Here is a 57,671-nt window from a genome sequence, read left to right as displayed (position 1 = left end):
TATGATTTTTAAGAGGATATCAACATGCTTAAAAAAGCAGTAACACTTGCTGCCAGCTTATTGGTCAGCGCACAAATTATGGCTGTGCCTACAGTTTATCCAACCGGGGTCACCATTTATGACCCGCAAAAGGCATGGAATCAATATACAGTTTTTAGTGGATCTGATCAGAAAAGTTATCTGATTGATATGAATGGGCAGGTCGTGCAAAGTTGGCCTTATCGTGGTTTTCCGACAGAAGTGATTGATCCGGCAGTCAATAAAGGGCAGAAGGGTCATGTTTTTGTACAACTCGAAGAACGTAAAGACAAAGATAAACGAGCATTTGGGAATGGTGTTAACAATCATTCGGTTGCCGAATTGGACTGGAATGGCAAAGTGATCTGGCAATGGTCGGGAGAAAAAGATACAGGGCATGCGTTTCAACATCATGAAATATCACGTCTAAGCAATGGTAATACCTTGATTCTTGCCAATAAAATTCATGCCATTCCCGGATTTAAACTGCAAGAATTGATTGATGATGCCATTTATGAAGTCGATGCAAAAGGTAAAGTGGTCTGGCGCTGGATTGCTTCTGAACATTTAAACGAATTTGGCTTTAGCCCTGAACAGTTGGAATTGGTTCGTAACACGAAGCATGTCGATTATCTGCATTTGAATAATGCGCGTACATTGGGTGCAAATAAATGGTTTGATGCCGGCGATGCACGTTTTCACCCAGATAATATTATTATCGATTCAAGACAGGCAAATTTCATTGCCATTATTGATAAAAAAACCGGTAAGGTGGTCTGGAATCTGGGGCCTAATTATGCATCGGCAGAAAAAGCCAATCCTTTTATACAAGAGGAACAAAAGAATAAGCCTGTCGATCAGTTAAGCGGTTTACATGATGCCAAAATCATTGCAAAGGGCTTACCTGGCGCAGGCAATATTTTGGTCTTTGATAACCAAGGTGGATCGGGTTATCCGGCAGTTTCTTTTGAAATTTCGACAGGTTCTTCTCGCGTGGTTGAGATTGACCCGATTAAAAAGGAAATTGTATGGGAATATCGACCTGGTAGTACTTTCTTTAGCGCATTTACCAGTTTGGCAAGACGTCTACCCAATGGCAATACACAAATTACCGAAGGACAAAGTGGTCGGGTATTCCAGATTACTCCGAAAGGAGAAATTGTATGGGAATATATCAGCCCTTATTTCTCTGAAGCGACCAATGAACGTCCTGCTAACAATAATTTATACCGTGCCACACCTGTGCCATATGAGTGGGCTCCTCAAGGGACATCCCGCAGTGAAGTTGCTGTGATTCCACCGAAACTAACTGAATTTAAGATTGCAGCTGTGCAATAGTCTAATTTCAAAGTATGTTCAGGTAATATGTCATTTGGATATATTGCCTGTTTTTTGATTAAATCGTATGTCATTTAAAATAAAATTTATTAAAGTTGAAGTTATCAAATCATTTATTGTGATATTTATATATTTTATTTAAATATAGTTATTAAATTATTTTTGACCTTGCAATACTTTATATTCGTTATGTATATAGAAATCATAATAAGTTGGAATATTTGTATATAAGGTGACAGTTTTTGTGTGTGATTTCTTTTAATATAAGCTCATAAAACCAGTTTGAATAATATAGCAGGTTAATCCTGAAAAATATTATGGGTTAAGTAATAGGAAAAGCAAATTCTTATTTTCAATTTAAGAATTTCTATATTCAATATTTTGAATATTCCTTTCCTTAAACTTTCCACCAACAAGCTGTATTACCGAGTTTAATCAGGCAATTTTTAGGTCACTGCAAGATATGTCACAAGCATCTACAGAGAGAAAAACGATATGGTTAAATGACGCTAAACCTTCAAAGTTTAGTCAGATTTTAGATCATGCCAATCAAATCGCAGTGCGCTGGTTAGTACCAGTCTTGCTTTTTGTTTTATGGTGGTTTGCATCAAACCAGCAGTGGATGCCTGCACAAATTTTACCGACACCTCAAGCGACTTGGCAGACTTTTCTGGATTTGTCGGCTAACGATTTGTGGTGGCAGTTGGGGATTAGCTTGGAGCGTTTTGCTTTTGGCTTATTGCTTGGGGTTCTCGGCGGTGTATCACTTGGGATTTTACTGGGATATAGCCGTACAGCAGAACAATATATTTCAGGCACTTTTTATGCCCTAGTGATTATTCCTACACTGGCATGGTTGCCTTTATTAATGATCTGGCTGGGTATCGAAAATGCCCTAAAAATCTTTATTATTTTTAAAGCAACGATGGTGCCGATTGCGATTCATACGCAGGCTGGTGTACGGGATATACAGCCAAAACTCAAAGAAATGGCGGCCATTTTACAATTTTCAAAAAAAGATCTGATTTTAAAGTTGTTGTTGCCGGCAACCTTACCTTATTTCTTTACCGGATTAAGACTGGCAATGGCAGCTGGCTGGACCACGCTGATCGCTGTCGAGTTGCTAGCTTCATCAGAAGGTATTGGTTATCTGATGGTGGTCGGACGTCAGTTATTCCAACTGGATATTGTTTTTGTCACCATTATTTTAATTGGTCTGGTTGGGATCTTTTTTGATCTGTTATTGCAATGGCTGGAACGAAAATTTGTATTCTGGCCGCATGCTGCCCTTTCTGCTCATGCTGTCGAGAAAAAATCCAGAAGTCATGCCTTTAAGCCGTGGATTATTCCTGCATCATTACTATTACTTTGGTTTGTATCCACTGCTTTTCACTGGATTTCTGCCGATGTGTTGCCAACTCCTGTTGCAGTATGGCAAGCCCTATCAGTAGGTATCGCTGATGGCTCTCTGGTGACAGCCATGCATCACAGTTTATACCGTGCGTTGTTGGGACTGGTGATTGGGGGCAGCATTGGTGTGGTGACTGGAATCTTGCTGGGTTTATTTAAGCCATTGGAAGATTTGTTTGCACCGACCTTAAATACCTTAAGACTGATTGCCATCTTTGCGTGGATTCCATTGATCACTGCATGGTTTGGATTAGGTGATTTATCCAAAACTGTATTTATTTCGATTGCGACCTTTTTCCCCATGTTTATTGCATCGTGGAAAGGGATGTCGAATGTTCCGAAACAGCTGGATGAAGCATCAGATATTTTACGTCTGAGTTTGCCACAACGTCTGGAAATTTTAATCCTGCCAAGCATTGCACCATCGGTTTTTGCCGGTTTTCGTCTGGCCTTGCTGTATTCGTGGATGGCGTCATTTGGTGCCGAATATCTCATGGGATCAGGTATTGGTATCGGAAGCTACATGATGGCAGCACAACAGCATTTTGAAATGGATCGTGTCATCGCAGCCACAATTTTGGTGGCAGTACTTGGGGCCATTCTGGCCTGGCTTGGAAAAATTACTGAGAACCGTGCGACGGCATGGCGCAAAAATGAAGGATAAAGAGATGAATTCAACTGTCAAAATTCAATCAGATGAAGCCTTAGCTGTCGAACATTTGATACCACGCAAGACTTTGGTGGCATTCCAGAATATTCAGAAATATTTTGTGGTGAATCAAAGCCCGGTCAAAATTATCGAGAACTTTAATCTCGATATCCATGAAGGTGAATTTGTTGCCATTGTTGGCAGTAGCGGTTGCGGTAAATCTACCCTGTTGCGTTTGTTGGCCGGATTAGATGCCGACTTTGAAGGGCAGATCACCATTGATGGTCAGCCGATTCAAGGAATTGGTAATGATCGGGCTGTGGTGTTTCAGGAGCATCGTTTATTCCCATGGCTTACCGTAGAACAGAATATCGAACTGGGTCTGATTAACGAAAAATTAAATACGCAGGACAAGCATCAACAGATTGCCGACGCGATTGCATTGATTGGCCTGAATGGTTTTGAAAAAGCCTATCCGCATCAGCTTTCCGGAGGTATGTCACAACGGGTTGCGATTGCTCGTAGTCTGGTGGCACAGCCACGTATTTTCTTACTGGACGAACCTTTTGGTGCACTGGACGCATTGACGCGACACCAGATGCAAAATGAACTATTGCGGATTCAATCACAGGCGAAAATTACCACTTTGTTTATTACCCATGATGTCGAGGAAGCGGTGACATTGGCAGACCGTGTGGTGATTTTAAAACCCAAACCGGGACGCATTGAGCAAGTGATTCATGTGGATTTACCCCGTCCACGTAACCGTTCTAGTTTTGAATTGCATCAGCTCAAGGAACAGGTATTTAACATTTTGACTGAAGACAAGATTATCTGATTTGGAGCATATGATGAGCGAACTTGGACAAAGTCCCTATAAACGGGCATTGCTGTTTGAGCAGTTAGCTCAAGGTAGCAGTCATGGTTCTGCGCTGGTGGTCGACCCTTTTGTTGGTCAGCATGTAAATCATCAGCCACCTCATTCACAATGGGGCAAAAAGCTATTGCTTGCAACGGGCGTGGTGGCAGTGCTGCATTTCACTGTTTGGTATGTGGCCAAGCAGTTACCAACGCCTGCCCTACCGGAACATAAACCTGAGCCGGTGGTGATCGAAATTATCAAACCTGAACCACCTAAAGTGATTGAACCGGAAATTCCACCTGTGGTGGAGCAACCCAAAATTCCACCGGTTGTTGAAAAACCTCAGCCGGTTAAAAAACAGGTAGAACAACCGAAACCGGTTGAGCAACCCAAACCGCAACTGGTACAAAAAGCGGCACCCCAACCCACACCGCAGCCTGTGGCTCAACCGATCACACAACCGACACTGACGGAAAATGTACGTCCTGTGCCAACACCAGCACCCACTCCTACGCCAGCCCCTGAGCCGACACCACAGCCAGCCGCAGAAAATCTTCCCGTGACGGAAGCCAAGGGGTATGCCGGATACCTCAGTAACCCTAGACCAGAATACCCTGACGTAGCACTGGATCGTGGCTGGGAAGGTTCGGTGATGTTGAGGGTCAAAGTTTCCCCGAGTGGTAGCCCGTTGGAAGTATCGGTAAAACAGGGCAGTGGCAAAAAAGTGCTGGATGATGCCGCAGTAAGAACAGTGAAGCGCTGGAAATTTTCGCCTGCAAAGCGTGGTTCAACGCCGATTGAGGGCTGGGTCGATGTACCAATTAATTATCAATTACCAAGATAACGAAATTGAATTGAATTTTAGAGGAATTTTACCATGACAGATATCAATACCCTGATTCACGATGCAACAATCTGGTTGCTGATCGCTTTTTCCATCATTACTTGGGTTTTTATTGTACTCAAAGCCATACAAACCCAAAAAGCCAGCAAGCAAAGCAAGCAATTTGTCGAAGATTTCTGGCAAGCCAAAAATCTCAATGATGCTATTCAAAAGGCCAATGCGGAGCAGGGGCCAACAGCGCGCATTGCACAGGTGGGTTTTAAAACCCTGATTGATGCCAATGAAAAAACTCATCAGGATTTGCAACAAACCTGGAGTCGTCAGGATTTGCTGGAACGTCATCTGCGTAAGCAAATTTTAACTGAACGTCGCCAACTGGAAAAAGGTTCGGCATTACTGGCGTCGATTGGGAATAATGCCCCATTTATTGGTTTGTTCGGGACAGTATTCGGGATTATTCATGCCTTGCAGGCGATTGCACAATCCGGCAATGCCAGTATGGATGTGGTCGCAGGACCAATTGGTGAAGCCTTAATTGCGACAGGTATTGGTATTGCAGTGGCTGTACCGGCAGTTTTGGCCTATAACTACTTTGTACGAAAAGTTAAATCTATCGGTGCGGATCTTGATGATTTTGCAACAGATTTTGTTAGTCTTAATCAGAAAGCTGGTTTTCAGTTGCCTTCTGCGACTGCTGGTATTCACACAGCAAACGATAAAGCTACGCTATCCAGTGTAAAGTCTGAACTTGGTAAAGAGAAGGAGGTACTTGCATAATGGCAATTTCAACCTCGCAAGATGATGATGTGGTAAGTGAAATCAACATTACACCTTTGGTGGATGTGATGCTGGTTTTGTTGATTGTCTTTATTGTGACAGCACCTCTTTTGACCAATACTGTCAAAGTCAACTTACCCAAGGCTGCGCCGACACAAAGTACCGATCAAAATAAGGCTGTGGTGATCAGTGTTAATCCAGAAGGGGAAATCTTTCTGGATAAGGACAAAGTTGCATTAGAGAATTTTGAACAGGAAATTCAAAACCGGAAAAATGCCAATGATAAATTGGCACTTAATCTGAATGCTGATGAAACTGTTCCTTATGGCACCATTGCAAAATTGCTGGCCGGTATTGAACGGGTTGGTGTAGATAAATTGTCTGTGATTACTGTACCGGGTCAGTAAAATATTTCCAGTGATAAAGCATATCCAGCGGTAAAACATAAAATTTGCCGCTGTTTTATTATGATAAGGACGTTACTTTATTTCGATCATTTAAATATGATTTATATATTAAAAAAAGGAATATTGTAAAACTCAAAAATCATCTATAGTAACCAGAAGTGCAATATCTGGGTGAAAAATATGCAATCTGAATTTGATGGGATACAACCAAATGAAGATTATTACCGGCAGCTTAAACATATTCTTGAGCAGCCTATGGAGAGCAGTGTATTTTTAAAAGAAGAAAAATGTCTGGATTATAAAAAACTGGCAGAAGAACAATTTTTAAAATGCAGATTTATGAATGATTGCACTGCTAGTGAGATTCAATATATTTTTGATCATATCAAAATTAGATATTATTATCAGGGTCAGAAAATTTATTCCAGACATGAAAGCTGTGATGAAATATTTTTTATTTTAAATGGCACAGTCCGGATGGGCTGGAATTCTGAGGGAGGAAAACATACGATTCATCGTTTTATTCCTTCCGGCTCGATTTTAAATATTATTTATTTTATTTCGCAGACTTTGCTGGAGCATGATTATATTGCACATGAAGCCACCGTGGTGGCTATTATTCCCGGTAATGTATTTAAAAAGATTCTGCAACAAAATCCTCAGGTACTTTATCAAACCTTTGAAATGATCTGCAAAAGAACACGTTTACTGGATAACGATATTTACCATCAAAGTACCCAGCCTTTAAGAATACAGCTTGCACGCCAGTTTGTGTATTTAATGGAGTATTTTTCTTCGCAGTATAATGATGTGATCAAATTAAGTATTAAATTGTCACAGGAAAATTTTGCCGAATTATTAAAAGTATCACGACAAAGTATCCGAAAGGAGATTCTGTGGTTTGTGAGTGAAGGGATTATCGACACCAAGTATAATCAAATCTACATTCTGGATCCGGATAGGCTAAGAAAAATAGATTTATTGGAAAACTCTTTAGAGCTTAAGTATGAGTAAATATTGAATAGTTGAAAAATTATATGATGTTGAGTGTTTTGATATTTTAAATTTTATTTTTTATAGCATTTTAAGAGATGATTAGGTTGCGATTTTTGCAACCTTTTTTATGTTGCTATTGCTAGCTGATTGATCGTAGAAAAGATTATATATTTTTGTACAATGTATGGATTTGTTTGTTCTATATTAATCTAAAAATCATCAATACAATGTATATTTGTATGCAGAATTAATAATCAATCTCTCCTTATAATACCGACAAGTTTGTATTTATATGAGTAGGTCATGGCAGAGATATTAGAACAAATTGAGCATAAATTAAAAATTTCTCCGATTACACCACGTATAGGCGCTGTAATAGAGGGCGTATCTTTATCCGGAGACTTGGAATCTGCAATTAGCGATCAGATTTATCAGGCTTTATTGCAATATAAGGTGATTTTCTTTAGAAATCAGACGCAACTGGATGATCAGGAACAGGAGCGCTTTGCAACTTTACTGGGAGAACCTGTCCGCCATCCAACAGTGCCGGTAGCCGCAGAAAGTAATTATATTTTTGAGCTAGATTCACGTTCTGGTGGTCGAGCAGATGTTTGGCATACCGATGTCACTTTTATCGATGCCTATCCCAAACTCAGTATTCTCAGAGCTGTTGTGGTGCCGGAAGTTGGAGGTGATACCACTTGGGCAAATACCGAAACCGCTTATGAAGAGTTACCGTCTTCTCTTAAGGATCTGGCCAATCAACTGCGGGCGATCCATACCAATGATTTTGATTATGGTGGTTATAAACCCAATGCTGATCAAAAGACTTTGCAAAAGCACAAGGAAATTTTTGTTTCTACACACTATGAAACAGAGCATTCGGTGGTTCGTATTCACCCGGAAACAGGTAAGCCAAGTCTGGTATTAGGACAGTTTTTTAAACGCTTTGTCGGATTAAGTGCCAGAGAATCCAGTCGGATTTTTGATATTTTTCAGGAAAGAATTACCAAACCGGAAAATACTGTGCGCTGGAAATGGCAGGCAGGTGATATTGCCATTTGGGATAACCGAGCAACACAACATCTTGCGGTCAATGATTATGGCGATGCTTACCGGCTAATGCGACGGGTTACGCTGGCTGGCGATGTGCCGAAAGGGATTGATGGACAAACCAGCATCACCCTGATTCCAGAGGGTTTATCCACAGATGAATTACAACAGCAGAAAGTCAATGCAGTTTTAAATTCAAATTAATGAATCGCATCGGTTGAGATCACAATGCAAATGAATAAATTAAAAAAACTGGCTGTGCTGTCGTTGTTATTTTGGGGACAGTGGTCATTTGCCCAGACACCAGCAGTAATTCGTATTGCTTCACCAGATTTGACTGCTGGCAGTAAACATGCCGGTGGTGGTGTGGTTGATGTTTTATATAGCAAACGCTGGATTGAAAAAGAATTTTCCAAGGAAAATATCAAAGTTGAATGGTATTTCTTTAAGGGTGCAGGTCCTGCCATTAATGAAGCCTTTGCCAATCAACAACTGGATTTTGCTTTTCTCGGCGATTTACCGCCCATTATTGGTAAAGCTGGTGGGCTAGATACGCAATTATTGGCACCGATATCTCGTGGCATCAGCAATTATCTGGCAGTTCGTCCGGAATTAAATGTCAAAACACTGTCCGATATTAAAGGCAAACGAGTTGGATTGTTACGTGGTACTGCCGATGAATTATCTTTTGTTGCTGCGCTGAATAGTCAGGGTTTAAGTAGCAAAGATGTGCGTGTGGTGAATCTGGATTTTAATGCAGTCAATGCGGCACTGGTGGCAAAAAAGATCGATGCTTCATGGGGACCGGCCCGATTTTTTGCTCTACGTGATAAGGGAATTGTCAAATTACCGGTCAGTAGCCGTCAGTTAAAAGGTGCCGGATCATCTCAGGGCGTATTTTTGGGTAGTCAGCAGTTTATCCAGAAATATCCAAAAGAAACCCAGCGTGTGGTGAATCAGGTGGTCAATGGTTTGCACTGGCTGTCACAGGAAGAAAATCGTATTGCACAAATTGCCTTGTTCTTCACCCAGTCTTCTTATCCTGCCTCGGTCTATGCACAGGAACTGCATGGGGTGAATCTAAAATTCCTGTATTCGCCCTTATTTGATCAATATTACCTAAATCAACTGCAACAAAAAATTAATCTCGCCCAATCACAAGGTTTGATCCGAAAACCCATTGATCAGAAAAGCTGGGTCAATGCCAGTTTTGTCAATCAGGCATTACAGAATTTGAAATTACAACAGTATTGGACGCCTACAGCGAACTACGACTATTTGAAAAAATAATTGAATTGAGGAGAAATAAACAATGGCTGTATTGGATCATCATATATCGGGGCAGACAAAAAATCGAATTGTCAACGGACTGTGCTATAGCGTATTGGCCAGTAGTCTTGTTCTTTGCCTACAACAAGTTTATGCAGAAGAGCCGATTCTGGAGACAAGCGAGTTATCTGATGCCGAAAAAAATGTGCAAGATGTGGCACAATTGGAAATGGTGGTGGTGACAGCGACACGTCGTGAGCAATCATTACAAAAAGTACCCGTAGCAGTATCGGTGCTCAGTGGCAAGACGCTGGAACAACAACAGAAAAACTCGCTTGAAGCCATTGTTTCAGATGTGCCTTCGGTGAACTTCCGGGCTGGTGCATCAAATAAGGATACGTCTTTATTTGTGCGTGGTGTGGGCACCATTACTACTTCTCCTGGGGTAGAACCTTCGGTGTCTACAGTGGTCGATGGTGTGGTATTTAGCCGACCGGGACAGGCAACGCTGGATTTACTTGATATTGACCGAATTGAAGTATTACGTGGCCCTCAGGGGACTTTATTCGGTAAAAATGCCTCGGCAGGTGTGGTTAATATTGTCACTAAAAATCCCACCAGTTATCCTTCGGGTTATGTCGATGTCTATGCTACCAGCGATAAGGAACAACGCATTCGGCTGGGTGTATCAGGCACATTGATACCCGATACCTTAAAAGCCAATGTCACCGCTTTACTGGGTAATTTTGACGGCAATGTCAAAAATCTTTATTACAACAAAGATGTCAACGGCTATAAAAATTATGGTTTTAGAACCAAATTTGAATATACGCCATCAGATACGCTGGTTCTGGGTCTTACTGCGGATTATATCCATAAAGATGGTACCAATCCGACTGCTGTTGTGGTGAAAAATAGTAATGCCGCCTATGCCAGTGCATTACAACCAATTGTCCCTCATGCTGAAAATCGTCAGGTGATTGAAAATACCAGTGCATCGACCGATGATACCAATCAGGGACTGGCATTGACCGCAGATTGGACCTTGCAGAATCATCAGCTTTCATCAATTACGGCATTCCGGCAATGGAAAAATACACAAATTGGTGATGGGGACCAACTCTCTGCGGCAACACCAAGTTTTGCAGGCATTGCTGATCGGGGGGATGTCAATACCAAACAGTTTTCGCAGGAACTGCGTATCAAACCGCTGGAAAATGGTTTCTTTAACTATGTTGCCGGACTGTATTTTTCCAAAAATAAAAATGATGAAACCTATCAGCGTCAGTCGCAGTGGTATGACAGCACGGCTTCGAATTATGTGACCGATTTTGGCCGGGCAGTCTATAACACCGATAGCACCAACTACGCAGTTTTTGGTGAAGGTACAGTGAATTTTAATGATCGGTTGCGATTGGTCGCAGGCTTACGTGTGACACGTGATGAATTGTCCTATGATCATCAGCGTAGCTCGACCATTCCTGTGAGTGTTGGTGTGCGTAATGCCATTCGCTCGCCTTATGCCAGTTCAGGATCGACTTCGGAAACCGGAATTTCTGGACGTATTGGTCCACAATTTGATTTTTCACCCAATATCAATACCTATTTGACCTATTCCCGAGGTTATAAAGGTCCTGCGTATAATGTTTATTTTAATATGCAGCAAATTGATACGCCTGTGCTGGATCCAGAAACCGCAGATTCATATGAGCTGGGCTTTAAATCACAATGGCTGGATAATCGCTTACGTCTGAATATTGCAGGCTTTTATACCGACTATCAAAATTATCAGGCCAACTTCCGTACCTTGGATCCAAGCGGATTTCCAATTACCCGACTGGTTAATGCTGGGGATGTTTCGACCAAAGGGATAGAGCTTGATAGTGTTTATAAAGTCAGTTCCGATTTAAGCTTGAGTCTTTCGGCTGCCAATATTATTGCCCGTATTGAGGACTTTAAATGCCCGCCAACAGACAGTGCCTGCCCGAATGTAAATGGTAAACCATTGCCGTTTTCACCTGACTGGAAGATCAATGCTCAAGTAGATAAATTTATCCAGCTAGCCAATAACAAACGGATTGAATTATCGACCCAATACTCATGGCAAAGTGAGGTGCAATATAGTCTGGATCAAAATGCAAATACCATTCAGCCGTCCTACGGCATCTGGAATGCCGGTATAGCACTAAATGATACCGGGTCGGATTGGCGTGTCGCATTGAATGTGCGCAATATTCTGGATAAATCCTATGCGACTTTACTGGGCACCAACGGCGATCGCATTACCCGTCAAGTGCCAAGAGATGACGAACGTTATTTTGGTTTGTCGTTTAGAAAAGACTTTTAAAAACAATTTGTGCGATTGATGAAGATCACCCACAGCTAAAAAAGTGGGTGACAAACATGAATATAAGGTAAAGCCATGAATCAGATTATTTCGCCCTCTGTCACGAATGCGGCAACAGAGGGTGCAACGCCACAGCTACATTTAAATTTATTTTTAGATGGTTTTGGACATCATGTTGCCAGTTGGCGTCACCCCGAAAGTCAGTTAAATCGCTCGGCATTTGCAAGATATCTTGAGGCTGCAAAAATTGCCGAACAAGGAAAATTCGATGCAGTTTTCTTTGCCGATAGTCTGGCAATGGACCCCAATGTAACGCATTCAGGCAAAGTACGTGGACACGAAATTGAACCATTAACGCTATTGTCGGCAATTGCTGCACAAACCTCGCATATTGGTTTAATTGGTACAGCAACCACGACTTATAATGAGCCTTATCATATCGCAAGAAAATTTGCCTCACTGGATTTGATTTCAGAAGGGCGGGCAGGCTGGAATCTGGTGACTACCGATCTGGCAGCCGAAGCATTGAATTTTAATAGTGAAGTACATGTACCGCATCAGGATCGTTATGAACGGGCCGAGGAGTTTTATGATGTGGTGCAGGGTTTATGGCAAAGCTGGGAACAAGATGCATTGCTCAAGGATAAAGCACAAGGACAATTTTTTGACCCGGAAAAATTGCATCCATTAAATCATCGGGGAAAACATTTTAAAGTGGCCGGCCCTTTAAATGTAGGCCCGAGTGCACAGGGTCATCCCATCATTGTGCAGGCAGGCAGTTCTGAACGTGGTAGGGAACTAGCAGCCAGAACAGCAGATGTGATTTTTACCGCACAAGCCGATTTTCAAACTGCGCGGGCATTTTATGCAGACGTAAAAAGCCGTTTATCCCGTTATGGCAGGCAGGCGCATGAGTTAAGTATCTTACCGGGCTTGTATGTGGTGGTGGCAAAGACCGAACAGGAAGCTTTGTACAAGCAAAAAATTCTCGATGATCTGATCGAAGAACGGGTTGGACTGGGTTTATTGGGTCGTATGCTGGGTAATTTTGATCTATCAACGCTAGATGTCGATGCCCCTTTGCCTGAGCTGGAATTAACCCAAACTGGACAACAAAGCCGGCAGGCATTATTTACCCGTCTTAGTCAGGAACAGGGATTGACAGTCAAACAGCTTTATCAGCGTGTTGCCGCAGGGCGCGGACATTTTAGTCTGGTTGGTACAGCAGATATGATTGCCGACCAGATGGAATACTGGTTAAAGCATCAAGCTGCCGATGGTTTTAATATCATGCCTGCCTTATTGCCTAGTGGCGCGCAAGATTTTATCGAACAGGTGGTACCGATTTTACAACAGAAAAAAATCTTTAGGACGGAATATTCGGCAACAACCCTCAGGGCGCATTATCAACCTACACAGATTGCATAAAACACCATCTGTATAAAGCATGATGTGCCAGATAACCGAAAACCTCATAAGCTAAAATTAACGAGAGCCATCTTATGTACTTTGCAGCAGAAAACCGTTATCAACAATTAAATTATCGAAAGGCCGGGAAAAGTGGTCTGGTTTTGCCGCCATTGTCTCTCGGTTGCTGGCATAACTTTGGTGATGATACACCGCTAAGCCGACAGCAGGAGATTTTGCATACTGCATTTGATCTGGGTATTAATCACTTTGATCTGGCCAATAACTACGGCACACCATTTGGCAGCGCAGAACGTAATATCGGACATTTCTTAAAACGGGATTTTAAAGCCTACCGGGATGAATTGATCATTTCTACCAAAGCAGGCTGGGATATGTGGCCGGGACCTTATGGACAAGGCGGAAGTTCGCGAAAATATTTAACTGCCAGTCTGGATCAGAGTTTAAAACGGCTGGGTGTGGATTATGTCGATATTTTTTATTCCCATCGTTATGACCCGGAGACACCGCTTGAGGAAACTGCCGAAACACTGGCGGATATTATCAGACAGGGAAAAGCTTTATATATTGGTATTTCTTCGGGATATACGCCGGAACTGACCAGACAGCTTGCTGCACAATTGGCCGAATATAAAGTGCCTTTAAGATTGCATCAGCCATTGTATAATCTATTCCATCGCGAGATTGAGCAAGGCTTGTTTGACAGTGCAGACCAGCTCGGTTTTGGCATTATTGTTTTTTCTCCCTTGGCTCAGGGGCTTTTGGGTGGGCGTTATTTAAATGGTATTCCTGCCGACTCGCGGATTGGTCGGGGCAGTCGTTATCTAAAACAGGAACAGCTGGATAGCGGATTACTGGATAAGATCAAACAACTCAATGAGATTGCCCAAAATCGTGGACAAAGTCTGGCGCAATTGGCTTTGGCATGGGTATTACGTGATCCGCATGTCAGCTCTGCAATTATCGGGGCAAGTACATCACAACAGGTGATTGAAAATGTAAAAGCGCTGGATAATCTTAGTTTTTCTGCACAGGAATTACAGGCAATTGATGCGGTAATTAATCAATAGTGTTGAGAGTAAAAAATAAATTGATCATTGTGTAATAAAGTGAATATATATTTTTTATTTTAAATCACCTGCTTTAATGTGTGATAAAAATCAGCATTAAAGCAGGTGTTATCCGAATAAATCCTGATTAGCGACCAGTAACGATTTTAACAATTGCATGAGTTAAGATATTTTCAAGAACGTAGTCATTATTGACTTTGATCCAGCGTTGATTTTTACCCGGTTTTGGTAATTTATGCGCTGAATATCCAACCTTATAATTGTTTGAGTGATAAGCAGTAGGTACTTTACCACCCACTTTCCAGTCTTTTGAAGGCGTTACTTTTTTCACCTGTTGTTGAGGTTTTTGTTGTTGCTGAGGCTTTTGCTGCTGTTGTGGTTTTTGCTGTTGTTGAGAAGGTTGTTGGCCATGTTGTTCATGTTGTGGTGCAGGCGCAGCAAACGCTGTACTTGCCATGAAAACTGATAATACTGAAGCAGCCATGATTTTAGAGAAATGTTTCATATTTTCACCTTTGCATTTAATTAAGTGTCATTGACATTAAGGACATTACAGCAAATTGCAAAGTAGAAAAATTGTATTTGTTGTAATTTGTTTTTAATATTATGAATAAATTAAGAATATTGATAAATATTGAAAATTTATGCAATGATTATATTATTTCAGGTAAAAAAAAGCCTAGATTCTTGGGGAAAAATCTAGGCATAAAAAGAGGATATTTACTGCTAAATATCCTCGGGGGTTGTTCTTGAGGACGTATATAAATATGAGCTAAAGTTATGGATTAATTATGTAGAACATGTGTTTAATCTCGAATGTCCTGTAAGCGAGTCGCTAACACTATACCAAGACATAATACAAGGCTCAGGGCTAGGCTTAAGCCAAACCATCCATAGTTTTCCCACACCAGACCACCACTACTGCCGAGAAAACTTGAACCAAAATAATAACTAAATAAATAAAGCGAAGCAGCGACGGCACGCTGAGACTTGGCTGTCTGTGATACCCAACTACTGGCTGTGGAGTGTGCGGCGAAAAAAGCAAAAGTAAACATAACCAGCCCGATACACAGTATCCAGAACTGATGTACGCTTGCCATGAACCACAAAGCGATGAGCATGCTGCACAGCATAAAAATTAACAGGTGTTTACGCCCAAAGCGTTGCGCCCAGGCCGCGGCACGTGGGGAACTGTAAATTCCAGCCAGATAGGCTGCGGCCAATAAACCCAAAGTACTTTGTGCCACATTAAAGGGGGGCTGTAATAAATAGTAATTTAAATAGTTATATACCGTAACGAAACAGCCCATCAGGATAAATGCCTGTGCAAATAAAATGCAGAGTTGTGGATTTTTTAGATGGAGTTGAAAGCCTTTACCTAATTTCTTTAAAGAAAAAGCCGTGGCCTGAAAAAATCTGGAATCGGGTAATAAATAATAAAATAAAATGGACATGGCCAGATTCAGTATGCCCAGAAACAAGATCACATGATGCCATGAAATATATTCCAGCAGCACGCCGGACATCAAGCGTCCACTCATCCCGCCAATGGCTGTCCCGGAAATATATAAGCCCATGCTAAAGCCGATATCAACTGGACGCACTTCTTCTGCGACATAGGTCATGGCAACGGCTGCAACGCCACTCACAGATAAACCAATGGCAATCCTGCTCAATAGAAAAAACCACCATGAGGGGATGAAACTACTTAAAATCGTTAAAATTGAAGCACCCAACAGGGAGCACACCATGATCGGTTTACGACCAAGTGCATCAGAAATAAACCCAGTAATCAGTAACCCAAATGCCAGTGCCAGTGTAGAAAACGACAGCGCAAAGCTGCTTTCCGAAGGGCGAAGCAGAAAAGAGTGAGCCAGTTCTGGCAACATTGGCTGGACACAATAGAGCAGGGAAAATGAGGCAAAACCTGCCAGAAATAGTGCAAGGATGACCGCTCGATAAGCGGCTGTACCACGGCTTAACTGTAAAGGGGGATTAGACATGAAGGGCTCCAAAGCTGGTAGCAGTATAAGCCAAAATAAAACGATTGTTTTAGGCTACGCGGTCTTCTAGAGGCTTATTTTAGATGTCATGATCATTTTCTAGGCGGTGATCAATTGGCATAACTTGTGTATATAACTTGGGGATTTGTGCCATTAAAAAGTGTCTTTAGCATTTAAATAGATAACTATACTGGTGTATAGTATATAAAACCTTGTCATGAGTAAGCCATGCCCAAGCAAATTGAAGACAAAAAGAAAATTCTTGTCCGTGTAAAAAAAATACAGGGACAGGTACACGCCATTGAACGTGCGCTGGAAGGGGATACACCCTGTGCTGCAATCCTGCAACAAATTTGTGCAATCCGTGGTGCGATGAATGGCCTAATGACCGAGTTATTAGAAGTCCATCTCAAAGATACACTAGTTGCAGGTGAGTCCACCGAGCAACAACGCCATGATGAACTGTCTGACATCAGTAAAATTCTTAAATCCTATTTGAAGTAACCAGAAAAGGAGAAATTCCAATGAAATCCCGTGCTGCCGTGGCTTTTGGCCCAGGACAACCTTTACAGATTGTAGAAGTCGATGTTGCTCCACCTCAAAAAGGTGAAGTATTGATTAAAATTACGCACACCGGTGTTTGCCATACCGATGCATTTACACTTTCCGGTGATGATCCTGAAGGAGTATTTCCTGCGATTCTGGGACATGAAGGTGCAGGGGTTGTGGTCGAAGTGGGTGAAGGCGTGACGAGTGTTAAACCCGGTGATCATGTGATTCCACTGTACACTGCCGAATGTGGTGAGTGTTTATTCTGTAAATCGGGCAAGACCAATCTTTGTGTGGCTGTACGTACGACACAGGGTAAAGGTGTCATGCCGGATGGCACGACTCGATTCTCTTATAATGGTGAGCCAATTTATCACTACATGGGTTGTTCGACATTTAGTGAATATACTGTGGTTGCAGAAGTTTCGCTGGCAAAGATCAATCCTGATGCCAATCCGGAGCAGGTGTGCTTGTTGGGTTGTGGGGTAACAACTGGGATCGGTGCAGTCCATAATACGGCAAAAGTGCAGGAAGGCGATTCGGTTGCAGTATTTGGCCTTGGAGGTATTGGTCTGGCGGTGGTACAGGGTGCACGTCAGGCCAAGGCTGGTCGCATTATTGTGGTTGATACCAATCCTGATAAATTTGAACTGGCCAAACAGTTCGGTGCGACAGATACTTTAAATCCAAAAGATTATGATCAGCCGATTCAGCAGGTGATTGTTGAGATGACTGGCTGGGGTGTTGATCATTCTTTCGAATGTATTGGCAATGTTAATGTCATGCGTTCGGCACTGGAATGTGCGCATCGTGGCTGGGGACAATCGGTAATTATTGGGGTAGCCGGTGCAGGGCAGGAAATTTCCACACGTCCATTCCAGTTGGTGACAGGGCGTAAATGGTTAGGTACGGCATTTGGTGGTGTCAAAGGACGTTCCCAGTTGCCGGGAATGGTAGAAGATGCCATGAAAGGTGAAATTCAGCTTGAACCTTTTGTCACGCATACCATGCCACTTGACCAGATTAATGAGGCTTTTGATTTGATGCACGAAGGGAAATCCATTCGTTCAGTGGTACATTTTTAAATATTAAAGTTAAAAAACAGGGAGCTTGTCCTCCCTGTTTTAGCTAGAAGAATTAAACGTTATCAAGCTTAAACCTGCGCTAGCGCCTGTTCCAGATCTGCAATTAAATCATCAATATGTTCAATGCCTACAGACAAACGCACCATATCTTCACTGACGCCCGCAGCTTTTAGTTCTGTTTCGTTTAACTGGCGGTGTGTGGTGGTGGCAGGGTGACATGCCAGACTTTTGGCATCACCAATATTTACCAATCGCGTAAACAGTTGCAGTGCATCAATAAAACGGGTGCCGCCGGCTTTGCCATCTTTTACCCCAAAAGAAAGAATTGCAGACGGTTTACCCTTGACGTATTTTTGTGCCAGTGCATGTTCGGGATGATCAGGTAGTCCAGCATAGTTGACCCAATTGACTTTGGCATGTTGTTTTAAATACTGGGCAACTTTCAAGGCATTTTCGGTATGGCGTTCTATACGCAAGGATAAGGTTTCCAGACCCTGTAAAATCAGAAATACACTCAAGGGGCTGATTGCTGCGCCGGTATTACGTAATGGAACCACACGGGCACGACCAATATAGGCTGCCTCACCCAGTGCCTCAACATAATTGACCCCATGATAGCTTGGATCAGGTGTATTCAAAACCTTGAAGCGTTCTGGATATTTACCCCAAGGGAATTTGCCACTATCCACAATGGCACCGCCAATACTATTACCATGTCCACCAATATATTTGGTCAGTGAATGCACCACAATATCGGCACCATACTCAAATGATTTTTGTAAGGCCGGTGTGGCAACGGTATTGTCGACCACGACCGGGACACCATATTCATGCGCAATGCTGGCAATGGCTTCCAGATCGATAATATTACCAAGTGGATTGCCAATAGATTCGACAAAAACCAGTTTGGTTTTATCATCGATCAATTGACGTAGGCTTTCTGGTTTTTGATAATCAAAAAAGCGTACTTCAATGCCCTGTTTAGGCAAAGTATGGGCAAATAAATTATAGGTGCCACCGTACAATGTCGATACTGATGCAATATTATCGCCGGCTTCGGTAATGGTTTGGATGGCATAGGTAATTGCTGCCATACCAGACGCCAGTGCCAACGCCCCGATTCCGCCTTCTAGTGCCGCAAGACGTTGTTCGAGTACTGCGGTGGTCGGATTGGTAATGCGAGTATAAATATTACCCGGTACTTTCAGGTCGAATAAATCGGCACCGTGCTGTGTATTATCAAATGCGTAGGACGTAGTTTGATAGATTGGTACAGCCACTGCCTTTGTGGTTGGTTCTGGGCTATAGCCTGCATGAATTGCCAGGGTTTCATCTTTATATGCCATGTTGTTTTTTCCATATATGTAGCAAAAGCCTGATTAAGCTAGCATAATTTTTGTCCTGATTGATGATGATAAAGAGATTAAGATATAAATTTTTAGCATAAGGCTTGAGGTTTTTACAGCGTCCTTTTTGCTTACAAAAACAGCAATGTTCAGATTGGGACTTTTCCTTTATGATCAAGATTCTACGATTTAATAATACATAACAATGCCATCTATTTATCAATTAAAACCTGCATTTCAAAATTTACTCCGACCCTTGGTTCGGGGACTGTATCGCTGCGGCATTACGGCAAATATGGTAACCGTGACGGCCATGTTGATTTCGGTGGGTCTAGCGTTCTGGATTTATCAGCATGTGCAAAGCCCTGATGGTTCGATTTTTTATTTTTTGTTATTGCCGGTCTGGATGCTGCTGCGTATGGCGATGAATGCCATAGATGGCATGCTGGCACGAGAATTTGCCCAGAAAAGTACCTTGGGTGCTTATCTCAACGAATTATGTGATGTGATCAGTGATACTGCACTCTATGCCTGTTTTTTTGCCTTTACTCTGATTGATCAAAAATTACTGGCACTGGTGATCCTATTGTCCATTCTCAGTGAATATGCCGGTGTTATGGCACCTTTGATTGGGGCAACACGCCGTTATGACGGGCCGATGGGGAAAAGTGATCGTGCATTTATATTTAGTCTGCTGGCTATTGTGATCGCCTTTATCCCGAGTGTAATGCAGAAATATCCGGCATTGAACATCGATAGACTCGATAATGTGATTAATGGTCTGTTGCTATTTATTTTATTACTTTTGCTGGTGACAATTTTTAACCGTATCAGGTACGGTATTCAAAATAGTAGAAAGATTGATCACTAGAAAAAATATTGCGTTTTAAAGGAATCATTTATGTATCAAAACACACAGCATACGTTTAATAGCCATGATGGCATTGCTTTATTTTATCAACATTGGCAAAGGGATCGGGCATCCGATACGGATAAAAAGGCGATTGTCATGTTGCATCGTGGTCATGAGCATTCTGGTCGAATGGCCCATTTGGTCGAAGAATTACAATTAGCCGAATTTGATTTTTTTGCATGGGATGCCAGAGGACATGGACAATCGCCCGGTGAAAGAGGCAATGCGCCGAGCTTTTCTGCTTGTGTGAAAGATATCCAGTATTTTGTGCAACATATTCAGGATAAATATCAGATTAAAGCTGAAAATATTGCAGTGATCGGACAAAGTGTTGGGGCAGTGTTGGCGGCGACTTGGGTACATGATTATGCACCGCAAATTCGTGCCTTATGTTTGGCTTCACCAGCATTTGATATCAAGCTTTATGTGCCCTTTGCCCGTGCGGGTTTGACTGCATTAAACAAATTGCGTGGTAATTTTTTCATTACCAGCTATGTCAAAGCCGCGATGCTGACCCATGATGTCGAACGGGCACAGCAATATGATAATGATCCACAGATTGCCAAAGCCATATCGGTGCGTATGCTCTTGGGTTTATATGCTGCGGCAGATCGAGTGGTGGCAGATGCACAGAACATTTTTGTGCCGACACAGGTGCTTTGTTCGGGATCGGATTTTGTGGTAGAGCGAAAACCTCAACAACAATTTTATGAGAAATTACCGCATCCCAAAAAAGAATGGCATGTACTAGAAGGCTTTTATCACGATACTTTAGGCGAAAAAGACCGCCATTTGGCGCTTGAAAAAATTCGTCGTTTTATTCTGGCAAATTTTGCTGAAAGTTTTCAGCCACCGCAGCTTCTCGATGCCGATAAAATTGGTGCAAGTTGTGCAATTGCTGAGGAAATTTCTACACCCTTGCCAAAAAATTCGATTAAACATGCATTCTGGCAATTGACCAAAGCCAATTTAAAACTGGGCAGCAAGTTTTCCAAAGGGTTGAAAATCGGTGAGCAAACCGGATATGACTCCGGTTCGACACTAGATTTTGTCTATCGGGATCAACTGGAAAGTCCCAATCCGATTGGCAAGCTGATTGACTGGCAATATTTGCAGGCTATCGGCTGGCGTGGTATTCGGGTGCGTAAACAAAACCTTGAAGTATTGTTGAAAAAATATGCTGTGAATATTCAGGCCCAAGGCAAGGATTTACGCATACTGGATATTGCCGCCGGACATGGCCGCTACATTCTCGATGCTGTAGCAAATCTGCAACAACCACCTGCGTCGATTTTGCTGCGGGATTATAGTGCGCTCAATGTTGAGGCCGGACAGCAGTTAATCCGACAGCGACAGCTTGAGCATCTGGCGCAATTTCAGCAGGGCGATGCCTTTGATACTGCTTCACTGGCTGCCATTGAACCTCGACCCAATCTGGCAGTCGTGTCCGGTTTATATGAGCTATTTGCCGATAATACCTTATTAAATCAATCGTTAACTGGACTGGCACAGGCAATTCCTAAAGGTGGCTATTTGATTTATACCGGACAAATCTGGCATCCACAGCAGGAATTTATTGCCCGAGCTTTAACTTCACACCGTCAGGGACAGGCATGGGTGATGCGTTTACGGTCTCAGGCCGAGATCGATGCGCTGGTTGAACATGCTGGCTTTAAAAAAATTGACCAATGTATTGACGAATTTGGTATTTTTACCGTTTCTGTTGCACAGCGTCTATAAAGACAACATTTTTTAAGGTAGCGGTTTTATGCTGATCAATAAGCCACAACGTGGTGTCTGGCTGTATGGTGTACTCTGGCTCTGTTTTTTGGCACCATTTTTCTTCCTCAGTTATGGTTTTGCCAATCAATATGCCAGCGGGCTCAAGGATGTGCCGGTCATTGTATTTGCATGGGAGCAGTATATTCCACTTTGGGCATGGACTATTGTGCCTTATTGGTCGATTGATTTGTTTTATGGCTTATCGCTGATTCTTTGCCTGAGTAAACACGAATTACGGCAACAGGTATTGCGGCTGCTATCGGCACAAATCATTGCCATTACATGTTTTTTATTATTTCCCTTGCGCTTTAGTTTTGAACGCCCGGAGTTAGATGGATTTTTTGGGCTCTGGTTTGATGTGTTGATGGGCTTTGACAAGCCATTTAATCAGGCACCTTCACTGCATATTATTTTGCTGGTCATTATATGGGATTTTTATCGTCGGCATGTCACGGCAAAGTGGCGTTGGCTGGTACATGGCTGGTCAGTGCTAATCGGCTTATCGGTATTAACCACATGGCAACATCATTTTATTGATATTCCGACCGGGCTCTTGGTGGGTGCATTATGTTTATGGTTATTTCCCTTGCAGGGTTTTTCACCATTACGTATCGGACGACAATCTTTTACGACCAAACATTTAAAGCTGGGCATATTTTACCTGTGCGCTGCACTGGGTTTGGCTGCATTAGCCTATAGTATTCAGTCTTGGGCGCTATGGTTATTTTATCCGGCGATGTCCTTGTTGTTGGTGGCGCAGGCTTATCTATTACGACAACCTACGGTGTTTCAGAAACAACCTGATGGCCGCTTAACTGTGGCAAGTTATCTGTTATTGTCTCCCTATTTGCTTTTTGCGTGGATGAATAGCCGATTGTGGACCAGAAAACATGCCGAAGATTCCTTTATCTTAAAACATAATAATATTGAAATTTATCTGGGCAGAATCCCGACCCAGCAACATGCCAGACAATATCAGGCACTATTCGATTGTTGTGCAGAATTGCCGCATCACAAAGTTGAACATCAATGTTATGAGGCATTTTATAGTCTGGATTTAATTCCAATTCAGCATCAACAGTTTCCCGAAGCGGTGGCGAGATTCAATCATATTATGCGGCACATGACGCAACAGACCAAAAACAGTCAGACTCAACAGCAGCAAACTCAGAAAGTATTGATTTATTGTGCTTTGGGTTATTCCCGTAGCTGTAGTATTTTAATTGCATGGTTAATTGATCAGGGCATTGTTGCTTCGCCACAACAGGGTTTAGCCTTGGTTCAGCAACAACGTCCGTGGGTGGTATTAAAACCTGCACATTTATCAGAACTGGAACAATGGCAGAAACAACATGAACCAAACACTTTCTCCATTTAAGGTGGTGTTGGCATTAACCGCAAGTAGTACATCAATATTATGGGCAAGTTATGTTCTGCTGGTACTTGCTTTTTTGATCATGTTATTGACCAATTTGAATATTTTGGCACTACTTATCATCTTTGCGGCAAGCATCCAGCATTATCTGTATATTCGTGTCCAGTTTGATCGACAGTTATTACAACAGGTGATTCAATCAGCAGATGCGCTCCATGCCCAGACTGAACAACTGGATCAGGCATTACTGGATTTAAAGCTGATTTCATCGAAAAAAAGCGGGCGAATTTGGACAGTACGCTTAACCGGAATATTAAGACTGTTTAAACTGCAATGTGTGGTGTTGGCAATCCAGTTGATATTATTGGTTGGCATGATTTGCCTTGGGGCACGATAAACGCAGTACACAAAAATACGCAGATTCAAGCGCAAATACAAAAGAGGCAAAACGGTCATGAAGCACAACCCGTCCAAAATAATCAACTATCTTGCGCGTGGCGTGGCATTTTTAATGCGTCGTTCGGTACGTTTGCTGACTGGCGCAAGAAGTTTATGGCTGGGTTGCAAACCGGAATTGAAACAGCGGATTTATTATGCCAATCATAACAGTCATATTGATTTTGTTTTGTTATGGTCATCTCTACCGACGTCGATTCGTCGGCAAACCCGTCCTGTGGCGGCCTCTGATTATTGGCAAAGTAATGCGTTAAGGCAGTTTCTGATTCAGGATGTGTTTCACGGCATTACCATTGCCAGACATCGGGAATCTGGTCAGGACCCTTTACAGCCGGTTATTGACGCACTAAATGATGGTGATTCGGTGATTTTTTTCCCGGAAGGCACACGTAATCTGGATGAAGATCAGATTCTGTTGCCCTTTAAAAGTGGCTTATTCCATTTAAGTCAACGATTTCCCGAGGTCGAACTGGTGCCAGTGTGGATTACCAACCTCAATCGTGTCATGCCAAAAGGCGCATTTATTCCATTGCCGTTATTGTCAACGGTCGCTTTTGGTACGCCACTGGATACGCAGCATTTGCCAGATAAGACTGCATTTTTACATCGTGCCGAGCAACAATTACTGGCCTTACAAGAGGTTGAGAATCAATGAATTATAGTCATGGACAATTGACCTCTTTATTATTTATTTCGGTCACGATTATTCTAGTGATTGCTTCGACCATTGGTCATCTGCTTAAACAACGGGTCAAGCAGCAACCGCATGCTGTGATTGATAATCTCAATGCCCGCATTAATGCATGGTGGGCCATGCTTGTTATTTTGGGCGCAGCAATTTTACTCGGCAAAACCGCTTTAATTGTTTTATTTGCCTTAATTTCACTGTTTGCCTTACGGGAATTTATTACCTTATTACCGACGCGACGAGGCGATTATCTGGCTTTATTGATCGCCTTTTATTTTGTCATTCCGTATCAATATTATTTGATCTACATTGACTGGTACGGCTTATACTCGATTTTTATTCCGCTCTATGTCTTTTTGCTGATTCCGATTGCCACCTTGAAACAGGAAGACACCACCCGTTTTCTGGAGCGCAGTGCCAAAATCCAGTGGGGGCTAATGGTTTCAGTATTCTGTATTTCCCATGTGCCGGCATTATTAAATTTAAAGGTGTATGGTTTTACTGGCGATAAAATTTGGCTTGCGATCTGGCTGATCATGGTGGTACAGGTGTCTGATGTGTTGCAGTATGTCTGTGGCAAATTGTTCGGCAAACACAAAGTTGCACCTGTACTTAGTCCATCAAAAACCATAGAAGGTTTGTTGGGTGGGATATTTCTGGCGACTTTACTGGGGATGGCATTGCATTGGTTGACACCTTTTAATCTCTGGCAAGCGGGATTAATTGGTTTTATCGTCTGTATTTTTGGCTTCTTTGGCGGTCTGGTGATGTCTGCCATTAAGCGGGATCGTGGCGTAAAAGACTGGGGACATTTGATTCAGGGACATGGCGGTATGTTGGATCGTATTGATTCTATTTGTTTTGCTGCACCAGTGTATTTCCATATTTTAAGATATTGGTGGGGTTAAATAGGAGAGGCAAGGGTAGGGATTGATCTCATTTTGCTTATATTTCATAACTCCTGACGGGATTCACGTAGAAAAAGCGGCGTAACATTGTTTTTGAATAGATGAATTTAATTCATGCTAAAATGAGCAACTTTCAACGATTCCAATGCCAGCCGAGATTAGCCAGCTATGTCCACTGCCTATAAGCCGCAAACTGCGCCCAAAGCCTTGTTTGATTATGACAAGTATTGGGCATCATGTTTTGAGCCAGCCCCATTCTTACCAATGTCACGGGAAGAAATGGATATGCTGGGCTGGGATGCCTGTGATTTTATTCTGGTCTGTGGCGATGCTTATATTGACCATCCATCTTTCTGTTCCGGGGTGATTGGGCGTGCCATTGAAGCACAGGGTTTTCGGGTTGGTATTATCGCTCAGCCGGACTGGACTTCGGCAGATGCGTTTAAGGCGCTGGGTAAACCGACCATTGCCTATGGTGTGACAGCCGGCAATATGGATTCGATGATCAACCGCTATACCGCAGATCGTAAAATCCGTTCCGATGATGCCTATTCTCCCAATAATGAGGCCAACCGTCGTCCGGATCGTGCAGCAACCGTGTATTGTCAGCGTTGCCGTGAGGCATATCCGGATGTGCCGATTATTCTTGGTGGTATCGAAGGCAGTTTACGCCGCATTGCACATTACGATTATTGGTCGGATAAAGTGCGTCGTTCTATTTTGATGGATGCCAAACCTGATTTGCTGGTATATGGCAATGGCGAACGTGCCATTATTGAAATCATACATCGTCTGTCCAAGGGCGAAGCGGTCAAAAATATTGTTGATGTCCGTGGTACGGCATTTATTTTGAATAAATCCAGTCGTGAATTAAAAGCTGGATTTATCGAGATCGACAGTAATGATGTGGATGTTGTGGGTCGGGTTGATCCGATCATTAATCCCTATGTCATGACAGAAGATCTGGATGGTTGCGAGATTGAAAAAGATAAAGGCAATAATCTGGCGCAATATCAGGATTTTCAAAAAGAATTGGTGAGTAATCCAATTGTCAAGGCCGGCGATGAACTGGCAGAAGATACCCAGATTGTGCAACTTAAAGCTGCACCGTCAAAAGCCATCAAGCATAAATTACCACCACGGGAACTTGCCGTGATCCGACTGCCTGCGTTTGAACAGGTCGCAAATGATCGGATATTGTATGCACATGCCAACCGCATTTTGCATCTGGAAACCAATCCCGGCAATGCACGGGCGCTGGTACAACGACATGGGGATCGTGATGTCTGGCTGAATCCACCGCCAATTCCACTAACCACAGAAGAAATGGATTATGTGTTTGACCTGCCTTATGCACGTCTGCCACATCCATCCTATGGCGATGCCAGATTCCCTGCGTTTGATATGATCAAGTTTTCTGTCAATATCATGCGTGGCTGCTTTGGCGGTTGTACTTTTTGTTCGATTACCGAACATGAAGGCCGGATTATCCAGAATCGTTCAGAAGAATCGATTTTGCGTGAAGTGGAAAAAATTCGTGATACCGCACCGCAGTTTACCGGGATTATTTCCGATCTGGGTGGCCCGACTGCAAACATGTACCGCCTGCATTGCAAAGATTCAGAGATTGAAAAGAATTGTCGTAAGCCATCCTGTGTTTATCCGGGTGTTTGTCAAAACTTACATACCGATCATGCACCTTTAACCCAGCTTTATCAAAAAGCCCGTGCGCTTAAAGGCATTAAAAAGATTTTGATTGGTTCCGGTCTGCGTTACGATCTGGCCGTCTTAAATCCAGAATATGTCAAGGAGTTGGTGCAGCATCATGTGGGCGGTTATTTAAAAATTGCACCGGAACATACCGAGCAGGGGCCATTGTCTAAGATGATGAAACCCGGAATTGGTACTTATGACCGTTTTAAACAGATGTTTGATCGCTTTAGTAAAGAGGTGGGTAAAGAGCAATATTTGATTCCTTACTTTATTGCTGCTCATCCGGGCACTACCGATTATGACATGATGAATCTGGCCATTTGGTTAAAGAAAAATGGTTTCCGCGCCGATCAGGTGCAAACCTTCTATCCTTCCCCAATGGCAACCGCTTCGACCATGTATTACACCCATAAAAATCCATTGGCGCGTGTTACAAGATACAGTGAAGATGTGGATATTGTAAAAGGTGAAAAGCGTCGTCGTTTACATAAGGCTTTCTTGCGTTATCACGATCCAAATAACTGGCCATTATTGCGTGAAGCCTTAAAAGAGATGGGGCGGGAAGACTTGATTGGAAATTCAAAACAGCATTTGATTCCGACCTATCAACCGCAAGGTACAGGGGATTATCAATCTGCACGTAAGAAAAATTCCAGCAAGGCTGGCGATTCGGTCAAGCGCACCAGTGAAAATGCCGTTCGCTACCAAACCAAACAACCGAAAAAAGGTAAGGTTTTAACCCAGCATACCGGATTGCCACCTAGAGAAAGTGGACAGCGTAAACGTCCTGCCAAAACTTCGGGACGATGATTTTAAACAGAGAATTTTAAGTAGATCGTTTTAATTATGTCGTTCATTCGGTATTAAAAACAAAAACTCGGGATCATTGCCCGAGTTTTTTATATTCTGTTATACGATTAAGCTTGATCCAACACCTGTTTGGCCTGTGCTTTATCAATATCTTTTTCCCATGAAGCAATCACAACAGTGGCGACACAGTTACCAATCAGGTTGGTGCAGGCACGGACAATTCCGATAAACCAGTCGACAGAAAGCAGTAACACCAGACCAATTGCAGGTAAGCTTGGAATCACCGATAAGGTCGCAGCCAGAATCACCAGTGCAGACCCCGGAATGCCGTGTGCACCTTTTGATGTGATCAACGATACCAGTAAAATGGCAGCCAAATGGCTAAAACTTAAATCGATATTACAAGCCTGTGCAATAAAGATGACACCCAGGGTCAGATAGATGGAAAATCCGTCTAGATTAAAAGAATAACCTGTAGGGATCACCAGACCGACTGTAGAGTTTTTGATTCCCAAAGCACGAAGTTTATTCATAATCTGTGGGAGGACAGAATCGGAAGATGCTGTTCCCAAAACGATGGTAAGCTCTTCTTTAAAATATTTGATAAATTTAAAGATATTAAAGCCAGCTAGTTTTAAGATACTGCCTAAAACCACAACGATAAAGAATAAACAGGTCGCATAGAATAAAAAGACCAATGCGCCCAATTGCACCAATGAACTTACACCAAATTTTGCAGTGGTATAAGCAACCGAACCTAAAACCCCCAAAGGTGCTAGTTTAATGATCAGTCCCATGGCTTTAAATAAAATTTCAGAAACTGATTCGATAAATGTTTTGGCTGGCTCTGCGACATGCTTGGGAACCAGTAACATGCTGACACCGAATAAAATAGCAATCACCAGCACTTGTAAAATATCGCCTTTGGTGAACGCATCAAATACAGTTTTTGGAATCAAATGCAATAAAAAGTCTGATGCGGAAGCCAATTCCTGTGCTCGCTCGGTATAGGTAGCGAGATCTTTTCCATCGAGTGTGGAAATATCGATATTCATACCGACACCGGGTTTGAATATATAGGCGACTGCAATGCCTAAAAATAATGCAATTGTAGTAACAACCTCAAAATAAAGAATGGTTTTTGCACCAACACGACCCATTTTCTTAACGTCATCTGCACCAAAAATACCCAAAACAACAACACAGAATACGATAGGTGCGATTAGCATTTTGATAAGAGATATAAAACCATCCCCCAATGGTTTTAATGCGAGTGCGAAATCATGTGCGACAATTCCCAGAATGACCCCCAAAATGAGCGCAAGGACCACCTGTGCAAATAGGCTTTTTTTAAGTATCGATAACATTGATGATCTCTGTATGGCAAGTTGTATCCGCTTTGTAAGCAATAAACACACCATAACAGTGCGATTTTTGCATTACTTATTCAATATATAGATATAGAATGAGAAATACACTATTGTTAATTATTTATGACCTGACATTTTAAGGTATGAATTTAGAGAGGGCGTCGCTTTAAATTCATACTTATCAACATGACGGTTTATTGAGAAGAGAGAAAACCCTCTCTTTAAAATGCAGGGAAATAAAGGATAGTCACCTATTAAATTACATAATATTTTGATTTTTAAATATTAAATTATGAGTTTGTATTGTATGGGATGAATGGAGATTTAACGTTTCTCTTTTAAGCAGAGTCATAGGATTTGTAAAATACCTGCCCCTTTCTCAAATTGAATCTGTTCGGGGGTAGAGTTTTTATAAATGGCATAGACCGTTGATCACAAAGCAGAATTAAGGTTTGATCTGATGCCGTTTTTTCCATTTTCGTAGCACACTCCAGCGCCAGAAAATATGTGTAAGTACATAAAATAATACAGCGAAGATTAAGGCTTCAATCATCAAGCCAGAGAGTAAAATTTTGGCTAGGCTACAATCAACATGACCATGCCCCAAATTTGTGATCCAATGTTCGATTTGATGTAATACACCTAAAATCATTTCCTTATTAATCATATGGACATGATAAATCTTACTTCCCAGCCAAAAACCCAGATATAAAATCGGAATGATGGTCAATGGATTACTGAGCCAAGCCAGCGCAAGTCCAATTGGTAAATTAACTTCCAAAAAAATTGCAGCAACCGCAATAAAGACACTATGAAAAGGAATTGGCAACAAACCAAAAAAAGTGCCGATAAACACTGCTTTGGCAATGGATTTACGATTGACATACCAAATCAGTGGATTCGTTGCATGTTTGCCAAAAAGACGCATAAATTTTAAATTGGACACACGATCGGCAGAAGGGAGCCAAGACTGTAAGAATTGTTTTGCCATGTGTGCTGTCTTTGTGCCAGTGTCTCAATATGAAGAAGAATTATCCGATAAGTATAACTTTTCTTCAGCAATTATGTCATAGGGTATGATGTATAAAATGGGGACGATCATAAAAAAGACAAGAGTAAATAGATGTCTTGTCTTTTTAATTTTACTGGATGTACAGAATCAGGAGGGTTAATTATCGGTCAACATGATCTACAAATCTGGCGATGTCTACTAATGCCTGTTTTGCTTGCTCTACCCAATGGTTAAACATATGAAAATTATGCCACATACCAGGATAAATCGATAAAGTTGCCTTACCACCAGCCTGATCAACATATTCTTTTAATCGTTTGGCATCATCGAGTAAAATTTCTTTACTTCCGACCTGAATCAGGATTTCAGGTAAACCGCTTAAATTGGCAAAGAGAGGAGACACATAGGGTTCATCGATACTGCTATCGTCGGTAATATAATACTCGATGCCCTGTTTTAATAACTGTTCTGAAAGTAAGGCATCCTGTTTGGCATTAAACTTCAAAGACTCACCACTTAAAGATAAATCCAGCCAAGGCGACATCAGGATTAAACCACTTGGCAACGGTAATTTTTCATCCCGTAATTTTAAACACAGTGCCAGTGCCAGATTCCCGCCACAGGAATCCCCCGATAAGGTAATGTCTTTGGGCTCAATCCCCTGTTGTAAAATTTCCAGATATGCAGCAAACAGCAAATCAAGCGCATAAGGGAATGGGTGTTCGGGGGCCAGTGGATAGTCCAGATGTAACACCTGTGCTTTGGTATACGTGACCAGATCAGACATCAGCCCACGATGACTGTCCAGACCACCGAGAAAAAAAGCACCGCCATGGATATGGAAAATCATTTGTGTCGGTGCTTCATTACGAATCTTGATTTCTTCACATGACATACCGGCTAGATGAAGTTTTTTGAAATGCAAGGAACGATTGACAGGCAGTAATTTACTTGCAGGGACAAGTAGCTTACGTAAGGTAATGGCAGAGAGCCCTTGTTCACTAGGAAATTTCAGGGTTGCTTTTAATATTTTTTCGATTGCAAAAGTTCGGAATTGTGAGGTTTTTGGCATAAATCAATCCATAAAAGTGACTAATTATTCATAAAAATACCCCATATCATTACATTTATAAACCCAAAATCCATGTCATAAATTTGTTATTATTTTATAGTTGACCACAGGAAACGATAAATAAGGACTGTTTCATGAAAAAACTATCATTATTGCTGCTTACAACTGCATTCACAACCACAAGCGTTTTTGCTGCCGATGTATTAAATAATAGCGAATGGAAAACCATTGATGATGAAACTGGTAAACCGAAGGCTTTGGTAAGTTTTAAACAACAAGCCAATGGTACGTTTACCGCCACCATCAGTAAATCTTTAGATCCAAATGTTGAAAAAGGCTGTAATACCTGCGCTGGTGCCTTAAAAGGTAAACCGCTTGAAGGTGTCACCATCGTGCGTAATTTAAAAGCTGTGTCAGCTGGTAAATATGATGGCGGCACAATTTTAGATCCAAAATCGGGTAAGACCTATAAAATGAAAGCCGAGGTATCACCAGACGGTAAAAAACTGCAAGTACGAGGTTATATCGGTATTTCTGCACTAGGACGCAACCAGACTTGGTTGCGTGCCAATTAACACACTCTGTTAAATGTGTCATGCTGAAGAATATCAGGTATTCTTCAGCCATGGCATGAATATGTAAACCAACACCTAAATAAATGCCATACTCAGAGTATCCATTCATATTGTGAATTTTTCCAGAGAGAGTAGATATGTGTTGCTTTATTCGTAACATCCAGTAGTATAAAGAAAAAATAATGCAGCTAATGTTTTGAGTGCTTCTATATTTAAAAAACCTATATCAATTCGTTAAAGTTAATTTACTGAAAATAGCAAACAGGTTGTCATCTCATATTGAACCACCTATAACTTTATTCTAATTATGTAGATATCAAGTACAATATTTTAGAATGATAACAAATACTACACAATATGAAATTAAGATTAACGGAATAAAAATATTGTTTACATATTTAAGGACAAAGTATGTGTCAAATTTTGACGGAAGATATTTTGTAAAAACAGAAAAATTCTTTGAGAATGACAAAATTTGTCATAAAAACAGCTCAAAATGGTTAAAAACAAGAAGAATATAGATTTTTATACGAAAAAAACGCTATTTTGATCACATTTATTAAAATATTATGCGACATATATCACATTTTAAATGATTTATTTTTATACCAATCACTATTGTATTGGTAGAGTTACGATGAACAAGATTTATAAAATTATCTGGAACGAGGTCACTCGCACCTGGGTCGCAGTATCTGAGATTAGTAAAAGTAGAGGAAAACGCAGTTCTGGCGTTCGTATCGCCAGTGTAGCAGGTGTGTTGATGGGGCTGGCTGTACCTACGATGGCAACCAGTGCCGACTTCGTGGTAGGCGGTAATATGGAAATTGTAGGTGGCAATAGTGGGCTTACCTGTGCACGTCCAACTGGTGGTACGTGGACATGCCAGATCCCCAATGGCAATGGCGGCTTCGCCACCATCAGCGGCATCACTGCCACGACTGGTAGTGATGCTGTGACTGCTGCATCGACTTGGGCGGCAAGCAATCTTAACACTGGTGCCATTGCTCTGGGCGATACGAATACAGTAGCCAGTGGACAGTATTCAACTGCGATTGGCGCTGGTGCCAGTGCAGCCGGAGATCATGCAATTGCGATTGGTAATAGTGCTGAGGCCAATGGTCTGAATGGGCTGTCCATTGGCATAGAAGCCGGGGTAGGTACAACAGGTGATGGCAACACTGCCATTGGTAATTTTTCCGGGACAGATGTCGATGGGGAGATGAACCTGATGCTGGGCAATTCTGCTGGCTACGGTCTGGTTGGCGATTTTAATGTAGCCAATGGTCTGGGTGCACTACAGTTCGCGGAGGGTAATGATAACGTCGCCAGTGGCTCGGGAGCATTGGAGGGTATACAGGGTGATAATAATGTAGGTATTGGGTTATCCGCTGGTTCAGGCATTGTGGGCAGTGGCAATATCGCTACTGGCTTGGGTTCAGGTGCTTTTACAGAAGGCGATAATAACCTCGTATCAGGTACATTTGCGGGCACCTTCATTGAAGGAAGCAATAACGTTGCATTGGGCACTTCTGCTGGCACAGGCTATTGGGTGAATGATGTAGGTCAACTTATTGACAAAAATGGTAATGTTGTCACTGGTACGCCATCAGTGGAATTGAATGACACCGTGGCGATTGGTAATAAAGCTATTGTCGGTGCCGATCAAACGGTTGCGATTGGTAATAGTGCACAGGCTTTAGGTGTCAGCTCTGTTTCAATAGGTGATAAAACTGGTATTAATAGTACAGGAATAAGTAATACTGCTTTGGGTTCATCTTCTGGTACGAATGTTACTGGAGATGCCAATATTTCTATTGGTAGTACGGGAAATTATGTTACAGGGAATAGTAATATTGCATTGGGTACCGCTGGTACAGGTGATTCTGTTACAGGTGATGGCAATGTCGTGATAGGGGGGTATTTTAGTGGTCATATGGTTAGTGGAAATAATAATGTAGCTTTAGGCGGGATAACAACAGGTATGTATGTCACCGGTGATGACAATATTGCCATGGGATCAAATGCTGGTTCCAGTATTAGAGCCAATAAAACATTAAGCTTAGGTGTTTCATCCAATGCAAATGCAGAAGAAGCAGTAGCAATTGGTGCAGATTCACAGGTTTCTGTCGAAAAAGGTATTGCATTGGGCAGTGGTTCGATTGCCAATACCGCAGCGGGTATTGATGGATATGTGCCAGAGAATGCAACAGCAGCACAAAGCGATGCTATTAATTCAACCAAGAGTACTTTGGCTGCCTTAAGCATAGGTGATGCAGACAATGGTGAATTCCGTCAAATCACTGGCGTTGCAGCAGGCACCGATGATGACGATGCAGTGAATGTGGCGCAGTTAAAAGCCGCACAGGAAGCGGCCACCACCCATTTCTACAGCGTGGGCAGCACCGACGAAACCGCAGGCAACTACAACAACGATGGTGCTACAGGTACCAATGCATTGGCTGCCGGTGTAGGGGCAAGTGCAACCACAAATAGCAGCGTGGCCATCGGTAACTCGGCAAGTGTTGCGACGTCAAGTGACAATACTATTGTGGCTCAAAATGCCATTGCTATTGGTTCACAAGCCACAGCCGGAACAGAAAGTGCCATTGCCATTGGTAATCAGGCAAGTGTAAGCGCAACGATTGATTCGCGAAATGGTGTTGCCATTGGCGGTAAGTCCACCGTAACCGGAGAAAACGGTGTGGCTATTGGTGGTGGTGGCAATGGTACTGATAATGGTGCCGGTGCCAGTATGACCAATACGGCTGGCAAGGCATCCACAGCCATTGGCTTTGGTACCAACGCCAATATAGGTGGTACAGCGATCGGCTATGGTGCAACAGCCTCTGGGTCGACACTGTTTGGCAATGAATTGGGATACAACACAGCTTTGGGTTACAAGGCAAATGCTTCCAGCACTTTGGGGAGTGCATTGGCATTGGGTTCGTATTCTACTTCTTCTGCTGTTGGAGCAACCGCTGTTGGTAATAACACGAATGCCAGCGGTGCAGGTGCTGTGGCATTAGGTGGATCGGCTTATACAGGTAAGGGCGCAAGTGCAAGTGCCAACGGTGCCATTGCGATTGGCGGTAGTTCAACTACGGGCACGACAGCCGGTGCGCTGGCCAGCAAAACCAATGCCATTGCCATTGGTACAGGCGCGCAGGCAACGGGCACAAGCAGCATCAGTATTGGTACAGGCAATATCGTTATCGGCGACAATAGTGGCGCGATTGGTGATCCATCCACTGTGAGTGGATCTGGTAGTTATAGCTATGGTAATGACAATACGGTAGAGGCCGATGAAGCGGGTATTTTGGGTAATGATGGTACATTAACTGCCGATGCAGATGGCAGTCGCATTATTGGTAATGACACAACCATTTCTGGCGAAAACAGCTTCAGTGTGGGCAATGACAATACAATTGACAATACCAATACTTATGTATTGGGTAGCAATGTAACAACAACGCAAGACAATTCGGTTGTTTTGGGCAATGCTTCGACGGATCGTGAGGCAACTACCGTTGACAGTGGCACCATTAATGGCGTGACCTACGATTATGCCGGTGCAGGTGATCCGAGCTACGGTGTGGTGAGCGTGGGTGCAGAGGGTGCAGAACGCCAGATTGTCAACGTGGCAGCGGGTGAAGTCAGTGCAGATAGCACCGATGCGGTGAATGGCAGTCAACTGTATGCCACCAATCAGGCGATTGAAGCAGCGACTACACATTACTACAGCGTTAATGATGACGGCGTGACTGGCGGCAACTACGATAATGATGGCGCTACAGGTGTTAATGCATTGGCTGCCGGTGTGGGCGCAGTTGCGAGTGGTGATAATGCCATCAGCATTGGTGCCAATACTGTCAGTGGCAGCGAGAGTAGTGCAATTGGACAAAATAATATAATTGACGGTAGTTATTCTAATGTGCTTGGACAGAGTAATACTGTAGTTGAAAATGCAGAAGGTTCTATTCTTGGTAGTGGTAATTACATTGCAGGTTATGGTGTAGCTGTTGGCAATAGCAATAGCATTTCAGGGAGCCGGAGTGCTGCTTATGGCAATAACAATACGATTGCCTCGAATAGTTCACATGCGATTGGTAATGGGAATGAGTTGTCAGATGAGACTGGTAAATACCTGTTTGTTAGCGGTGAGCAAAATGACGTAAGCGGTTCAGGCAACTATGGCGCAATAGTTTCAGGTGGTTTAAATGAAATCAATGGTGAAAATAATCAATTCATTGAAGAAATTGGTTATGAGAATACCGTTGCAGGCAATGAGAATGACAGTTTAAGCCTGATTGGCCGTAACAATACCATCGACGGTGATGACAACAGCATGATCAGCCTGCTGGGTAATGCCAATACCATTGAAGGCGATAGCAATAACCTGGTGAGTGTGGTTGGTAATGAGAACACGGTTAATGGCAATGAAAACAGTCTGACCAGCGTAATTGGTAGTGGAAATACCCTTGAAAATACCACCGATGTCAGTGTGATTGGTGACACCAATACAGTGACAGATTCGACTCTGGTTGCGGTTACCGGTAGCCAAGTCGATGTGAGCGGTGCTAAAGCCACATTGGTCACAGGTTATGAGATTGCGGTTGAAGGTGGCAGTAATAATATCATTCAGGGCATGGGTCTTGGTATAAACAATGCGACGTCCAGCGTGATTCTAAGCGATGGCGGTACCGTGGTTGGTGATCTGGACGGTGTGGTGCTGATTGGTAAAGACGCCAGCGTTACTGAATCTGGAGGCGTTGCTTTAGGTAGTGGTTCAGTTGCCAATACAGCAGCGGGTGTTGATGGATATGTGCCAGAGAGTGCAACAGCTGAACAAAGAGAAGCAATTCTGGCAACTATGGCTATGAATGCAGCGGTAGATGTGGGTAGTCGTCAAATCACTGGAGTCGCCGCAGGTACGGAAGATGATGATGCAGTCAATGTATCGCAGTTAAAAGCGGTATCAGAAAGTGCTAATGCAGGATGGAATGTAACGGATGCTAATGGTAATACCGCAAATATCGGTCCGGATGGTGAAGTTGCATTTGTATCGGGTAATAGTAATTTGACAGTGGAACAGACTGGTGCCAATGATGAAGGTGAGATTGAAATTACCCTGAGCAATGATTTGGATTTGACTGCTGATGGTAGTGTAACGACTGGTCAAACTGTATTGGATAATGCTGGCGTAACAATAGGTAGTGATGTAGAGCTAAATAGTACTGGTCTGACCATTAATAATGGTCCAAGTGTGACCACAGAAGGTATTGATGCAGGGCTTCTACAGATTAGCAATGTTGCTAATGCAACAAATGATTATGATGCAGTGAATTTATCACAAATTAAAGCCTTATCCATGAATTTTATTGGCCTTAATAGTGGTGTTTCAGCTGGTAATTATACATTTACACCGTGGGCAGATGGTGCCAGTAATTCGATTTCATTTGAAGCAGGTGATGGTTTAAAACTTGAAGTTAATGGTTCAACATTCACTTTCTCGGTAGATGAGGACAGTGATCTTTATCAAAACTTAAAAGGTGAAACCGGTGCGACAGGAGCAACAGGTTCCCAAGGCGAAACCGGTGCTACAGGCGCGACAGGTTCCCAAGGTGAAACCGGTGCCACAGGCGCAACAGGTTCTCAAGGTGAAACTGGTGCCACAGGCGCAACAGGCTCTCAAGGTGAAACTGGTGCTACAGGCGCGACAGGCTCCCAAGGCGAAACTGGTGCTACAGGCGCAACAGGCTCCCAAGGTGAAACCGGTGYGACAGGTGCGACAGGTCCACAAGGTGAAACTGGTGCTACAGGCGCGACAGGCTCCCAAGGTGAAACCGGTGTGACAGGTGCGACAGGTTCCCAAGGTGAAACTGGTGCCACAGGCGCGACAGGTTCCCAAGGCGAAACCGGTGTTACAGGCGCGACAGGTTCACAAGGTGAAACTGGTGCCACAGGCGCGACAGGCTCCCAAGGTGAAACCGGTGCGACAGGAGCAACAGGTTCTCAAGGTGAAACTGGTGCCACAGGCGCAACAGGTTCCCAAGGTGAAACCGGTGCCACAGGCGCAACAGGTTCCCAAGGTGAAACCGGTGCCACAGGCGCAACAGGTTCTCAAGGTGAAACTGGTGCTACAGGCGCGACAGGTTCTCAAGGTGAAACCGGTGCCACAGGCGCGACAGGTTCCCAAGGTTCAGGTACATCAGGCGAATTTATTGTTGCGACAGATGAGGCCAGTAAAGAAATCACAGTTGATGACAGTAATAATCATCTAAACATTGTAGGTGATGGTCAGAATATTGAGACTTCGGTTGCTGATGACAATACCGTAAAAGTTGTACTAGCAGATGATATTAAGGTCAATAGTGTTGATGCTCAAACTGTAACAGCAGAAACCGTCAATGCAGATAATGTACTTGCCAATGACCAGATTGGTATCGTTAATGGTCCAAGCTTATCTACAACGGGTATTGATGCAGCAGATCAAAAAGTTACCAATGTTGAGAATGGTACAGTAAGTGCAGATTCTAAAGATGCAGTGAATGGTAGTCAGTTATATGATTATGCCGAAGGTGTGAAAAATATTATTGGTGGTACGACAACTTATAATGCAGAAACTGGCCAATACACCAATACCAATATTGGTGGTACAGGTAAAGACAATATCAATGATGCGATTGGTGCTGCAAAAACCGAGGTTAAAGCTGGCGATAATATGACTGTAACATCGACTACAGGTGCAGATGGTCAGACGGTTTATGAAGTTGCAACTGCTAAGGATGTGACGTTTGATTCAGTCACCTCTAGTACTGTAACTGCTGATACCGTGACTGTTGGTAATGTGGTGATTGATCAGTCAGGTATTAATGCCGGTGATCAAAAAGTTACCAATGTGGCAGCAGGAACAGTGTCTTCTACGTCCACAGATGTTGTGAATGGTAGCCAGTTATATGGTTATGCCGAAGGTGTGAAAAACATTATTGGTGGTACGACAACTTATAATGCAGAAACCGGTCAATACACCAACACCAATATTGGTGGTACAGGTAAAGACAATATCAATGATGCCATTGGTGCAGTGAATGACAGCGTAACCAATTTAGGTAATCGTATTGATAATGTGTTCTATCAAACCAACAAGCGTATTGATCAGGTAGATAAAGAAGCCAAAGCTGGTATTGCATCAGCCATGGCAATGGAAGCAGCACCATTTGTTGCAGGTAAATTGACCTATGCAGTTGGTGCAGCCCATCATGGTGGTGAGCAGGCAGTTGGTGCGACTTTACGTAAAACCGCTGATAATGGACGTTGGTCGATTACTGGTGGTGTTGCAACAGCAACCGAAGGTGATCCAAGCTTCCGTATCGGTATCAGCGGTGTAATTGATTAATTCCACAAGACACGCGGAGGTTCTTGTAATGAGAGCCTCCCATCTTTAAATATTAAATTGAGAGAATAGAGATGAAAGCATTAAATCAAGCCTTAATGTTCAGTGTATTGAGTGGGTTAATGATCGCCATGAGCCATGCTGAAGATGCTGTAACATTACAGCAAACAACATCTAAAGAAATTCATTTCCCAAAAGTTGAGGATAGTTATCTTAAACAAGTGAAGCGTTATGAATATGATGATGTTGCCCGTCTGGAGACAGGATTAAACAAAGATCAATTCCGTCATTTATTGGGTAATCCCCAATTTAATGAAGGTGTATTTGTCAATCGTGTTTGGAATTATGTACTCGACATTCGAATTCCCAATACACAGGATTATAAACGTTGTCAGTTACGCATTGATTTTGACCAAAAAGGGATTGCCCAGAATCTGAACTGGAAAGGACAGGATTGTCAGAATTTTCAGGTAGCGCAACCCGAAGCCATTATTCCGATGACATTGCCACAGGAAGTACAACCACAGGTTGAAACCTTAAATTTAAGTGCGGATGCATTATTTGAATTTAACGGTTCTCGTTTAAATGACTTGTTAGCACAGGGACATCGTGAATTGGATCAACTTGTGGACACGATTGCTTCAAAATATGTGAGTGTCAATCATATTCATCTCATTGGCCATACTGATCGATTAGGTGCAGATAGTTATAATTATCAACTTGGGTTGAGTCGTGCCCAAACCGTTCGTAATTATTTGGTACAAAAGGGAATATCCGCCGAAATTATTAGTTTTGCAAGTGTAGGTGAGAGTCAACCGGTAAGCAATGGTTGTTACGAAGTTCAACAACGACAAGCTTTACAGGCATGTTTGCAGCCGGATCGTCGTGTGACTGTACAAATTACAGGAATCCAGAAATCTTAACGTTGTTTTTATTTAAGAAATAAACCTGATTAGAGTCTTTAGTTCAAATCAGGTTTATTCCCGAAAAAAAGAATATAAATATTTACCCGTTTAACTGTGCATATTGTGCTGGATCAAAACCAACTAAAATACCTTGGTCGGTTTCCAGCACAGGGCGTTTAATCATACTCGGATGTGCAATTAAACTTTCTACCAGTTGACTCTGGTTTTCCAGTGCAAAGGCCTGCTGTTCTGGCGTCAGTTTTTTCCATGTTGTACCTTTTTTATTGAGTAATAGGTCCTGATTAACGTGTTTTAGCCAGGTATTCAAGGTATCTGCATCAATACCCTGTTTTTTATAATCATGAAATTCATAACTTAAACCTTGCTCATCAAGTGCAGTAAATGCCTTTTTCATGGTACTGCAATTTTTAATGCCATAAATTTTTAACATGTGATTTTTCTCTCGTTTAGCAGATGGATCATTATAACAAGTTATGCCGTTCGGCCTGTATAGCTGGCGGTAAATGTTCTCCCAGTGAACTTAAGGTTTCACGCTCGATGAGGCGTACAATGGAATCCAGTGGCAAATCATTTTCCTGTACGCCAAAAGGTTCTTCCAGTTGTGCACTTAAGGCATCGAGTCCCAAAAACATATATGCCAGTAAGCCGACCAGAAAAGGCGTCCAGATCCCTAGAACAGATTCCAGACTAAAAGGCAGCATAATGCAAAAACAATAGACTGCACGATGCAGTAAAACCGAATAGGCAAATGGCAATGGTGTACTGGCAATACGGTCACAGCCTGCCTGAATATTTCCCATCTCGACCACATGATGATTCAACGTACTATAGACAATATCGCTGATTTCACCGACCTTTAAGGCATTGATGAGCTCTTTCTGAATTTTCTCTAGGGTAAATTGTGGCGCATTGATATGTTGGTTAAGCTTATGCACAGTATGTTCATTGATCCGCCCATATTCCAAAAACCGTGTTGGATGGGCAGTTTGATGGCGCAAGCGATCCCGTAATAAATTGGTAAAAATCAGCATTTGATGCAAAATACGTTCACGTCGTACATCACTTAAAACATGGCTATCTCGCACCATATGACGTGTATTGGCAATCAGTGCACCCCAAAGTTTTCGACCTTCCCACCAGCGGTCATAACAAGCCGTATTTCGAAAGCCCAAAAAAATCGATAGGATCACCCCGAAAATGGTAAATCCAATGCTGGGGACTTCGGGCACATGTACGATTTGGTGGATGGTTAATGCCCCAATCGCTGCTGAACATAGCATCAGGATAATCAGTGCAGGTAAAACCTTGGGTAAAATTGTACCTTGCCATGAAAATAACAAAGCAAAACTGTTACTTTTATTACGAATAATCATAAAGTTTTCTAAATGAATAGGGGAATGGTTTGCTGCACAGTTATAAACCCTAGTCAAAATAAAGACAAGATACAAGGGAGGGCGTATTGAGACTTGATCTTTAGCTGATGTAATCCGAGATGAATACTCGGTATGCCGTTAATCCGCTATGGAAATGATTCTGTGACAAAAACCTATTTGCGTTATATGACTTTGGCATTACAATGAAATCGGCAATATTGTCTTTATTCTTGTTAAAAGCTCGTGACAGAAAATCAAACAAAACCCCGAAATATTATGATGATGGCCGCTGGAACTGGTGGTCATGTCTTTCCTGCTTTGGCAGTTGCCAAGGAATTACAACAACGTGGTCATCAAGTCTGCTGGCTGGCGACACCTGCCGGTATGGAAAATCGTCTGTTAAAGCAGCATGATGATATTGCCATTTATCAGATTGATATTCAGGGTGTACGTGGCAATGGTTTAATTCGTAAATTGGCTGCACCTTTTAAAATTCTAAAAGCCACTTTATCGGCAATGCGTATCATGAAAACGCATAATATTGATGCCGTAGCAGGATTTGGCGGTTATGTCGCAGGTCCAGGAGGATTGGCTGCCCGTTTGCTCGGTATTCCTATTCTTATTCATGAGCAAAATGCAGTTGCCGGTTTTACTAATACACAATTGGCACGCATTGCCAAAACCATATGTCAGGCATTTCCAAATACTTTTCCGGCCAAAGCCAATATTGTCACCACGGGCAATCCGGTACGTAAGGAAATTTGTGAAATTTTGTCGCCACAATGGCGTTATGATCAGCGGACCAGTCAGCAACAACCTTTACGGGTATTAATTGTCGGCGGTTCTTTGGGTGCACAAGCCTTAAATGAGCGTATTCCGGCTGCATTAACGGCCTTACAATTGCCTTTATCAGTGTATCATCAATGTGGGCAGCAACAACTTGATGCCACTCAGCAACGTTATCAGACCTTGGATAAGGTTGATGGTTTTCAGGCAGATGTTGTGCCATTTATTGAAGATATGGCACAGGCCTATTCAGATGCAGATTTAATTATTTGCCGTGCTGGTGCATTAACAGTCACCGAAATTGCAACCGCTGGTGTGGCTGCTATTTTTGTGCCGTTGCCGATTGCAGTGGATGATCATCAAACTGCAAATGCACATTATCTGGCTGATGTTGGTGCTGCAAAAATTTGTCAGCAGGCCAGCATGACTTCGGAAAGTCTGGCAATATTATTGCAGCCATTAATGAACCGCCAAGTGCTTGCAGAGATGGCGGTCAAAGCCAGACAACAAGCCCAGACCCAAGCAACATCTGAAGTTGCAAATTTAATTGAAGCTTTATCATAATGAGTCATTCCATGCCTGAAAATTCAACCGTGAAGAAAAACACTGCACAATTAATTAAAATTCCAGAAATGCGCCGGATTAAACACATCCATTTTGTCGGGATCGGTGGGGCAGGGATGTGTGGGATTGCCGAAGTTCTAAAGAATCAAGGCTATTGCGTCTCGGGTTCAGACATTAAAGCTTCCAAAACGACTGCTCAGCTTGAAGAAAATGGCATTAAGGTCTTTATTGGTCATGATGCCAAAAATATCGAAGGTGCCAATGTATTGGTGGTTTCAACCGCTATCGATCCAGAGAATCCGGAAATTAAAAGTGCTCTAGAAAAACGTATTCCTGTGGTGCGTCGCGCGGAAATGCTGGGTGAATTGATGCGTTATCGTCATGGTATTGCCGTTGCCGGGACGCATGGTAAAACCACGACCACCAGTTTGCTAACCTGTATGCTGGCAGAAGAAAATCTCGATCCGACCTATGTGATCGGTGGTTTGCTTAACCGTACCGGTGTCAATGCTGCCCTTGGTGCGAGTCGTTATATTGTGGCCGAAGCGGATGAGTCCGATGCCTCCTTTTTATATCTGGAGCCGATGGCAGCCATTGTGACCAATATTGATGCCGATCATATGGATACGTATGGTGGTAGTTTTGATAATCTAAAAAATACCTTTGTACAATTCCTGCAAAAATTGCCATTTTATGGTTTGGCTGTGGTCTGCGGTGATGATGCCAATATTCAGGAAATTATTCCCCGTGTTGGTCGTCCTATTCTGACTTATGGTTTTGGTGAAGATAACGATATTCGTGCAATTGATGTCGAACAAGATGGTATGCAGTCGCACTTTACCGTATTACGCAAAGCACATGAACCACTGCGTTTAACCATTAATCAGCCAGGATTACATAATATTTTAAATGCGCTGGCTGCGATTGGTGTGGCGACGGATGAAGGGGTTTCTGATGCGGCAATTGCCCGTGCGCTGGAAAGCTTTAGTGGCGTTGGTCGTCGTTTTCAGGTGCAAGGCGAGTTCGCATTGGGCGATGGAAACGTAAAACTGGTAGATGATTATGGTCATCATCCCAAAGAAGTGGAAGCTACCATTAAAGCTGCCCGCCAAAGCCATCCCGATCGTCGTCTGGTGATGTTGTTTCAGCCGCATCGTTTTAGCCGCACCCGAGATTGCTTTGATGATTTTGTTGAAGTGTTGTCCAAAGTCGATGTATTGTTATTAATGGAAGTTTATCCTGCGGGTGAAAAACCGATTGTGGGGGCAGATAGCCGTACACTTGCCCGTAGTTTACGCTTGCGGGGACAGGTTGATCCGATTGTGGTTGATCCTGTCGATACGCAGTTGCCAGAAATTTTAAAGAATTTGTTACAACCAAATGATCTTTTGCTTACACAAGGTGCAGGTAATGTCGGTGCAGTTTCAGTAGAATTGGCACAGCATCAGCTTTATTTATCGTTTTAATTTTTATTTACTTTGATTGTTAAGGAATTCACCGTGACACAGGTGCAAGAAAAATTCGGAAAAGTTGCTGTTTTACTGGGTGGAAAATCTGCGGAACGTCAGGTCTCTTTAAATAGCGGACAGGCAGTGCTTGATGCACTGTTACGTTCTGGTGTCGATGCCGAAGCATTTGATCCGCTGACCACAGATGTCACAGAATTGAAAAATTATGATCGTGCTTTTATCGTCTTGCATGGTCGTGGCGGTGAAGATGGTCAGATTCAAGGCGTGTTGGAATGGTTGAATGTGCCTTATACCGGAACTGGTGTACAGGGCTCTGCCATTGGGATGGACAAAGTAAAGACCAAGCAAATCTGGCAAGGCAGTGATTTACCGACGGCACCTTATCGTCTGATTTCACCCCAAAGTGATTTTGAAAAAGTGGCACAGGATCTGGCTTTACCTGTCATTATCAAACCAGTACATGAAGGTTCAAGTATTGGTATGAGCAAGGTTGAAAAAGTCGAAGATTTTGCCGCAGCATTGTCCAAAGCCACGGTACATGATTCAATTGTCATGGCAGAAAAATGGATTTCAGGTCGTGAATTTACTGTGATCATTCTAAATGGTCAGGCTTTACCGGTGATTCGTCTGGAACCACCAAAGGATGTGGCATTTTATGATTATGAATCAAAATATAATCGTAATGACACCACCTATGGGATTCCAAGCGGTTTGTCCGAGCAGGAAGAAAAGAACCTACAACAACTTGCACTAAGAGCTTTTCAAGCCGTTGGTGCATCTGGTTGGGGGCGTATTGATGCCATGCAGGATGAAGAAGGTAATTTCTGGTTACTTGAAGTCAACACCGTACCCGGCATGACAGATCATTCTTTGGTGCCAAAAGCTGCGCAGGCAGTCGGTTATAGTTTCGATCAATTGTGTTTGACCATACTTGAGCAGACATTAAACTAAGAATACGATTATATGGCACAGCTTCCGGTTTCATTACGTCGACGCAAACCTGCAACGACCTCAATCCATGACAAGCCACCAGAGCTTAAAGACAAGGCTTTTGAGTGGGGGAGCTGGTTGTTGCTGGTGCTGGCCTGTGCCGTATTATTATTCGGTGGGTATGTGTTGTGGCAACGCATGCAACAGGCAAAAATTGCTCATATCCAGATTATTGGGGTAACCCCTGCCGAACAACAGTATTTGACTACATTTCTGGACAAGGATATTCAAGGCAGCTATTTTACCGCAGATCTAGAACAAATTCGTGATCATACACTGGCCCTATCATGGGTTGATCGAGTGGTGGTATCTAGAGCATGGCCCGATTCCCTCGTGATTCGTGTAACGCCACGACATGCCATTGCACGTTGGGGGACTGGCCGTTTGCTCAGTGATGATGGTGTGGTATTTAAACCGATTCAACAGGTAGATACGGCCAACTTACCTTTATTACATGGACCTATAAGTCAATCCCGTGTGATGATGACCAAATATCGCGATATCAGTCAGATGTTTGAGCCAATGAATTTACATCTAAAAGAATTATATTTAACCGAACGTATGACTTGGTTTATGCAATTTGATAACGGTTTGCGGGTTATCGTCGATCAGGATCAGACCATGAGTAAATTACAACGTCTAAGTGAACTGTCAAAAGCAGATTTACAACAGGTCTGGGATAAAATTGCCGCGATTGATTTGCGTTATCGCAATGGTTTGGCGATCCAATGGAAAAATTCCCAGCCACCACAGATTGTAAATGGGCACTTTATTGTTGCAGAACCTGTAATTGATGTTGCGGCACAGGGACCACAAACCCCATAATAGGGCATTTAAATTTAACCAAAGACTGTATTTTGCAGTTTCAACAACAAATATGGTAATGAGTAATGAGTGAAGCTGTTCCATCGGTTGTGGCAATTGATATTGGAACACATAAAGTGTCGGTATTGATCGGCAAGGTACACGCCCAGGACAAAATAGAAGTTGTCGGTATGGCATACGCACGTAATCGTGGTATGAACAAAGGCAAAATCATTAGTCTGGAAAAAGTTGTATCTGCCATTAAAAATGCCGTACAGGAAGCAGAAGACATGGCAGAGTGCCGTGTACACAGTGCGTGGATTGCCATTCCGAGTACCGAATTACGAAGTTTTTATGCCTCTGGTCGAACGCCTATTCTTAATCAGGATCAGACCATTACCACCAGTGAACTGGTCCGTGCACTTGAACTGGCCAAAGCAAGCCATGTGACCGCAGATTATTACCTTGCCAGTGCCGTACCTTTAGGCTTTGCCGTCGATGACAGTGATGAATGGGTACAAAATCCGATTGGATTGTCGGCTCATAGTGTCACCGGACATTATCAATTGATGATGTTACCGATCAGTACCATGCAAAATCTGGACAAGGCATTAAAAAATGCCGGCATTGGTGTGGAAAAAATGGTGATTTCAACCCTTGCTACGTCAGAAGCCAGCTTGCTCAAAGACGAGAAGGAATATGGCGTTTGTCTAATTGATATTGGTGCGGGAACAACCAATATTGCGGTTTATTTTGGTGGGCATCTGGCCTTTGCCTGTACTTTGCAACTTGGTGGTGAACATGTCACGCGTGATATTGCCGCAGTGTTGCAAACCACCACAGATGAAGCCGAACGCTTAAAAAATCTGCATGGCTGTGTTGATCATAATGTCATTAAACCTGACCATATGATTCAGGTTCAAGGTATTGATGGTCCACAAACCATTAGCCGTATAGAGTTGGCAGATATCATTGTGGCACGTTATGAAGATATCTTTGATCGTATTTTAGAAAATCTTGAGCGTAACGGTGTGCTTGACGGATTACATCATGGTGTCGTACTGACCGGTGATGCGGCACAGATTGAAGGTGCAGTCAGTCTGGCTCGTCGTAAACTGGGCGTATCTGCACATTTGGGTAATCCGCCATTACAAGTCTATAGTAAAGACGAATTATTACCCGCTTTGCGTCGTTCACTTTATACGACTGCAAGTGGTCTGTTGATGTTTAGCCAAAGTGAACTGGAACAGAGCGTTACCCAACCTGAAGATCAGGTTGAATCTTCATGGCAGCGTTTGGTTGAGCATTGTAATGTTGCTTTTAACAAGTTGAAGAACTTGTTTTAGGCAAACAATGTTTTTTGTTTGTAATAAATTGACAAGTTGCTGTCACAAACTTGGGTCAGCATGCTAATATTTAATCTTTATCGCATACGGCAGTATACGGGCATCGGTGGCTGCTAGAACATTTTGGAAGTCGGAAGGTCATGACATTTACATTGTTAGAAGACGAAGTATCAGATAATAACGGTCAGGCTCGTTTTACAGTTTTTGGGGTTGGCGGCGGTGGCGGCAATGCTGTTCAAAACATGGTCGAACAGCAGATTAACGGTGTAAAATTTGTTTGTGCCAACACAGATAAACAAGCATTAGATCGTATGGCTTCTCCGAATAAAATCCAGCTTGGTGAGCAATGTACACGTGGTTTGGGTGCAGGCGCTAATCCTGAAGTGGGGCGTGAAGCAGCAGAAGAAACTCGCGATACCATCCGTCAGCATCTTGAAGGCACCGATATGGTGTTTGTAACAGCGGGCATGGGTGGTGGTACCGGTACAGGTGCAGCACCTGTTGTGGCCGAAGTTGCCAAGGAAATGGGCGTGTTGACCGTAGGTGTGGTGACTACACCTTTTGAATTTGAAGGTCGCCGTCGTTTAAAAGCCGCAGAACAGGGTATTGAAAACCTTGAAAAAAATGTCGACTCTTTGATTATTATTCCAAATGAGCGTCTGCTTGAGGTTTATGGCGATATTTCGATGAAAGATGCCTATAAAAAGGCAGATGATGTATTGTTAAATGCAGTACGCAGTATTTTTGATCTGGTTGTTAATCATGGTCATATCAACCTCGATTTCGCCGATTTGAAAACAGCGATGAGTACACGTGGTTATGCCATGATGGGGGCTGGTATTGGTCGTGGTGAAAAACGTGCCGAACAAGCCGCCGAAATGGCGATTCGTAGTCCGTTGCTTGATAATGTCAATATCAAAAATGCCAAGGGTGTTTTGTTAAATATTACCGGTGGCGAAGACTTAACCTTAAAAGAAGCCAAAACCATTGCCAATATCGTCAGTTCAATTGTTGACGAAGATGAAGCGCAATTCTTCTATGGTACGGTATTTGATCCAGATGTGCGTGATGAAATTCGGGTTACTGTAATTGCGACTGGTTTAACCCGCAATGCAGATCCTGTGCCTGTGAAATCCCATCCATCAGCTGCGGTAACAACTCAGCAGGTGGCAGATGGATCAATCGATGCTGATGATGTGCCTGCGATTAACAAGCTGCGTCAGCAACAATCTCCAGTTGTCAATGAACAAGCCAGATCAACAGCATCTACGCCAAATACTCGTCCTACACCGATGAGTATTCAGGATTATTTAAAGAATCAACAACGTAAGTAGTTTATTCTGCACCGAAATCGGCTGGAAAAAGGACAGTAAGTACACTTATTGTCCTTTTTTGTTTTGTTGAATGAGAATTTATGCTAATTTAGCAACTCGCAATAAAGTTGTAAGTAAATATGTTAAAGCAACGGACTATCAAACAAATCGTTCGAGCCAGTGGTATCGGCCTACATAGTGGAGCAAAAGTTCAGATTAACTTTTTGCCACATCACTGTGATGGCGGTATTGTTTTTAGACGTATTGATTTACAGCCCAATGTTGATATCCCTGCCGAGGCCATGCTGATTCAGGAAGCCTTTATGTGCTCTAACCTGATTAAAGATGACATCAAAGTTGGCACAATTGAGCATTTGATGAGTGCGATTGCTGGTTTGGGAATTGATAATTTAATTGTAGAAGTTGATGCACCAGAGTTGCCGATTATGGATGGCAGTGCTGGTCCATTTATCTATTTGTTGTTACAGGGCGAGTTAATCGAACAATCCGAACCCAAAAAATTTATAAGAATTAAAAAGCCTATCCATGCCAGTATTGATGATAAAACAGCAACATTTGAACCCTTTGATGGTTTTGAACTGAATTTCACTATTGATTTTGACCATCCTGCTTTTGACAAAAAATATCAATCGACCTCGATTTTATTCTCGACTGCAAACTTTGTGGAACAGGTAAGCGAAGCACGTACATTTGGCTTTGTCAAAGATCTGGAATATCTGCAATCTCATAATCTGGCACTAGGTGCCAATCTGGACAATGCTATTGGTCTGGACGAACAGGGCGTGGTGAATCAGGAAGGATTACGCTTTGCTGATGAGTTTGTGCGTCATAAAGTGCTTGATGCGATTGGCGATCTATATTTGCTGGGACATCAGATTATTGCCAAATTCACTGCATTTAAATCCGGCCATGCACTGAACAATCAATTATTAAGAGCAGTTAAAGACGATCCGGAAAGTTATGAAATTGTAACTTTTTATGATGATGATTCTTGTCCGATTAAATATGTTTCGCTGAGCTAAGTTATTGTGTTTTAAATAACAATGTTATATTGTTACATTGTATCTAGGCCTTGAGTTACAAGGCTTTGCTTAATATTGATCTATTTTTCTTCACTTTCTGTCTGTTCAACACTTGCCAAACGCTGTAAAGCTTGGCTAAGCTTAGCGTCTTTCACGAGATGGGCTGCTTCTCGTAACTCTTGTTGAGTTTCGTTGGACAAAAGTTTTTTTCGTGTATACTTTTTGCTAGCTGGTTTAGGGGTGGAATGCAAGACGACTTGTATTCGTTCTAGCTCGGTTAGTGCAGGGATTGCTTTTAAATTCCGTATATATTGGCTTTGCAGATATCGCACCTGACTAATCAATGCCTGATTATCGCCTGCGATAGTAAGCGTACCATGTTGATAACAGACAACCAGCCAACGCCCTTGTGGTGGAAAGTATGGTTGAATTATTAGTGTAAGTTTTTGCCACTGTGCAACTTGTGTTTGAAGAAACGAAAAGTTTCCTACAGGTTGTGATGATGCTTGAGACAAAGCAGTAAATAATGGTTTTGACTGATGCATGATTTGCCTGAATCGATCTTGATAAAAGGTGAATATAGTTAGGCACGATTTATCTACTTGTGCAAGTAGGGCTACATCTTAGACTTGATGGGAAATAGAGGTTTATTTATGCAGATTCGTCGTTTTTTACTTGCGTTATCGTTTGCGAGTTTAGCAATGTCTGTGGCATTCGCAGATTACCAGTCTTTAAATAATAATGTGGTCGATAATGATCGTCTTGAACAATTATCACGTACTTTAAGTTCAGGGACTTACACCACAGTTTCATATCGTAGCGGTAACAATCAGGAAGATGCTGCACTGCTCGAATTAAATAATGCAACTTTAAGCAGTAAATATGGTGCGTCCAATAGTGGATTGAGTTCATGGATGGTGACCCATCCGATCAAAAATGCTCGTGTGAGTTCCGAATATGGAATGCGTACGCTTCTCGGTTCAACGCGTCAACACTCCGGTATTGATTTTTCAGCCCCATCCGGCACACCGATTTATGCCACTGGCCCAGGCATTGTGACCAAGTCAGGTTGGGGTACAGGTTATGGCAACTATGTCGAGATTGATCATGGCAATGGCTATATGACACGTTATGCGCATGCTTCACGCTTAAATGTGAGTGTGGGTGATCGTGTTACAGCTGGTGAGCATATTGCCAATGTAGGTTGTACAGGTCGTTGTACAGGTCCACATTTACATTTTGAAGTGGTCAAATCCGGTCAACGTCAAAATCCATCCACTTATTTAGCTTTGCTACCATAAGTTTGCGTTGAATCCTATTTCTCATAAAAATCGCCTGTTGGCGATTTTTTTATATTTCAAAAAATCATCAAATGAGATTGATTATTATAAGTCTTAGTAGATATAGGGAATTAATATAAATTCCAATGATGGATTATGTATAATAAATAAGCAAATAAGCACTTTTTTTGTTGTGTTTTGTAAAATATAGGCTTTTGCCATTTTTTTAATAAATATAGGCTTTATTCTGTATTCATTTTCATATCTAACACTTTTTGATTTAGATATGTAAAATTCAGGGACTGGATAAGAGATAGGTGAAAATATGGCTTTTTATGGCGACACAGATGCGTTAGAAACTCAAGAATGGCAAGAAGCTTTCGATTCTGTGATCGAACATATGGGATCGGAACGGGCAGCGTTCTTATTGCAAGTGCTTTATCAACGTGCGATTGCAAAACATTTACCGATTCAACGATTAAATACCCCCTATCTCAATACCATTTCGGTTGATGAAGAACCTGCAATGCCGGGCGATCAGGATATGGAGCGCCGTATTCGTGCCTTGATTCGCTGGAATGCATTGGCCATGGTATTGCGTGCCAACAAAACCGGTGATGATCTAGGTGGTCATTTGGCAAGTTTTGCTTCCTCAGCCACATTGTATGATGTTGGTTTTAATCACTTCTTCCGTGCTGCCAATGAGAATTTTGGCGGCGACATGATTTATTATCAAGGTCACTGTGCACCGGGGATTTATGCACGTTCCTATCTGGAAGGCCGTTTGACAGATGAACAACTGGCTAATTTTCGCCGTGAAGTGAATGGTAATGGCTTACCGAGTTATCCGCATCCGTATTTAATGCCTGATTACTGGCAATTCCCAACGGTGTCGATGGGGCTTGGACCGATCATGTCGATCTATCAGGCACATATTCAAAAATATTTAATGAACCGTGGGTTGATTAAAGAAGAAGACCGTAAAATCTGGGCGTATCTGGGTGATGGCGAAATGGATGAACCTGAAAGTCTGGGTGCAATTTCGCTGGCGGGTCGTGAAAAACTGGATAATCTGATCTGGGTGGTAAACTGTAACTTACAGCGTCTGGATGGACCTGTACGGGGTAACGGTAAGATTATTCAGGAACTTGAGTCATTGTTCCGTGGTGCTGGCTGGCGTGTGATTAAAGTGGTCTGGGGCCGTCATTGGGATCCACTTTTGGCCCAAGATAAATCGGGTGCATTAAAAGCCCGTATGGAAGAAGCGGTAGATGGGGATTATCAACGCTATCAGGTAAAAGGTGGCGGTTATGCCAGAGAGCATTTCTTTGGTAAATATCCGGAATCAGCAGAATTGGTCAAGCATCTAAGTGATGATGACATTGATGCCTTAAATCGTGGTGGTCATGACCCGTATAAGGTCTATGCTGCTTATGCCGAAGCAACCAAGAGTAATGGTCAACCCACTGTGATTCTGGCAAAAACAGTAAAAGGCTATGGTTTGTCTGATGAGATCGAAGCAGTCAATAAAACGCATCAAATCAAGAAAATGCATATTGACTCACTTAAGTATGTGCGTAACCGTTTTAATTTACCGTTTTCTGATGAACAACTGGAAGAATTACCATTCTATCGCCCAAGCGAAAATTCACCTGAAATGAAATATCTCAAAGGTCGTCGCGAGTCTTTGGGAGGGTATTTGCCAGCACGTCGTAAAGAAAGCGTTTCTTTACCGATTCCGGAACTTTCAGTATTTGACGCGGTATTAAGTGGTAGCAATGGTAAAGAACAATCTACCACCATGGTGATGGTACGTTTGATTTCTGCCTTATTAAAAGAAAAAGAGTTAAAAAATCATGTGGTACCGATTGTACCTGATGAAGCACGTACTTTTGGTCTGGAAGGCATGTTCCGTCAATTGGGGATCTATGCAGCACACGGGCAAAAATACACTCCGGAAGACAATGAACAGCTCATGAATTATCGTGAAGCCAAAGATGGTCATATGTTGCAAGAAGGGATCAATGAAGCCGGAGCAATGAGTGCTTGGGCGGCATTGGGTAGCAGTTATTCGACCAATAACCTGCCGATGATTCCGATGTATATGTATTACTCGATGTTTGGTTTCCAGCGGATCGGTGATATTGCCTGGGCAGCAGGTGATGCACAGGCTCAAGGGTTCTTACTCGGTGCCACAGCGGGACGTACCACACTTAACGGTGAAGGGTTACAACATCAGGATGGTCATTCGCATATTCTGGCAAGTACTATTCCAAACTGTGTGGCTTATGATCCATGTTTTGGTTATGAGCTTGCAGTGATCGTACATGATGGTTTAAAACGCATGTATGTCGAGCAGGAACGTGTGTTCTATTATTTGACCCTGATGAATGAAAATTATGCCCATCCGGAAATGCCGCAAGGTGTGGAAGAAGGTATCCGTAAAGGCATGTATTTGCTTGAGAAGGATGATAAAGCTACGGTTCAACTGTTGGGCTCTGGCGTAATTTTGCGTGAAGTGATCAAGGCCGCACAGATTCTGCGTGATGAATATCAAATTCATGCCAATGTCTGGAGCGTGACCAGCTTTAACGAACTGGCACGTGATGGTATGGCATGTGAAGAATATAACCGCAAGCATCCAGTGAGTGAAGAAACCAGAGAAAGCTGGGTATCACAACAGCTTCGTCCTTATGAGGGGATTGTAGTATCTGCAACCGATCATATCCGTTTGTACAGTGAACAGATTCGTGCTTATTTACCTGAAGGACGTCCTTTTGTGGCACTCGGGACAGATGGTTATGGCCGTTCCGATACTCGGGAAAATTTAAGAAGTTATTTTGAAGTAGATGCTGCGCATATTGTGGTGGCGACGTTGAAAAAACTTGCTGATGAGGGTGAGGTAGAAAACCGTCTGGTTAAAGATGCGATTTCTAGTCTTGAAATTGATATTGACCGTCCATCACCATGGAAACCGCAAGCACATGCCGAAGTTCAGGCTGTTGCAGAATATATCGAACCGAATGCTTCGGAGGAGAAATAATCATGCAAATTACAACTCCTGATATTGGTGTAGATAAGGCAGTCGTTGCAGAAATTTTGGTGAGTGTGGGCGATACGATTCAGGAAAATGACAGCATTGTCCTACTTGAATCGGATAAGGCTTCGGTAGAAGTACCAAGTACTGCGGCTGGGGTGGTGAAAGCCATTCTGGTTAAACAGGGCGATGATGTGACTGAAGGTACGGTATTGATTGAGCTTGACTCAGAAGCATCAAATGCCGAGCAAGAGAAAGCGACAGATTCATCAGCCGAGCAAAGCTCGGAACCTGTTGAATCAGCAGCGGAAGCTGATGCAGCACAGAAAAAAACCGAATCGGCAGAACAGCCACAAACCACGGGTGAAACGCAGGAAGTCGAATTAAAAGTTCCTGATATCGGTGTGGAAAAAGCAGCAATTGCTGAAATTTTGGTACAGGTCGGCGATCAGATTGCAGTTGATGATAGTGTTGTTGTGGCGGAATCCGATAAAGCGACAGTGGAAATTCCAAGCACTGTTGCTGGTGAAGTGACGTCTATTGCTGTAAAAGCAGGTGATATGGTTAAAGAAGGCACATTGCTGTTAACCGTTAAAACAGCAGGTGCTGCGCCTGCCAAGCCTGCTGTTGTCGAAAAGTCAACTGTTGCCGAAAAACCGACAGCGCCAGCCGCAGAAAAACCAGTGGCGGTTAAAGCTGATCCGGTGACAAGCACTGAAAAGCCTGCGACGCCAAGTTCTACGGATACTGCGAAACTAACCGATGAACAACAGGCTGCCAATGCCAAAGTTTATGCCGGCCCTGCGGTACGTCAGTTGGCACGGGAACTCGGTGTACTACTCGCAGAAGTCAAGGCATCTGGTGAACATGGTCGAATCCTAAAAGATGATGTCTTTGCTTACGTGAAGACACGTTTAAGCCAACCGGCTGCAAAACAGGCGGCTGCGCCTGTTGCTTCTGGCTTACCACCATTACCGGATTTTTCTAGCTATGGTGGTGGCGAAGTCAAAGCCATGACACGCTTACAGCAAGTATCTGTGCCACAGCTTTCCTTAAATAACTTTATTCCACAAGTGACCCAGTTTGATCTGGCAGATATTACTGCACTTGAGGCATGGCGTGGTGAGCTAAAAGAAGGCTTTAAAAAACAGGGGATTGGTTTAACCATTCTGGCATTTATCGCCAAGGCAACCGCTTATCTGTTAAAAGAAGAACCTTACTTTGCTGGGCATCTTGCTGATGATCAAAAATCCGTGTTGCTACGTAATGAAATTCATATGGGTATTGCAGTGGCCACACCCGATGGTTTAACTGTACCAGTACTGCGCAATCCTGATCAGAAATCGATTAAGCAAATTGCACAGGAGCTGGGTGAACTCAGCCAGAAAGCGCGTGATAAAAAACTTTCACCGAAAGATTTACAAGGTGCAAACTTTACCATTACCAGTCTGGGTAGTATTGGTGGCACAGCCTTTACACCACTGGTAAACTGGCCACAAGTTGCGATTTTGGGTTTATCACCTGCAACCATGCAACCTGTATGGAATGGTAAGGATTTTGAACCACGGTTGATTTTGCCATTGTCTTTATCCTATGACCATCGTGTGATTAATGGTGCAGATGCGGCACGTTTTACCCGCAAACTCACCCTGTTATTAAAAGATATTCGTAATATTTTGCTTTAACAGCCCTGCTTTAAAATTTTTTAATGCGTCGATTTCCTGAGTAGAAGTCGACGCATTTCTTTTTGTGCAGGTAGATGAATTTTCACACTTTTATACAGTGGAGAGGTGATTGGTTTTTTAAATCACTTTTTTAGATTAATCGTTTTACTGACTAATCGAATCGGGTAGATGATTGATTCCTAAATATAAATAAAAAATGCCAATATCTTACTGAAATACTAGGATTTTTTTAATTTGTGATACAATTAACATATCCAGAAAACAAGCATTGTATCTGTTTGTAAATCACCTTATGTTAATTTCATTATCAATAACTTATCTGCATTCTTATGGCTTTGGATCGTACGACCTCTCAAATCTTATATGATGATGGGCAACATAAATGTATTGCTTTTACCAGTTTGGTTAAAGGTGAGGGCGTACAGGCGAATCAGTTTCTGATTATTCATGATAAACATGCAGCAGTGCTTGATCCAGGTGGCGATTTAACTTACACCCCGTTGACACTGGAATTAAGTAAATATGTACGGCTTAGTGAGCTGGATTATGTGATTGCCTCACATCAGGATCCGGACATTATTACTTCTATGCCAAGATGGCTGGTTTATACGCAGGCAAAAGTTGTTTCTTCCAAATTATGGGCACGATTTTTACCGCATTTAAACTCAGCATTCACCAGTGATCGTATTCAGGGCGGCTGGTTGGAGCGTCTGATTGAATTACCGGATGAAGGTGGCATTATTCACTTGGGTGATAGTGTGATTAAGGCTGTGCCTGCTCATTTTTTACATTCGGTGGGTAATTTCCAGTTTTATGATCCAATTGCCAAGATTCTATTTTCCGGTGATATGGGCGCATCAATTGTATCGGATGCCAATGCACCGATTACCGATTTTGAAGCGCATACGCACAAAATGCGTGCCTTTCATCAACGCTACATGTGTTCAAATCGGGTGATCCGATTCTGGGTTAATATGGTACGGGAAATGGATATTGAAATGATTGTGCCGCAGCATGGCACACCTTTTATTGGCAAAGACATGATCAATGAGTTTCTAAACTGGATTGAGCGACTGGAATGCGGCATTGATCTGTTTAATCAGAATTCCTATCGTTGTCCAAATTAGCAAGTATAAGGATTGGTGATTATAAACTGATCAAACTTAAGCTAAAAATAAAGAATTTTGAATTCTATTTTTGCATGAAATTGCTATAGACCTTTCTATCTTTCATGGCATGAAAACAAGATGACTGATCCGGGTAGATACATCGGTCAGTCATGGTTAATATTCTTGTGTCAATTGATCAAAAAATCTCATCAATTTACTGTTCTGATATCAGAAAAATCATATAGAACAATATTGCAAGTCGGAAGGCGTTTTTCTAAAATTCTGCCGCCAAAACAAGAAAAAACGGTATTCCTCATGTTGACCCAAAAAGCAGATGCAGACCATTGTCTGTATTGTGGTGCCTGCTGTGCATTTTTTAGAGTGTCCTTTTACTGGGTGGAAGGCGAAGCCATTCCTGAAGATTT

At 42.6% G+C, this 57,671-nt stretch carries 46 protein-coding genes (2 of these 46 only partly in view); 37 read left to right on the top strand and 9 right to left on the bottom strand.

Annotated elements, in window-relative coordinates:
- The 13 genes from CAP51_RS09055 to CAP51_RS08995 all read left to right on the top strand — a co-directional run.
- Window positions 1-12: the end of a TonB-dependent siderophore receptor gene (locus CAP51_RS09055; RefSeq protein WP_087620401.1), read on the top strand. It extends 2,109 nt beyond the left edge of the window; 12 of the gene's 2,121 nt are visible here — the last part of the coding sequence; its start codon lies off the left edge, out of view; the stop codon is at window positions 10-12.
- Window positions 13-24: 12 nt separating this feature from the next.
- A complete protein-coding gene (locus CAP51_RS09050; RefSeq protein ID WP_087620400.1) occupies window positions 25-1,356 on the top strand; it encodes an aryl-sulfate sulfotransferase in 1,332 nt (443 codons plus the stop codon).
- A 463-nt stretch (window positions 1,357-1,819) separates the two neighbouring features.
- Window positions 1,820-3,430 carry an ABC transporter permease gene (locus CAP51_RS09045; RefSeq protein ID WP_140404422.1) on the top strand — a complete coding sequence of 537 codons (1,611 nt, stop codon included), beginning with the start codon at window positions 1,820-1,822 and terminating at the stop codon, window positions 3,428-3,430.
- A gap of 4 nt (window positions 3,431-3,434) precedes the next feature.
- Entirely contained in the window at window positions 3,435-4,253 is an 819-nt protein-coding gene (locus tag CAP51_RS09040; RefSeq protein ID WP_087620448.1) for an ABC transporter ATP-binding protein, read from the top strand.
- Window positions 4,254-4,266: 13 nt separating this feature from the next.
- On the top strand, window positions 4,267-5,121 hold the full coding sequence (locus CAP51_RS09035) for an energy transducer TonB (protein ID WP_087620399.1): 855 nt from the start codon (window positions 4,267-4,269) through the stop codon (window positions 5,119-5,121).
- 33 nt (window positions 5,122-5,154) lie between these two features.
- On the top strand, window positions 5,155-5,898 hold the full coding sequence (locus CAP51_RS09030; RefSeq protein WP_087620398.1) for a MotA/TolQ/ExbB proton channel family protein: 744 nt from the start codon (window positions 5,155-5,157) through the stop codon (window positions 5,896-5,898).
- Window positions 5,898-6,305, top strand: a complete 408-nt coding sequence (locus CAP51_RS09025; RefSeq protein ID WP_087620397.1) for an ExbD/TolR family protein — start codon at window positions 5,898-5,900, stop codon at window positions 6,303-6,305. The genes CAP51_RS09030 and CAP51_RS09025 overlap by 1 nt, the downstream gene beginning before the upstream one ends.
- Before the next feature lie 180 nt (window positions 6,306-6,485).
- The gene (locus CAP51_RS09020; RefSeq protein ID WP_087620396.1) at window positions 6,486-7,319 is read left to right on the top strand and encodes a Crp/Fnr family transcriptional regulator; all 834 of its coding nucleotides are present in this window, start codon (window positions 6,486-6,488) and stop codon (window positions 7,317-7,319) included.
- Between the two features lie 285 nt (window positions 7,320-7,604).
- Window positions 7,605-8,558 (top strand): TauD/TfdA dioxygenase family protein, encoded by a 954-nt coding sequence (locus CAP51_RS09015; RefSeq protein WP_087620395.1) that lies wholly within the window; start codon window positions 7,605-7,607, stop codon window positions 8,556-8,558.
- Between the two features lie 24 nt (window positions 8,559-8,582).
- Window positions 8,583-9,644 (top strand): ABC transporter substrate-binding protein, encoded by a 1,062-nt coding sequence (locus tag CAP51_RS09010; protein ID WP_087620394.1) that lies wholly within the window; start codon window positions 8,583-8,585, stop codon window positions 9,642-9,644.
- A gap of 22 nt (window positions 9,645-9,666) precedes the next feature.
- A complete protein-coding gene (locus tag CAP51_RS09005) occupies window positions 9,667-11,970 on the top strand; it encodes a TonB-dependent receptor (RefSeq protein ID WP_087620393.1) in 2,304 nt (767 codons plus the stop codon).
- A 75-nt stretch (window positions 11,971-12,045) separates the two neighbouring features.
- Entirely contained in the window at window positions 12,046-13,398 is a 1,353-nt protein-coding gene (locus CAP51_RS09000) for an LLM class flavin-dependent oxidoreductase (protein ID WP_087620392.1), read from the top strand.
- A gap of 74 nt (window positions 13,399-13,472) precedes the next feature.
- A complete protein-coding gene (locus CAP51_RS08995; RefSeq protein ID WP_087620391.1) occupies window positions 13,473-14,468 on the top strand; it encodes an aldo/keto reductase in 996 nt (331 codons plus the stop codon).
- A 127-nt stretch (window positions 14,469-14,595) separates the two neighbouring features.
- On the opposite strand, the gene CAP51_RS08990 is transcribed toward CAP51_RS08995, so the two are convergent.
- Together CAP51_RS08990 and CAP51_RS08985 are read right to left on the bottom strand one after the other, a co-directional pair.
- Entirely contained in the window at window positions 14,596-14,973 is a 378-nt protein-coding gene (locus CAP51_RS08990) for an RcnB family protein (RefSeq protein WP_087620390.1), read from the bottom strand.
- Between the two features lie 301 nt (window positions 14,974-15,274).
- Window positions 15,275-16,471: an MFS transporter gene (locus CAP51_RS08985; protein WP_087620389.1), complete on the bottom strand. Its 1,197-nt coding sequence runs from the start codon at window positions 16,469-16,471 to the stop codon at window positions 15,275-15,277.
- 228 nt (window positions 16,472-16,699) lie between these two features.
- Here CAP51_RS08985 and CAP51_RS08980 point away from each other — a divergent pair, with 228 nt between their 5' ends.
- Both CAP51_RS08980 and CAP51_RS08975 read left to right on the top strand, forming a co-directional pair.
- The gene (locus CAP51_RS08980) at window positions 16,700-16,975 is read left to right on the top strand and encodes a metal/formaldehyde-sensitive transcriptional repressor (RefSeq protein WP_087620388.1); all 276 of its coding nucleotides are present in this window, start codon (window positions 16,700-16,702) and stop codon (window positions 16,973-16,975) included.
- Between the two features lie 20 nt (window positions 16,976-16,995).
- Window positions 16,996-18,105 (top strand): S-(hydroxymethyl)glutathione dehydrogenase/class III alcohol dehydrogenase, encoded by a 1,110-nt coding sequence (locus CAP51_RS08975; protein ID WP_087620387.1) that lies wholly within the window; start codon window positions 16,996-16,998, stop codon window positions 18,103-18,105.
- A gap of 68 nt (window positions 18,106-18,173) precedes the next feature.
- Here CAP51_RS08975 and CAP51_RS08970 read toward each other — a convergent pair whose 3' ends face one another.
- A complete protein-coding gene (locus CAP51_RS08970; protein ID WP_087620386.1) occupies window positions 18,174-19,451 on the bottom strand; it encodes an O-acetylhomoserine aminocarboxypropyltransferase/cysteine synthase family protein in 1,278 nt (425 codons plus the stop codon).
- Window positions 19,452-19,656: 205 nt separating this feature from the next.
- On the opposite strand from CAP51_RS08970, the gene CAP51_RS08965 reads away from it, so the two are divergent.
- From CAP51_RS08965 to CAP51_RS08935, 7 genes are all read left to right on the top strand, one after another.
- Entirely contained in the window at window positions 19,657-20,322 is a 666-nt protein-coding gene (locus CAP51_RS08965) for a CDP-alcohol phosphatidyltransferase family protein (protein WP_087620385.1), read from the top strand.
- Between the two features lie 30 nt (window positions 20,323-20,352).
- Window positions 20,353-22,104, top strand: coding sequence for a bifunctional alpha/beta hydrolase/class I SAM-dependent methyltransferase (locus tag CAP51_RS08960; protein WP_087620384.1), 1,752 nt, complete (start codon window positions 20,353-20,355; stop codon window positions 22,102-22,104).
- 28 nt (window positions 22,105-22,132) lie between these two features.
- On the top strand, window positions 22,133-23,524 hold the full coding sequence (locus tag CAP51_RS08955) for a phosphatase PAP2/dual specificity phosphatase family protein (protein ID WP_087620383.1): 1,392 nt from the start codon (window positions 22,133-22,135) through the stop codon (window positions 23,522-23,524).
- Window positions 23,499-23,918, top strand: a complete 420-nt coding sequence (locus CAP51_RS08950; protein WP_087620382.1) for a hypothetical protein — start codon at window positions 23,499-23,501, stop codon at window positions 23,916-23,918. Before CAP51_RS08955 ends, CAP51_RS08950 begins: the two co-directional genes overlap by 26 nt.
- A gap of 57 nt (window positions 23,919-23,975) precedes the next feature.
- The gene (locus CAP51_RS08945; RefSeq protein ID WP_087620381.1) at window positions 23,976-24,632 is read left to right on the top strand and encodes a lysophospholipid acyltransferase family protein; all 657 of its coding nucleotides are present in this window, start codon (window positions 23,976-23,978) and stop codon (window positions 24,630-24,632) included.
- Window positions 24,629-25,573, top strand: coding sequence for a phosphatidate cytidylyltransferase (locus CAP51_RS08940; protein WP_087620380.1), 945 nt, complete (start codon window positions 24,629-24,631; stop codon window positions 25,571-25,573). Before CAP51_RS08945 ends, CAP51_RS08940 begins: the two co-directional genes overlap by 4 nt.
- Window positions 25,574-25,741: 168 nt before the next feature.
- Window positions 25,742-28,096 carry a YgiQ family radical SAM protein gene (locus CAP51_RS08935; protein WP_087620379.1) on the top strand — a complete coding sequence of 785 codons (2,355 nt, stop codon included), beginning with the start codon at window positions 25,742-25,744 and terminating at the stop codon, window positions 28,094-28,096.
- A 107-nt stretch (window positions 28,097-28,203) separates the two neighbouring features.
- On the opposite strand, the gene dctA is transcribed toward CAP51_RS08935, so the two are convergent.
- The 3 genes from dctA to CAP51_RS08920 form a co-directional block, all read right to left on the bottom strand.
- Window positions 28,204-29,463, bottom strand: a complete 1,260-nt coding sequence (gene dctA / locus CAP51_RS08930; RefSeq protein ID WP_087620378.1) for a C4-dicarboxylate transporter DctA — start codon at window positions 29,461-29,463, stop codon at window positions 28,204-28,206.
- Between the two features lie 448 nt (window positions 29,464-29,911).
- Complete coding sequence (locus CAP51_RS08925) at window positions 29,912-30,457, bottom strand: DUF2062 domain-containing protein (RefSeq protein WP_087620377.1); 546 nt, start codon at window positions 30,455-30,457, stop codon at window positions 29,912-29,914.
- Window positions 30,458-30,638: 181 nt separating this feature from the next.
- Window positions 30,639-31,550, bottom strand: coding sequence for an alpha/beta hydrolase (locus CAP51_RS08920; RefSeq protein ID WP_087620376.1), 912 nt, complete (start codon window positions 31,548-31,550; stop codon window positions 30,639-30,641).
- Between the two features lie 134 nt (window positions 31,551-31,684).
- On the opposite strand from CAP51_RS08920, the gene CAP51_RS08915 reads away from it, so the two are divergent.
- The 3 genes from CAP51_RS08915 to CAP51_RS08905 all read left to right on the top strand — a co-directional run bounded on the left by CAP51_RS08915 (window position 31,685) and on the right by CAP51_RS08905 (window position 40,444).
- Window positions 31,685-32,125: a DUF2147 domain-containing protein gene (locus CAP51_RS08915; protein ID WP_087620375.1), complete on the top strand. Its 441-nt coding sequence runs from the start codon at window positions 31,685-31,687 to the stop codon at window positions 32,123-32,125.
- Window positions 32,126-32,762: 637 nt separating this feature from the next.
- Window positions 32,763-39,524 (top strand): ESPR-type extended signal peptide-containing protein, encoded by a 6,762-nt coding sequence (locus tag CAP51_RS17340; protein ID WP_171294758.1) that lies wholly within the window; start codon window positions 32,763-32,765, stop codon window positions 39,522-39,524.
- Between the two features lie 71 nt (window positions 39,525-39,595).
- Window positions 39,596-40,444, top strand: a complete 849-nt coding sequence (locus tag CAP51_RS08905) for an OmpA family protein (RefSeq protein WP_087620373.1) — start codon at window positions 39,596-39,598, stop codon at window positions 40,442-40,444.
- Window positions 40,445-40,526: 82 nt separating this feature from the next.
- Here the strand turns inward: CAP51_RS08905 and CAP51_RS08900 are convergent, their stop codons facing one another.
- Together CAP51_RS08900 and CAP51_RS08895 are read right to left on the bottom strand one after the other, a co-directional pair.
- Window positions 40,527-40,877 (bottom strand): arsenate reductase, encoded by a 351-nt coding sequence (locus tag CAP51_RS08900; RefSeq protein ID WP_087620372.1) that lies wholly within the window; start codon window positions 40,875-40,877, stop codon window positions 40,527-40,529.
- Window positions 40,878-40,908: 31 nt separating this feature from the next.
- Window positions 40,909-41,820 carry a bestrophin family protein gene (locus CAP51_RS08895; protein WP_087620371.1) on the bottom strand — a complete coding sequence of 304 codons (912 nt, stop codon included), beginning with the start codon at window positions 41,818-41,820 and terminating at the stop codon, window positions 40,909-40,911.
- A 243-nt stretch (window positions 41,821-42,063) separates the two neighbouring features.
- On the opposite strand from CAP51_RS08895, the gene murG reads away from it, so the two are divergent.
- The 7 genes from murG (at window position 42,064) to lpxC (ending at window position 50,135) form a co-directional block, all read left to right on the top strand.
- The gene (gene murG, locus CAP51_RS08890) at window positions 42,064-43,170 is read left to right on the top strand and encodes an undecaprenyldiphospho-muramoylpentapeptide beta-N-acetylglucosaminyltransferase (RefSeq protein WP_087620370.1); all 1,107 of its coding nucleotides are present in this window, start codon (window positions 42,064-42,066) and stop codon (window positions 43,168-43,170) included.
- Between the two features lie 11 nt (window positions 43,171-43,181).
- Window positions 43,182-44,636, top strand: coding sequence for a UDP-N-acetylmuramate--L-alanine ligase (gene murC, locus CAP51_RS08885; protein ID WP_087620369.1), 1,455 nt, complete (start codon window positions 43,182-43,184; stop codon window positions 44,634-44,636).
- Between the two features lie 42 nt (window positions 44,637-44,678).
- On the top strand, window positions 44,679-45,590 hold the full coding sequence (locus CAP51_RS08880) for a D-alanine--D-alanine ligase (protein WP_087620447.1): 912 nt from the start codon (window positions 44,679-44,681) through the stop codon (window positions 45,588-45,590).
- Between the two features lie 12 nt (window positions 45,591-45,602).
- Window positions 45,603-46,454, top strand: a complete 852-nt coding sequence (locus CAP51_RS08875) for a cell division protein FtsQ/DivIB (protein ID WP_087620368.1) — start codon at window positions 45,603-45,605, stop codon at window positions 46,452-46,454.
- 65 nt (window positions 46,455-46,519) lie between these two features.
- A complete protein-coding gene (ftsA, locus tag CAP51_RS08870) occupies window positions 46,520-47,779 on the top strand; it encodes a cell division protein FtsA (protein WP_087620367.1) in 1,260 nt (419 codons plus the stop codon).
- Window positions 47,780-47,919: 140 nt separating this feature from the next.
- Window positions 47,920-49,113: a cell division protein FtsZ gene (gene ftsZ, locus CAP51_RS08865; protein WP_087620366.1), complete on the top strand. Its 1,194-nt coding sequence runs from the start codon at window positions 47,920-47,922 to the stop codon at window positions 49,111-49,113.
- A 119-nt stretch (window positions 49,114-49,232) separates the two neighbouring features.
- Window positions 49,233-50,135: a UDP-3-O-acyl-N-acetylglucosamine deacetylase gene (gene lpxC, locus CAP51_RS08860; RefSeq protein WP_087620365.1), complete on the top strand. Its 903-nt coding sequence runs from the start codon at window positions 49,233-49,235 to the stop codon at window positions 50,133-50,135.
- Between the two features lie 80 nt (window positions 50,136-50,215).
- Here the strand turns inward: lpxC and CAP51_RS08855 are convergent, their stop codons facing one another.
- A complete protein-coding gene (locus tag CAP51_RS08855) occupies window positions 50,216-50,680 on the bottom strand; it encodes a hypothetical protein (RefSeq protein ID WP_087620364.1) in 465 nt (154 codons plus the stop codon).
- Window positions 50,681-50,788: 108 nt separating this feature from the next.
- Here CAP51_RS08855 and CAP51_RS08850 point away from each other — a divergent pair, with 108 nt between their 5' ends.
- The 5 genes from CAP51_RS08850 to CAP51_RS08830 form a co-directional block, all read left to right on the top strand.
- Window positions 50,789-51,436, top strand: coding sequence for a M23 family metallopeptidase (locus CAP51_RS08850; RefSeq protein ID WP_087620363.1), 648 nt, complete (start codon window positions 50,789-50,791; stop codon window positions 51,434-51,436).
- A 304-nt stretch (window positions 51,437-51,740) separates the two neighbouring features.
- Window positions 51,741-54,458: a pyruvate dehydrogenase (acetyl-transferring), homodimeric type gene (gene aceE, locus CAP51_RS08845; protein ID WP_087620362.1), complete on the top strand. Its 2,718-nt coding sequence runs from the start codon at window positions 51,741-51,743 to the stop codon at window positions 54,456-54,458.
- A gap of 2 nt (window positions 54,459-54,460) precedes the next feature.
- Window positions 54,461-56,137: a 2-oxo acid dehydrogenase subunit E2 gene (locus CAP51_RS08840; protein WP_087620361.1), complete on the top strand. Its 1,677-nt coding sequence runs from the start codon at window positions 54,461-54,463 to the stop codon at window positions 56,135-56,137.
- Between the two features lie 329 nt (window positions 56,138-56,466).
- Window positions 56,467-57,264: an oxygen-binding di-iron domain-containing protein gene (locus tag CAP51_RS08835; protein WP_087620360.1), complete on the top strand. Its 798-nt coding sequence runs from the start codon at window positions 56,467-56,469 to the stop codon at window positions 57,262-57,264.
- 297 nt (window positions 57,265-57,561) lie between these two features.
- Window positions 57,562-57,671, top strand: partial view of a YkgJ family cysteine cluster protein gene (locus CAP51_RS08830; protein WP_087620359.1) — the 5' end (the start) only. Its footprint extends 256 nt past the window's final position; 110 of the gene's 366 nt are visible here — the first part of the coding sequence; its start codon is at window positions 57,562-57,564; its stop codon lies beyond the right edge, outside the window.

The sequence above is a fragment of the Acinetobacter populi genome (assembly GCF_002174125.1).
Classification (GTDB): Bacteria; Pseudomonadota; Gammaproteobacteria; order Pseudomonadales; family Moraxellaceae; genus Acinetobacter; species Acinetobacter populi.
This window is presented reverse-complemented; position numbering and strand designations above follow the sequence as displayed.

Excerpts from the sequence above, each read along its gene's own strand:
- CAP51_RS09050 (WP_087620400.1), top strand. The coding sequence starts at position 25 with ATGCTTAAAAAAGCAGTAACACTTGCTGCCAGCTTATTGGTCAGCGCA.
- CAP51_RS09045 (WP_140404422.1), top strand. The coding sequence starts at position 1,820 with ATGTCACAAGCATCTACAGAGAGAAAAACGATATGGTTAAATGACGCT.
- CAP51_RS09040 (WP_087620448.1), top strand. The coding sequence starts at position 3,435 with ATGAATTCAACTGTCAAAATTCAATCAGATGAAGCCTTAGCTGTCGAA.
- CAP51_RS09035 (WP_087620399.1), top strand. The coding sequence starts at position 4,267 with ATGAGCGAACTTGGACAAAGTCCCTATAAACGGGCATTGCTGTTTGAG.
- CAP51_RS09030 (WP_087620398.1), top strand. The coding sequence starts at position 5,155 with ATGACAGATATCAATACCCTGATTCACGATGCAACAATCTGGTTGCTG.
- CAP51_RS09025 (WP_087620397.1), top strand. The coding sequence starts at position 5,898 with ATGGCAATTTCAACCTCGCAAGATGATGATGTGGTAAGTGAAATCAAC.
- CAP51_RS09020 (WP_087620396.1), top strand. The coding sequence starts at position 6,486 with ATGCAATCTGAATTTGATGGGATACAACCAAATGAAGATTATTACCGG.
- CAP51_RS09015 (WP_087620395.1), top strand. The coding sequence starts at position 7,605 with ATGGCAGAGATATTAGAACAAATTGAGCATAAATTAAAAATTTCTCCG.
- CAP51_RS09010 (WP_087620394.1), top strand. The coding sequence starts at position 8,583 with ATGCAAATGAATAAATTAAAAAAACTGGCTGTGCTGTCGTTGTTATTT.
- CAP51_RS09005 (WP_087620393.1), top strand. The coding sequence starts at position 9,667 with ATGGCTGTATTGGATCATCATATATCGGGGCAGACAAAAAATCGAATT.
- CAP51_RS09000 (WP_087620392.1), top strand. The coding sequence starts at position 12,046 with ATGAATCAGATTATTTCGCCCTCTGTCACGAATGCGGCAACAGAGGGT.
- CAP51_RS08995 (WP_087620391.1), top strand. The coding sequence starts at position 13,473 with ATGTACTTTGCAGCAGAAAACCGTTATCAACAATTAAATTATCGAAAG.
- CAP51_RS08990 (WP_087620390.1), bottom strand. The coding sequence starts at position 14,973 with ATGAAACATTTCTCTAAAATCATGGCTGCTTCAGTATTATCAGTTTTC.
- CAP51_RS08985 (WP_087620389.1), bottom strand. The coding sequence starts at position 16,471 with ATGTCTAATCCCCCTTTACAGTTAAGCCGTGGTACAGCCGCTTATCGA.
- CAP51_RS08980 (WP_087620388.1), top strand. The coding sequence starts at position 16,700 with ATGCCCAAGCAAATTGAAGACAAAAAGAAAATTCTTGTCCGTGTAAAA.
- CAP51_RS08975 (WP_087620387.1), top strand. The coding sequence starts at position 16,996 with ATGAAATCCCGTGCTGCCGTGGCTTTTGGCCCAGGACAACCTTTACAG.
- CAP51_RS08970 (WP_087620386.1), bottom strand. The coding sequence starts at position 19,451 with ATGGCATATAAAGATGAAACCCTGGCAATTCATGCAGGCTATAGCCCA.
- CAP51_RS08965 (WP_087620385.1), top strand. The coding sequence starts at position 19,657 with ATGCCATCTATTTATCAATTAAAACCTGCATTTCAAAATTTACTCCGA.
- CAP51_RS08960 (WP_087620384.1), top strand. The coding sequence starts at position 20,353 with ATGTATCAAAACACACAGCATACGTTTAATAGCCATGATGGCATTGCT.
- CAP51_RS08955 (WP_087620383.1), top strand. The coding sequence starts at position 22,133 with ATGCTGATCAATAAGCCACAACGTGGTGTCTGGCTGTATGGTGTACTC.
- CAP51_RS08950 (WP_087620382.1), top strand. The coding sequence starts at position 23,499 with ATGAACCAAACACTTTCTCCATTTAAGGTGGTGTTGGCATTAACCGCA.
- CAP51_RS08945 (WP_087620381.1), top strand. The coding sequence starts at position 23,976 with ATGAAGCACAACCCGTCCAAAATAATCAACTATCTTGCGCGTGGCGTG.
- CAP51_RS08940 (WP_087620380.1), top strand. The coding sequence starts at position 24,629 with ATGAATTATAGTCATGGACAATTGACCTCTTTATTATTTATTTCGGTC.
- CAP51_RS08935 (WP_087620379.1), top strand. The coding sequence starts at position 25,742 with ATGTCCACTGCCTATAAGCCGCAAACTGCGCCCAAAGCCTTGTTTGAT.
- dctA (WP_087620378.1), bottom strand. The coding sequence starts at position 29,463 with ATGTTATCGATACTTAAAAAAAGCCTATTTGCACAGGTGGTCCTTGCG.
- CAP51_RS08925 (WP_087620377.1), bottom strand. The coding sequence starts at position 30,457 with ATGGCAAAACAATTCTTACAGTCTTGGCTCCCTTCTGCCGATCGTGTG.
- CAP51_RS08920 (WP_087620376.1), bottom strand. The coding sequence starts at position 31,550 with ATGCCAAAAACCTCACAATTCCGAACTTTTGCAATCGAAAAAATATTA.
- CAP51_RS08915 (WP_087620375.1), top strand. The coding sequence starts at position 31,685 with ATGAAAAAACTATCATTATTGCTGCTTACAACTGCATTCACAACCACA.
- CAP51_RS08905 (WP_087620373.1), top strand. The coding sequence starts at position 39,596 with ATGAAAGCATTAAATCAAGCCTTAATGTTCAGTGTATTGAGTGGGTTA.
- CAP51_RS08900 (WP_087620372.1), bottom strand. The coding sequence starts at position 40,877 with ATGTTAAAAATTTATGGCATTAAAAATTGCAGTACCATGAAAAAGGCA.
- CAP51_RS08895 (WP_087620371.1), bottom strand. The coding sequence starts at position 41,820 with ATGATTATTCGTAATAAAAGTAACAGTTTTGCTTTGTTATTTTCATGG.
- murC (WP_087620369.1), top strand. The coding sequence starts at position 43,182 with ATGCCTGAAAATTCAACCGTGAAGAAAAACACTGCACAATTAATTAAA.
- CAP51_RS08875 (WP_087620368.1), top strand. The coding sequence starts at position 45,603 with ATGGCACAGCTTCCGGTTTCATTACGTCGACGCAAACCTGCAACGACC.
- ftsA (WP_087620367.1), top strand. The coding sequence starts at position 46,520 with ATGAGTGAAGCTGTTCCATCGGTTGTGGCAATTGATATTGGAACACAT.
- ftsZ (WP_087620366.1), top strand. The coding sequence starts at position 47,920 with ATGACATTTACATTGTTAGAAGACGAAGTATCAGATAATAACGGTCAG.
- lpxC (WP_087620365.1), top strand. The coding sequence starts at position 49,233 with ATGTTAAAGCAACGGACTATCAAACAAATCGTTCGAGCCAGTGGTATC.
- CAP51_RS08855 (WP_087620364.1), bottom strand. The coding sequence starts at position 50,680 with ATGCATCAGTCAAAACCATTATTTACTGCTTTGTCTCAAGCATCATCA.
- CAP51_RS08850 (WP_087620363.1), top strand. The coding sequence starts at position 50,789 with ATGCAGATTCGTCGTTTTTTACTTGCGTTATCGTTTGCGAGTTTAGCA.
- aceE (WP_087620362.1), top strand. The coding sequence starts at position 51,741 with ATGGCTTTTTATGGCGACACAGATGCGTTAGAAACTCAAGAATGGCAA.
- CAP51_RS08840 (WP_087620361.1), top strand. The coding sequence starts at position 54,461 with ATGCAAATTACAACTCCTGATATTGGTGTAGATAAGGCAGTCGTTGCA.
- CAP51_RS08835 (WP_087620360.1), top strand. The coding sequence starts at position 56,467 with ATGGCTTTGGATCGTACGACCTCTCAAATCTTATATGATGATGGGCAA.